The organism is Corticicoccus populi (assembly GCF_042686195.1).
Classification (GTDB): Bacteria; Bacillota; Bacilli; order Staphylococcales; family Salinicoccaceae; genus Corticicoccus; species Corticicoccus populi.
The window spans coordinates 114286-171956 of sequence record NZ_JBHUOQ010000001.1; the positions used below are offsets into that span (position 1 = coordinate 114286).

Here is a 57671-nt window from a genome sequence, read left to right on the forward strand (position 1 = left end):
GCGTCGGTGCGCTCGCAACACTGTTTGTATTCTGGAGAAAGCGTAAACCGCATATTCAGAAAATGGTTGAGACGGATGAAACGGATTACGATTTCTCATATAAAGAAATGTATTCTGAAATTATCCGCTATGGTATTCCGTTTATCATTGTCGGGGTAGCGATTCCGTTAACGATGTTTATCGACCAGCTGACACATAACAATGGTCTCGCGCTCGGCGGAATTCCGGAACAGTACCATGATACATGGTTCGGAATGCTGAATTTAACGACTCATAAACTGGTGATGATTCCAACATCACTTGCGGCGGCGTTTGCGATTTCGATTCTGCCGTTTATCACAAAGAATTTCCAGCAGCGTAATATGACAGGGGTGCACCACCAGATTAAAACAATGCTCCTGATGCTTTTATACTTTGCGGTACCTGCAGCACTCGGGATGATGGTGCTTTCTGCGCCGCTTTATTCTTCATTCTACAGCTATAATGAAATGGGAATTAAAATTTTAATGTTCTATGCGCCTGTCAGTATTGTGATTTCTTTATTCACAATGACATGTTCAATTGTGCAGGGAATAGACAGACAGAACATGACTTTATATGTAGTGATTATTATGCTTGCCATTAAAGCTGCTGTAAATATTCCATTGATTATGCAGTTCCAGACTGTTGGTGCAGTGATGGGAACATTTATCGCACTCGGAATCGGTGTTATCATTAATCTGTTTATCATCAGAAAATACGGAGAATTCAGAGTGAAATCACTCGCGAGACCTCTGGCACAGATTGTGTTCTACAGTATTATTATGGTGTTCGCAGTTGAACTTGTTTATCTGCTCTTGATGATGAATATGGATGTAACGACTAAATTGAACTCAGTGATTACACTGCTTGTGACGGTGCCGGTCGGTGCGCTGATATATGTGGTACTGTCGTTCAGAAGCGGGCTTGCTGATCAGATTTTAGGTGCACGTGCAGATAAAATCAGAAGAAAACTGAAGGTGCTGTAAATGCGTCTCGATAAATATTTATCAAACGCCGGTACCGGCAGCAGAAAAGAAGTCGGAGGGCTCATTAAAAAAGGACAGGTCACTGTAAACGGCAGTGTCGTTAAATCACCAAAGGTAAGCGTGACTTATCAGGATGACATCCTGATTGGCACAGAAAAGGTCAATCTTGAAGCGTTTATTTACATCATGCTTCATAAGCCGCAAGGTGTAATTTCATCTACAGAAGATGAGGCAGAGACAGTCATAGACATTATCGATCATGCCCAGGCAGGGGAGTTGTTTCCGGTGGGCAGGCTGGATAAAGACACGACGGGGCTGCTGCTGATTACGAATGACGGTAAACTTGCCCATAAACTGACGAGTCCTAAAAAACATCACGGTAAAACTTATGAGGTGATACTTCGTGATGCGGTATCAGAAGAGGATCTGGATGCACTGAGAGAAGGTATTCCGTTAAAGGACTTTTTCACGAAACCTGCAGAAGCAGAGAAAATAGATGAGCAGAAAGTCCATCTGACGATTACAGAAGGGAAATTTCATCAGGTGAAGCGGATGTTTCAGTATTTAGGGAATGAAGTGACCGGTTTAAAGCGGATTTCATTCGCATCACTGCCGCTTGATGAAAAGTTAAAACCGGGCGAATACCGTAGTTTATCATCAGAAGAGTTGGATATTTTAAGAAATTTAGTTTAATGTCTAATAGATACGGGTAACGGTTTACATCAAGCGAAAGCTAAGACAAAATATTAGAGGTGTATACAATGGGAAAACTATTTAACGGATTAGTAAAGATCGCAGCAGTCGTTGGTATTGCTGCAGCAGTAAAAAAACTGTCGGATAAGAAAAATCGTGACGCAGTGAAAGAAGAATATTATAAAGCAAAAGCGAACCCGAAAGCCTATGCGGAGAATTTACAAGGTAAAGTAACGGATAAGGCACAGGAGTATCAGGAGAAAGCAAAGTCTGAATATACAAAAGCAAAGGACGATCCTAAGGCATATGCCGGTAATGTGCAGTCTAAAGTCACTGAACAGGCAAAAGATGTACAGTCTAAAGTGACCGAGCAGGCGAAACATTATCAGGAAGTTGCCAAAGATGAGTTTGGCAAAGCAAAAGAAGATCCAAAGTCATATGCGAAAAACGTCCGTGATCAGGCGAAAGAAAAAACGGATGAAGTGGCAGAACTTGCCCAGAAAAATATAGATAAAATTAAAGAGGGCGTATCTAAAGACAAGCATACAGCTTCACCTGATTCAGAAAGCGCAGCTGAATCTGATGAAGAGAAGTTCCAGTCAGAGGGCAACGTCCATCCGGATGAAGTCGTGGAAGCTGAAATTGATAAGACAGAAGCCCAGGCGAAACAAAACAACATTCATGTTGTAAAGAAAGACGATAAAAAATAAGAATAAATGAGATGATTAAGAGGCTGGTTCGGGTCAAATCGAACTTCAGCCTCTTTTATTCTTGAATTTGTTTGAATAATTAATTAATATTGAAGGACAGAAGTTTACAAAGGGAGTGTTTCTTTGGATTATAAGGAAGCAGTAAATACATACAAAGAACAGTTAATAGAAGATTTGAACGGCCTGCTTTCTATTAACAGTGTGAAAGGGGAAAAGGAAAACGGTGCACCTGTCGGTGCCGGTCCGAAAGAGGCGCTTGACTATATGCTTAAGCTCGGCGAACGCGACAGCTTTGTGACGAAGTCTGTAGAAGGGCTCGCCGGACATATTGAGGCAGGCAGCGGTGAAACGATATTCGGTGTTTTGGGACATGTCGATGTTGTGCCGCCCGGTGACGGCTGGGACAGTGATCCGTTTACACCTGTCGTCCGTGACGGGGAAATTATCGCGAGAGGCGTCCAGGATGATAAAGGACCGACAATGGCAGCATATTATGCCATGAAAATTTTAAAAGAGCAGGAAGAGACATTCAAACTCCGTACAAGGCTGATTATCGGGACAGATGAAGAATCCGACTGGCAGTGTACAGATGCATATTTTAAACATGAAGCCATGCCTGATTTAGGATTTGCACCAGATGCTGATTTCCCGTTGATTTATGGAGAAAAAGGTATGACGACCTTTAATATTGCACAGAGACAGACCGTGCTTGATGAAGAAGAACCTAATATCGAGCTGAAAGTATTGATTTCCGGCGAGCGTTATAACATGGTTCCCGGAGAGGCAGTGGCGAAGCTTAGGATTATTCAGAATATGACCGAGGTCATTCAGTCATTTGAAGGGTTTTTAAGAGAAAAAGAAGTACAGGGCTCCTATGAAATCGATAATGGTTTTTTAAAGCTCGGAATTACAGGGAAAAGTGCACACGGTTCAAAGCCTGAGGACGGAATCAATGCAGGATTTGTTATTCTGCAGTTCTTGAATACACTGTCACTTGATAGAAACGCCACATCATTTGTGAAGTTCGCAGACACGTATATTATCAATAACTTTGACGGCACATCATTTGATATGGCCCATTTTGATGAAGAGATGGGGCATGTCAGTGTCAATACAGGGCTGATTAACTATACAGAAGTGGACGGCGGAACATTTGGTGTCAATCTGCGTTACCCGAAAGGACTTGATTTTGAAAAAGGACTTGAAGCGTTTGAAGAAAAAGCGAACCGTGACGGCTTTGTCATTGAAGATGTCCATCATGAAGCCCCGCACTATGTAAATAAAGACGAACCGCTCGTCAAGGTTCTTACAGACAGTTACAGAAATCATGTGGATGATGATACAGAACCCTTCACAATCGGCGGCGGCACTTACGCCAGAACAATGAAGAAGGGTGTCGCCTTCGGAGCAATGTTTAAAGACACACCGGATACAATGCATCAAAAGAATGAGCGCATGAAAATTGATGAGCTGCTGCTTGCGACTGAGATCTATTTAGAGGCATTACACAGAATATGTATAAAGGATGAGTTAAATGAAAATTAGTTATTATAATGGTGAATTTATTAATGATGATGATATGAAAGTCGAATACAAAGACCGTGCGGTTTATTTCGGTGACGGTGTATATGAAGTAATCAGAATATATGACGGTGAGTTCTTTACTTTTGATGAGCATGTGGACCGTCTGATAAACAGTGCGCGTGAAATTGATATTGATGACCTTGAGAGAGAGGATGTTGTGTCTGTACTACAGGGGATTAAAGAGAAAAATAATATCGAAAACGGTGCGTTGTACATACAGGTGACACGTGGAATTGCAGTCAGAAATCATAATTATCCGGCAGGTGTTGAACCGGTGATTATGGCATATATCAATGAAGCGGTCCGGCCGTTAACACAGCAGGAGGCAGGTGTTAATGTGGTCACATCTCTTGACTACAGATGGTTGAAATGTCATATTAAGTCCTTAAATCTTCTTGCGAATGTTCTTGAGAAAGAACGTGCCGTGAAAGCAGGTGCGAAAGAAACGATTTTACATCGTGAAGGAACTGTTACAGAGGGTTCTTCTACCAATGCATTTATTGTAAAAGATGATGTTTTAATTACGCATCCCGCAAATAACCTGATATTAAACGGCATTACAAGACAGGAAGTGCTTAAGCTTGCGAAAGCGGACAATGTTGAAGTGAAAGAGGAAGCATTTTCAGTGGATGACCTGTACGAAGCGGATGAAGCATTCTTTACCAGTACGACACAGGAAATCACTCCGATTGTTCAGGTCGACAATAAACTCGTTAAAGATGGTGAAGTCGGCACGCTGACAAAACGGCTTCAAAATTTATTCGACAGCCAGTTAAACAAATTAAATCCTGTTAAACAAAGTTAACGGGAAATTTTACGCTATTTATTTTTATCCTGCTGAAGCCTTATGTTATATGGACTAATCCGATATGACGAAGAGTTGGCAGATAATAAATGAATATTAGTTCTTGAAATCAGCCGCCAAACAATATATTATTTTAAGCACGTAACAAAAAGTGCGCTTATTCGTTTTTGAAACATTTAGGCGCTCTTTTTTCTTGAACGAATGAAAAGAGGTGTGGAATTTGGAGCATTTCTATCAGCTCGGCTGGACGTTAGACCCTATAGGTGGTGCATCTGGTGAAGCCTACAAAGCAGAACAGGATGGCAGAAAGCTGTTTCTGAAAAGGAACGCCAGCCCATTCCTTGCAGCCTTGTCAGCAGAAGGTATCGTACCGAAGCTTGTTTGGACAAAGAGGATCGAAACGGGCGAAGTCGTGACAGCGCAGCATTGGAAAAATGGCCGTGAGCTGACCCGTGAAGAGATGTGTTCAATGAGAGTTGCAGCATTAATGAGAAAGATTCATACATCAAAGCCTTTATTAACAATGTTAAAAAAGCTTGGTATGAGACCAATGCTGCCTGACTTATTGCTCAATAAAATACAATCATCATTATCTCCAAAAGTGAATGCGCACCATGCAGTCAGAGATGCTATACAGTATCTCGAGAATGAAGTGCCTGCAGTCAATGAGTCAAACTGTACAGTTTGTCACGGAGATGTGAATCATAATAACTGGCTGCTGTCTGATGCGGATGAGCTTTACCTGGTAGACTGGGAAGGCGCAATGATTGCAGACCCCGCCATAGATCTCGGGATGCTTCTCTACACCTATGTGAATCCAAAAAACTGGGTTCAGTGGCTGGAGGAGTATGATCAGCCGCTGACACATGATCTCAGAAAACGAATGAAGTGGTACACACTGGTTCAGGCAATTACGATGGTACAGTGGTATGAGGATCATAAACGTTTTAAGGATATGAATGATTGGATCATCTTTTTAAACAGGGTCTTAAAAAATGACCGTCTGATTTAAATATTTGAAATGAAGCGAGGAACATGACCCATGAGGATGCGTAACAAACCCTGGGCTTTAGATTATTTAAAAACACATTCGAACCTGGCGGATGTTGAAATGACATATGCCGGGAATGTATCTGACTTTTTTGAAGATAATCAGGATCTTCATATCGAAGTTGGAACAGGAATGGGTACATTTATTACAACATTAGCAAAGAATAATCCGGATATTAATTACCTGGGGATTGAACTGGATAAAAACATTTTAATTCGGGTGGTTGAAAAAATACTGGAGGAAGACTTGAAAAACGTCAAAGTGGCATTGTTGAATGCGGCAGACTTAAAAGAATACTTTAATTCTGATGAGGTGGACAGAGTATACCTGAATTTTTCTGATCCATGGCCGAAAAACCGCCACGAAAAAAGACGGTTAACCTATCGTTCATTTTTATCTTCGTATAAAGATATTTTGAAACAGGACGGGGAACTTCATTTCAAGACAGATAACCAGGGACTGTTTGAGTACAGTCTCGTCAGTATGAATAATTTTGGTATGCAGTTTAAAGAAGTGAATCTGAACCTGCACCTTAATGAACCGGATGATAATATCAGAACAGAATATGAGGCGAAATTTTCATCAAAAGGAAATTTAATCCGCCGGCTGAAAGCATCTTTTTAACTAAAGGTGCTTTTTTCTATGCGTTTCAAAAATTTACAATGGAGGGAATACATGAGAACCAATATAAAAGTATTGATTTTGGGAGGGGTTCTGATTTTATCTGTCTGCATCACATATATTGTGATCAGCATGCAGGGGGATAAGGACCGGATGGATTTTCCTTTTACTGCTGATAACGGCGTTTCTTCGACCTATCATGTGTTTGCATCACATGTTGACAGGAGCCGTGCGGTCGGTGTGCTGTTCTGGTTTCATGGTGATGGTGCATATGAATATTATCATCCCGATGATGAAGCGTATATCGGTGGAGAAGAAGGGATTCTCTCTGCAGCAGAGAAACACAATATGATACTTATCGTTCCAAAAACGCCGGATGATGTGAGTGAAACGTGGTGGGAGGACTGGGAAGTGAATCCTGAATATGCAGAATCGCTTTATAAGGAAATTCTGCATAAGTATCAAATCGATGATTCCAACGTCTGGCAGACTGGTTTCAGCGGAGGTGCACAGTTTACAAGCTATCATTTTATGCCGTGGGTTCTTGAAAATACAGATGTTACAGGAGGCGGCGCCATTATGTTCGGAGGCGGCGGACCGCCGGAAGAATATGAGGACCATGTGGACCAGCCGGACAAGATTGATGAATATGTGGTGCGCTGGGCAGCGGGTGAGGCGGATACTGCTGAAAATTCAGAAGAGAATTTTGATGGACGGAAAGAGGCTGAGGACGGTGAGAGATGGTACAGCAAACAAGGATTTGATACGGATATAGAACTTATCCCCGGCAGGTCTCATCTGTTGGATGGTCTTTACAGCTCTTATATTGACAGGATAATTTCAGAAGCGGGAAAGTAGGAGGTATAAGTTTGATGCAGGTTTATAACAGGTGGTGAATGGCGGCACTGTCAATAGAAAGTGTTTTGATTTTAATTATGTAAAACAACTGAAAGAATGATAAAATAATAATTATGAAAATACGAAAACGGGAGGAATTATGTGACACGTTTTAACTTTGATAAAGAGACGACAAGAGAAGGTACGTACAGCGTTCAGTATGAAGGAACACAAGGAATATTCGGCAAAGGCGGTCTTGAACCATTCTGGATTGCTGACATGGACATAGAAGCGCCCGATGCAATTATTGACAGTATAAAAAGAAGACTTGATAATAAAATTTTCGGATACACTGTTTGGAGTAACCCGGAATTTTTTGAACCGATAAAAGGCTGGTGGAAGAAACGTTTTAACATCACATTGGAAGATGCGGATATTAATTTTGCGCAGTCTGTACTGTACGCAGTCGGAGAAGCAGTCCGTCAAAATTCATCAGAAGGAGACGGCGTGATTTTAAATGCACCGACTTACAATGCGTTTATCAAAGTTTTTAAGGGCAATAACCGTAAAATGGAACCGAGCCCGCTGATTAGAAATGAAGAAGGATACTTTTTTGATTTTGAAGGTTTTGAAGCATTATGCAAAAAAGAAGAAAATAAAGTATTCGTCCATTGTAACCCGCATAATCCGACAGGAAGAGTTTGGACAAGAGAAGAGAATCAAAAAATTAAAGATATTTGTCTTGCAAACGATGTATTTATTGTCAGTGATGAGATTCATATGGACTTTGTCAGACCGAAAGAATCATTTTCTTCAATGGTTGAACTGATGGAGGATAAAGATCCGATGATTGTTGTGTCCGGACTTGGTAAAACGTTCAATATTGCGAGTCTGCCGAACTCTTATTTCATCACAAAAAATCAATCGGTCAAAAAGAAAATTAATTTCGCAGCCGATAATAAATATAATATCAATACAGCGAATTCATTAGTCCTTGCTGCAATTAATGCTGCCTATACGGAGTGTGAGGAATGGGTGGATGAGTTAAATGAATATGTTGATGGTAATTTAGCATATGTTGAAGAATATATTAATACGCATCTTTCGGATATGATGTCATTTAAAAAGCCGGATTCTACTTATCTTGCGTGGGTGAGTTTTGAGAAGAGCGGTTTTGATGAAAAAGAAGTGCATAAAGCGCTGGTGGATGTCGGCGGGATTGCTGTTTCCCCGGGGTACATTTACGATTTTGAGGAAAGTAATCATTTTCGTATGAATGTCGCTTCATCCAGAAAACGTATAGAAGACGGAATGAAGCGAATCCATAAGACTTTTGATCATTTAAAAGGGACTACTGATTAGTAATCTCCATGATTTCACCGGTGTAGGCATCTGCAGAAAATTGATATTTCGCAGTTTCACTGCCTTCACCAACGTGAACCACACCATTGATGACTTTTGATTTCATACCCAGCAGTTGACGTTCACCCGGCTGGTAGTCAAGTGAGACAAAAGAAATCTTATCAAACTGAAGGTGCAGGTTATCGATTATTTTTTGTGCATCTACTGTTCGGAACACTTTGAACCAAATGAGGAAAGGAATCAGTGCGAACAGAGAGATTACTAAGAAAATTTGACGCTTTGACATATATAAAACCTCCTCATGAACAGTTTACCATATCAAAAATTGTAATATGAATGAATAAGGGGATAAATTATGAAATTAACTGAAAAAACACTGGAAAGAATGAAGACTTTAACAGAATTGCACGGTGCACCGGGCTTTGAAGATCAGGTACGTGAATACATGAGAAAAGAGCTGACACCATTTGCAGATGAAATCATTCAGGACGGCCTCGGCGGTATTTTCGCAGTAAAGAAAAGTAAAAAGAAAAATGCACCTAAAGTGATGATTGCAGCACACATGGATGAAGTAGGGTTTATGGTCACTGATTTTACTGACAATGGCTTTATTCGGTTTACACCGCTTGGCGGATGGTCCAATGATGTGATACTCAGCCACAAATTTAAAGTCAGAACATCTGACAATAAAGAAATTACAGGTATTGTGGGGAGTGTGCCCGTTCATTTCAGGAAGAACGATAAAGGAAAAGGAACGGATATTAAAGATATGCTCCTTGATGTCGGTGCAGACAGCAGAGATGAACTCATGGAAATGGGAATACGCCCGGGCGATTCGATTGTGCCTCATGCAGAGTTTGAAGTGCTTGAAAACAGTAAAAAGCTGCTTTCCAAAGCATGGGACAACAGATACGGCTGTCTAATTGCCATCGAAACACTTGAAAACCTGAAAGATACAGAGCTTGATTGTGATTTATATGTCGGTGCGAACGTACAGGAAGAGGTCGGTCTCCGTGGTGCAAAGGCGAGTTCAAACCTGGTCAAACCGGATGTTGCTTTTGTAGTGGATTGTTCACCCGCGAATGATATGCTCGGCAAAAAGGATGATATCGGGAAGATAGGGGAAGGTACACTGCTTCGTCTTTTTGACAGAACAATGATACTGTCGAAACCGATGAGAGATTATTTTCTTGAGACGGCAGAAGAAAACGATGTTAAATACCAGTATTATCAGTCGCCGGGCGGCACTGATGCAGGGAGTATTCATGTGTCCAATGAAGGGGTAATCTGTGGTGTTGTTGGAATATGTTCGAGATATATTCATACGACACATTCAATCATAAATTATGAAGATTATCTTCATGCAGAAACACTTTTAACTGCTTTGGTTAAAGGCATTAATTCAGAAAAGGTGGATGAGCTGAGAGGCTGATGATATGAGAAACCTGTTGAGAAGATGGTTCATTGATGGTATGAGTTTTATGGCGCTCGGCTTATTTTCATCCTTAATTATCGGACTGATTATTGACACTATCGGGACATATGTACCATTTTTGTCGGGTCTTAAGGATATCGGTGCAATTGCAATGAGTTTGAGCGGTGCTGCGATTGGTGCTGCGATTGCTTACGGCCTTAAAGCACCGCCGCTTGTGATTTTTTCAATTGTTGTGGTTTCTTCAAGTGCATATGAATTCGGCGGTGTTGCAGGCAGTTATATCGCAAGCATTGTAGCGATTGAAATCAGCCGGTTGTATGCTTCAAAAACTAAGGTGGATATTATCGTAACACCTTTACTTACTATTATTATCGGCTATTTTATAGCGAGTCTTGTCGGACCGTGGATCGGCAGTTTTATGACTTCTATCGGCACATTTATCATTTATGCGACTGAGCAGAGACCTTTTGTCATGGGGATTCTGGTTGCTGTGGTCTTCGGGATCATTTTAACCGCACCATTATCAAGTGCCGCGCTCGCCTTAATGCTTGACTTGAGTGGTCTCGCAGCGGGGGCAGCCGTTATAGGCTGTTCATGCCATATGGTCGGATTTGCAGTTCAAGGTTACAGAGATAACGGTATATCCGGTGTGATATCATTAGGAATTGGAACTTCTATGCTCCAGGTGCCGAATATTTTATTAAATCCGTTTATTATCGTACCGCCTGTGATTGCGAGTGCGGTGATTGCGCCGGTAATGACTGTATTTTTTCCAATGGAAAATAATGCAGCCGGTGCAGGAATGGGGACGAGTGGTTTTGTCGGTCAAATCATGGCTGTTGAAACGATGGGTTTATCACTGCAGGTGGTAATGTTAGTATTAATGTTCCATATTATTTTACCTGCAGTAGTAACACTGTTATTCTATATAGTCTTGAGACGTGTCGGACTGATTAAAGACGGTGATCAGAAACTTCAGCTCGCTGACAGAAATAATTGACGGAGGTATTCAGATGAATGTTTTTAAATTGAGAAATTTAATACTTGAACAATTAAAAGAAAAGGTGGATTTCTCATATTCATTTGACAGAGAAAAAGAAATATTAAGAGTGGAAAGAAAAGATAACAAAAAAGGAATTGAGGTTTCACTCTCAAAAGCAGTGGATAAAGCTAAGGGCAGTGATCATTTTGTAGATGAAATTGTGTATTACCTTGCTGAATCCCTGGAAAGAATGGCTGAGGAATCACTCTCTCTTGATGAGAAGATGATTTATCCGGTCGTACGTTCAACAAGCTTTTCTGATAAAACGAAAAGCGGCGTACCATTTATTAAAGACATACACACAAATGAAACTGCGGTATATTATGCTGTAGATTTCAAAAACAGTTACCGGCTGATTGATGAAAATCTGGCAGAAACGTTCGGTATGACACATGAAGATATTAGAGTGATTGCTTATAATAATGTAAAAAACCTGCCGATAGAATATAAGAAGCAGACGGTACAGGGGAATGATTTTTATTTTGTTAATCATAATGACGGCTATGATGCGTCAAGATTATTAAATGAAAATTTTCTCAAAGAGATGTATGATAAGTGTGAAGGTGAAATGATGATTGGTCTTCCTCATCAGGATGTTCTGATTATTACTGATGTGAAAAATGAACTGGGCTATGATATCATGGCTCAAATGATGATGCAGTATTTTGCCGAGGGACTGACACCGATTACCTCGCTGTCATTTTCCTACAAAAATCAAAAACTGCAGCCGGTATTTATACTGGGAAAACAAAAGAATTCAAAAAGAGGGAAATAAATGAAGGTAACTTATAATAAAGACCACGTCGGGGATACCCTGTTTGTGACTTTTAAAAAAACTGAAACACCATCCTATGAATATTACAACGACCTGACTGTCATTAAAGACGGTGCTGAAATTATCGGTTTGAATATTTTCAAAGCGTCTGAACAGTTATCATTTAAAAATGAAATCAATATTGAACCGACAGAAAAATTAGTCAGTGACATTAATACAGTACTTTCTAAGAACGGTGTGGAAGAAGTCAGCCCGGATTTGTCTCCTAAATTCGTTGTCGGCTTTGTTAAAGAAAAAGAAGCACATCCGGATGCAGATAAATTGAATGTATGCCAGGTCGATACCGGCAGTGAGACACTGCAGATTGTCTGTGGTGCGCCGAATGTTGATGCAGGACAGAAAGTAGTCGTTGCAAAAGTGGGCGCTATTATGCCGGGCGGTCTATATATTAAGCCGGCAAAGCTCCGGGGTGTAGATTCAAATGGAATGATCTGCTCCAAAAAAGAGCTGAATTTAGAAGATGACGGCATAAAAGGTATCTATGTTTTAGACGATGGTTTCACAGTAGGACAAACATTCGAAGTCGGATAAAGGTGATCCATATGGATAAATCCAGAAGAAAGAAAAGACAATTTAATATTGAACAGGAATCAAAAGAAGAGAAAGAGCACTTCAAATTCCCTTTGGATATGGAAGATACTGCGGAAAAAAAACATGTCAGTGATGACACGCCTATGCAGTCTTCTTCAAGGCGGCCGCTTAAGGATTATAAAAAAGACAAGTACAGCTATACCATCCAGAAAGCAAGAGAAATTCCTTCTGCGATACACGGCATGAATAAAAAGACAAACCGTACAGAGATTAAGCGTGAGGATTATCCTGATGATTATGAGGAGCTGGATTCACTCGATAATATTTCTTCAGTGATTATTAGAGATATTGTTAAGGAACGTAACCGCAAAAAACAAAAAGCCAACGAGCGGGCAAGAAAAGAAGCGCTCAGGCTTGAACGTGAGAAAAAGCGTTATGATGATCCTTACAGTCTGAAGTCTTCCAGGCAGGTGCTGACGTCGAAGAGTAAACAGACTGAAGAAATGCCTGTGAAGGAACAGACAGAACAGCATGAAGAAAACAAGGCGGATGAAAAGAAGACAGCCGTGCATGAAACAGAACAGCCGGTTGTGAGACATGCTGAGAAGCGCCGCGGACCTTCATTTACTCTGCCGAGCCTGCATATGCTTGGACCCGGACAGAAGAAGGGCTATGATGTACTCGGCAAGGACACAGAAGCGGCTGTAGTGAAGGCTTTTGAAGCAATCGGTGTACCTGCAAGTGTTCATAAATATAAGTCGAATGGTATTATCGGGCGTTTTGAGATGAAATTAGACCGTAATTTCAGAATCAGTCACGTATCCAGATTAAAAGAGTATCTTCTTCCGCACCTTCCTTTTGATGATGTGAGGGTGGTGGCACCGATTATTGGAACAAGCAATATCGGACTTGAAGTCCCTGTACCGTCTCCTGAACCGATTCCGTTCAGCACACTGTTTGACAGAAGCAGTTTGAAATTGAGACGAAATGATTATAAGTATGTAATCGGCAAAACTGTAGATGATCAAATATTCAGTTATGAACTGTCAAAGAGCGGGCATATTCTGGTTTACGGAGGCAGTGATAAAGATGCACGGAATGTCATCGAACAGTTGATGGTATCAATGTTTATGAACCATACGCCGTATGAATTTAAAGTATTCTTTGCTTCAGATGATAAGGAAAAGTATCAGGAGTACCTTGATATGCCTTATTTATTTGGTGAGAGTAAAGAACTTTCTGATCCTGATGTCTTAAAAGTTGTCTATGATGAACTGATTGAACGTCAGAACCAGTTCAGGCGTGCACATGTCAGAAATATTAACAGCTTTAATCAGCGTGTCGGATATGACTCGAAAAAGTCTGTGATGACTGTTGTCATTGATGATTTTACATCTTTATATAACATGAATAATACTGAAGCGGCTAAGATGGTCGGACAGATACTTAAAAAAGGTAAGCCGCTGGGGATTCATCTCATTATCCGTCACGGTATTACCGACGAACGTATACGCTATGATCTCCTTCAGATGGTACAGACACGTATTTCATTTTTTGATGATAAAGAGAGTGTCATTGAGGGCAGTGCGGCAATCACTGAAGGAAATGATGTTTTAGTTCAGATTCCAACATCGAACAAACCGGTTCGTGTAAATGCAGGGACTCTGTCAAAAGAAGCAAAGGGCCGTATTTTTGGTCATATAACAGCACATAAGTTTTGAATGAGTAATAGAAAGTTTGGTGATTTTCGTGGAAAAGTATCATTTTATCGGTATTAAGGGCGCAGGCATGAGTGCACTGGCTCAAGTGCTGCATGACCTCGGCCATGAGGTGCAGGGCTCTGATATCGAATCAGAAGTATTTACTGAGCATCAGCTGCGGGATAAGGGAATAAAAATCCTGCCTTTTGATGCAGAAAATATTGTTGAAGGGTTCACATATATTGCAGGTAATGCATTTAAGGAAGATCATCCTGAAATTCAGGCTGCGATAGATAATGAATACGGCATTATCCGTTATCATACATTTTTAGCTGATTTTATGAGCGGTTATACCTCTATTGCTGTGACAGGCGCACATGGAAAAACATCAACGACTGGTCTACTTTCGCATGTAATGAACGGAGATGTAGATACGACCTTCCTTATTGGAGACGGAACAGGTTTCGGTATTGAGAACAGTGACTATTTTGCTTTTGAGTCATGTGAATATAAACGTCATTTCTTAAGTTATTATCCTGATTATGCGATTATAACCAATATTGATTTTGACCATCCTGATTATTTTAAGGATTTAGATGATGTTGTTGATGCATTTAATCAGATGGCCGCACAGGTTAAAAAAGGTGTCATTGCATACGGCGGTGATGACAATGTGAAAAAAATCAGCCTCGATATTCCATTGTGGACATACGGAATTGACGGTGAGTATGACATTAACGCTTCAAACATCAGAACATCAGAAAAAGGAACATCATTTGATGTATTCATTAAGGGTGAGTTTCTTTCGAATTATACGATTCCGCTTTTTGGAGATCATCATGTTTTAAATTCTCTGTCGGTAATTGCGGTATGTTACCTGGAAGATTTAGATATGGATAATATTAAAGAGGCATTCTTAACATTTATCGGCGTAAAACGCCGGTTCAGTGAATCATTTGTCGGTGATGTTGTTATTGTAGATGACTATGCACATCATCCGAGAGAAATAAAGGCAACGCTTGAGACAGCGAAGAAGAAATATCCAAACAAAAAAATTGTTTCTGTATTTCAACCGCATACTTTTTCACGTACTGAAAAATTTCTTCAGGAGTTTGCGGATGTGCTGTCACAATCCAATCAAACCTATGTTGTTGATATTTTCGGATCGGCAAGAGAACAGCAGGGTGAGCTTTCAAGTGCCGACCTGGTGAATTTAATTCCCGGCGCAGAAACACTGCATGAAAATGATTTAAACATTTTAAGCAGTCATCCCGGTGCGGTGATTATCTTTATGGGTGCAGGCGATATTCAAAAATATGAGAAGAGATTTACAGAATTAATATCATAGTGTAAAAATGTATGTTTATCCAACCTTATTTTTGGATACTTAAAGAAGTAAGTATTAAATTACAGTCATAAATGGAGGCGTTAATATGGAATGGCAAACAATTTTAGCCATAGCAGCAGGACTAGCAGCAGTCGCATTATTAGTAATTTGTGTGGCGGTTGCCTATGTACTGATTCCTGTTAAGAAAAATTTAGATCATGTTGCAAAAACATTAAATGGATTGGAAGGTCAGATTCAGGGGATTACCCGTGAATCAACAGACCTGCTTCACAAAGCAAATCGTTTAACTGAAGATTTACAGAGTAAGTCGGAAAAATTAAACTCTGTTGTTGATGCTGTTCAGGGAATTGGGAACTCAGTTCAAAATTTAAACAGCTCGGTAGACCGTGTTACAAACTCAATCACTCACAATATCTCACAGAATGAAGAACAGATTTCACAGGTGGTTCAGTGGTCAAATGTTGCGCTTGAAATTGCTGATAAATGGCAGAAGAGACAGCAGCGTCAAAATTCATTTGAAGCAAAATATGCTAAAGAGGCAGACTCCGGAAGATAGTTAATACGGAATGATAAACTGAATCAGATTTACGAATTAACTGGGAAGAGGGGACTGTAATGGAAACTTATAATAGCCGGCCGGTACATGGTGTTGAAGAATATCAGGAAGTGCCGGATAAAACGACAGGACGTGATTTTTCAATTGGTCTTGCTGTCGGTCTTATTGCAGGTACGATTGGCGGCCTGCTGATTGCTCCGAAATCCGGAGATGCACTGAGGGATGATATTCAGAATCAGGCGGATAAACTGACTAAAAAGAATCTTTCAGAAGAGGATTCTGAAATTAAGCAGTTGAAAAAGGAAGCTGATGCAGCAACGAATCAGCTTCGTGAAAAAATGAATGAAGATAAAAGTGTTAATAATATCAAGAAAAATGAATATAATAATACTGAAAGTATTAAGAGTGACGATGCAGAATCAGATGAAGATTTTGCAGCAGACGCTGCATCTGAAGACAGCAGAACGGTAGATATGAAAGAATATGTTCCTGCTTCAGATAACGGTAAAAGTAAATAAACTTTTATGATAACCACATGTGTCCATGTGGTTATATTTGTGAATTTAATGATAAACTATTATATTCGTGGTATTATTAGTAAAAAGCGTTTACAAGAATGACGGGGGTGCACAATGACTGTTACTATATATGATGTTGCACGCGAAGCGAAAGTTTCAATGGCAACAGTATCCAGAGTTTTAAATGGAAATCCAAATGTAAAACCTGAGACAAGAAAAAAAGTTAAGGAAGTCATTAAAAGATTAAATTATCGTCCAAATGCAGTTGCACGCGGACTGGCAAGTAAAAAAACGACAACTGTCGGGGTAATTATCCCTGATATTTCAAATATGTATTATTCTTCTCTTGCAAGAGGACTTGATGATATTGCAGAAATGTATAATTATCAAACGATTATTACAAATACAGATCATGATCCTGAAAAAGAACGTGATTCATTCCTGAATCTGGTCAGTAAACAGGTTGATGGTATTGTATTCCTCGGTGGTACATTGAACGAGGCTACAATAGAGGATATTAAGAATTCAAATGTTCCAGTTGTAATCTGTGGAACCAGTGAAAAAGATGCAGACCTGCCGTCTGTAAATATTGATTATTTTTCTGCTATCAAAGAAGTTACAGAAAGACTTCTTGAAAAGGGTTCTGAAAATGTTTATTTTGTTAAAGCAAATTATTCGAGACAACTTGAAGGTCGTATCGAGGATGGCTTAAAGGCAGCATACGATGAAGCTGGTAAATCATTTAAAGAAGAGTATATAGAATCAGTTGCTGAAGATTATCAGACCGGAAAAGAACTGTTTGAACAGTTGGTTGATCATGATGCAGATGTCATTATTACAATGAGTGACGAGGCTGCAGTGGGTGTACTTCACGGTGCCCTCGACAGAGGCATCAGCCTGCCGAACCGTCTCCAGCTTATCAGCTGCAGTAATACGAGACTGGTTCATATGATGAGACCACCGGTTACAAGCATTGCGATACCGCTTTATGATATCGGTGCTGTCGGTATGAGACTTCTCACAAAATATATGAATGATGAAACTGTGGATGAACCAAATGTAATTTTACCGTATCGAATTGAATACAGATTATCAACGAAATAGTAGAAGACGACAGCTGTGACTGTCGTCTTTTTTTGTTAGAACTATATATTATCCAGATACATCATTGCCCGGTCAAACATACTGCGATTTTTTTCAGTAATCTCCTCACGTCTTGGAATTTCCGTGAAATCTGATAAATCATCTTCCCAGTTTAAGGGGAATTCGGTTTTGCTTCTGGACTGATAAGTGTCTATAAAATGTTCAGGCAGTTTTCCTCTTGGAGCTTTAATATTATTCATGGAAAGCCATACCTGCGCCCACATCCTTGGAACAACTTGAAATATGTTATAACCGCCGCCGCCGACAGCGATCCATTTCCCATCGGTGTATAAATCGCTTAAACGGTTGACGATACGTGGGATTTCCTCAAATGATTTTGATGTCAGTGAAAGGTGTGTCATCGGGTCTCTGTAATGAGCGTCCACACCATTCTGACTGAGAATAACATCCGGCTTAAAATGCTTAACAGCTTTTGTCAGACTTTCTTCAAATATTTCTAAAAATGAGTCATCCTCAGTATAAGCGTCCACAGGAAGATTCACAGAAAAGCCGAATCCTTTATCATCGCCGCGCTCTGTCAGGCTGCCGGTCCCGGGAAAAAGATATCTTCCTGTTTCATGTACAGAATAGGTCATGACTTCGTTTGAATCATAAAATATCCACTGTACGCCGTCTCCATGATGAGCATCCGTATCTACATAGAGAACTTTCTGGTTGTAATGCTTCCTCATGTATTCAATGGCAACGGCAGAATCATTATAGACACAAAAGCCATTGGCACGTCCGCTGAAGCCGTGATGAAGACCGCCGGATAAGTTAAGTGCTTTTTTTGTTTTCCCCGACATCACCATGTCAACAGCAGTTAGAGTTGCACCAACAATATATTTACTTTTTTCATGCATATCATTAAATGCAGGGGTGTCATCAGTGTTCAATCCGTAACTTTCAAGTTTACTGTCGGAAAGGCCGACAGTGCCGGCGTCTTTCACCGCCTGGACGTAATCTTCCTTATGTACAAGAAGAATTTCTTCATCCGACGCAGTACGCGGCCGGATAATATCACCGGCAGATAAGTATCCTCCATCAAGAAGAAGGTCGGTTGTCATCTTAACGCGCATTTGATTAAAAGGGTGCGAATCATTGAACCGATAGTTCAGAAGTTCATCACTGTAGATATACGCGGGCTTCATAATCGGCCCATTTCTTCTGGAGACAGAACATTGAAACCTTCGTCTCTTAGCTTTTGAATCGCAATCCCCGGATTCATTACACGCACACGAACGACTATAATTTTATGCCCCTTTAATGCTTTATTCGGATAAACAGAAACACTGATAATTTGAATATTTAACTCTTTAAACACTTTGGTAATCTCAAACATGATTCCCGTCTTGTCCTCAATATCAATCTCAATAATTGAACCGGGCTCTTTAATGCCTGTTAATTCGAGAAATGTATTTAACATATCTCTCTGAGAGACAATGCCGACAATTTTCCGATCCTTCACAACAGGAATGGCTCCGATGGCATACGTATAAAAATCAAGCGCAATTTCTTCTACAAAATCCATAGGGTGACAATATGTGACGTTTCTTCTCATAATTCTGCTGAGCGGCTGTTTGAGGCTGTTTTCGGGATCATCATTCGACAGTACGGAAGGGAGTGTTAATTTAATGTCTCTGTCGGAAACAATACCAACCAGTTTTTCTTCGGAATCCACCAGTGGAATATGCCGGAATGAAAAACGGCTCATCATTTCGAGTGCATCTTCTATTGTATCTCCGGGAGTCAGAGTTTTTACCGGTGATGTCATAATTCTTTCAACTAACATGCAGATCCTCCTAGAAAAAGAATCGGTTTTTAAACCGTATTTTATCAAATTCAATCATTTGTTCATCGGTGATATTTCTGCCTTTTCTGGCCATCAGCGTATTTGCAGGGTGGGCGGTCAGCTCGGGATCGTTTGTCTGATAGACTTCAAATCCGGCGCTCTTCATGAGACGAATCATTAAATCTTTATATTCATACACATCAAGGCCGCTGTTTTTAAGGTCCCAGTGCCAGTAATACTCAGTCGTAATGACAATATAATTTTCCATATAGGCGTCCTGCATGGTCAACTGAATCATTTTTTTTGCGAGACCGTATTTCCGGTAATCAAGGCTCACTTCAACAGCGCCAAGCTCCAATATATAGGGAAGATTTCCATCGGACCAGCGTTCCATGGGGTCGGCATGGTGATATGTGACATAACCGATAATATGACTGCCGTCTCTTGCGATAATAATACGTCCTTCTTCAAGCGCTGATATTTCGAGCAGTGCATCGAACTGATCTTTTGGAGGTCTAAAAGCAGAGAGACCTCCATCAAAAGTATATTGACGCAATGAATCGTATGGCACGGGTCCTTCAATCATAATATTCTTCCGGTCACCGGGGACAGACTGCTGGTGAAATGTCTTTTTGTGAAGCACTTAATACACCGCCTTTTACTAATGAGTTTTAAAATTTTGAAAAGTGCGTTATCTTTATTATATAATAACCATTAGAAAAGAGAAAACACAAAGGGGGATTTAGGATGAAGGTAGAAGTATACAAATCAACTGATCAAAATCCTAATTTAACGAATTATGAAGAAACAAGGGATAATTTTGACTGGCAGGAAGTTGAAAAGCATTTTTCATGGCATGAAACCGGAAAATTTAATATGGCTTATGAATGTATTGATAAACATGTGGATGACGGATACGGGGATAAGACAGCGCTGCATTATAAAAATGGTGACAGCAGATCATCCTATACATTTAAAGATCTAAAAACAGCATCAAATAAGGCAGCTAATGTGCTGAAAGATGCCGGAGTTGAAAAGGGAGACAGGGTCTTTATTTTTATGGCAAGAAGTCCTGAACTGTATACATCACTTCTTGGTGCACTTAAAATCGGTGCGATTGTCGGACCGTTATTTGAAGCTTTTATGGAAAAGGCTGTGAAGGATCGTCTTCAGAACAGTGAAGCTAAAGTGATTATTACATCACCTGAACTTGTCGGAAGAATTCCTGTAGATGATCTTCCAGACCTCGAAAAAGTAATTCTTGTCGGTGAAAATGTAAGCGCTGACTATGTTGATTTTAAAACAGAATATGAAAAAGCATCTGACGAATTTGATATTGAATGGCTGGATAAAGAAGACGGGTTGATTCTTCATTATACCAGCGGTTCAACCGGGCAGCCGAAAGGCGTCCTGCATGTTCAATATGCAATGGTACAGCATTATATTTCCGGAAAATATGTACTTGATTTAAAAGAAGATGATGTATACTGGTGTACTGCCGATCCCGGCTGGGTGACGGGGACATCATACGGTATATTTGCACCCTGGCTGAACCGGGCGACTAATGTTGTGGTCGGTGGCCGTTTCTCACCTGAAGCATGGTACGGTGCAATAGAAGATTTGAATGTGACGGTATGGTACAGCGCGCCGACTGCTTTTAGAATGTTGATGGGGGCAGGGGATGAAATTGTTAAAAAATATGATTTAAGTTCCCTGCGTCATGTATTATCCGTAGGAGAGCCGCTCAATCCGGAAGTGGTGAAGTGGGGAATGGATGTCTATCATCTCCGTATCCACGATACATGGTGGATGACGGAAACTGGTGCTCATATGATTGTAAACTTCCCGTCGATGGATATTAAGGGCGGCTCCATGGGTAAACCGATTCCGGGTGTAGAGGCTGCAATTATAGATGATTCAGGGAATGAACTCCCTGTAAACCGCATGGGTAACCTGGCGTTAAAAGCGAACTGGCCGTCAATGATGCGTGAAATCTGGAAAAATAAACCGAAATTCGATTCCTATTTTATAGGTGAGTGGTATGTGTCGGGGGATTCCGCATATCAGGATGAAGACGGATATTTTTGGTTCCAGGGCCGGGTGGATGATGTGATTATGACTGCAGGTGAACGTGTCGGACCGTTTGAGATTGAATCCAAACTCGTTGAACATGAAGCAGTACAGGAAGCGGGTGTCATCGGGAAGCCGGATCCAGTCCGGGGTGAAATTGTTAAAGCATTTATCTCTCTCCGGGAAGGCTACTCACCATCTGATGAACTTAAAGAAGATATTAGAGTATATGTAAAAGAAGGGCTCGCGGCACACGCAGCGCCTAGAGAGATTGAATTTAAAGATAAACTGCCTAAGACACGAAGCGGTAAAATTATGAGACGTGTTTTAAAAGCCTGGGAATTAAATATTGATGCCGGTGATTTATCCAGTATGGATGATGATTAATAAGTATCAGGAAGACAGGAATCCACTTTAACGGGTTCCTGTTTTTTAATTGAAATTCGTTTTTTGAGTGACTTTAAGGGAATAAATATATCTCTAAACTTCATATAAAACCTGATTGACTGTGGCATATATTTCAAAGAGGATTAGAATAGTTTATTCTGAAAGAGTATGCCATAATAATTAATGAAAGCGCTTTTTATATATGATATCAATTCAACTATTGGGAGATGAAAGAATGGTACAGCTTACAGATCAGGAAATTGCATCAAAGGCGGATATTCAGCCGATTGAAAACATCGCAGTAAAAGCCGGCATTCCAAAAGAGGCATTGGAATTATACGGAAAGTACAAAGCAAAAATTGATATTAACCAAATATCCGGCAATGAAAAAGATGCTAAAGTAGTACTTGTTTCAGCAATGAATCCGACCCCTGCAGGTGAAGGGAAATCAACATGTACTGTCGGACTGTCAGATGCATTTAATCAATTGGGAAAGAATGTGATGGTCGCCCTCCGGGAACCGTCTCTCGGGCCGGTGATGGGAATTAAAGGCGGTGCCACAGGCGGCGGTCTGGCACAGGTTTTGCCTATGGAAGAAATCAACCTTCATTTTAACGGGGACCTGCATGCAATCACAACGGCGAATAATGCGCTATCTGCATTTATTGATAATCATATACATCAGGGTAATGAGTTGAACATTGATCCGAGACGTGTGACATGGAAGCGGGTTTTGGACATGAACGACCGTGCTCTGCGCCAGATTGTTGTCGGTCTCGGCGGTCCTGCAAGAGGTGTGCCCCGTGAAGACGGCTTTGACATTACAGTGGCCAGTGAAATTATGGCGGTGCTCTGTTTAGCGGATGATATTATTGATTTAAAGAACAAAATCGGAGAAATTGTATTTGGATATACGTATGATAAAACACCTGTAACCGTTAAAGAACTCAAGGTTGAAGGGGCTGTTGCGCTGCTGTTAAAAGAAGCAGTTAAGCCGAATCTCGTACAGACGATGGAAGGGACGCCCGCATTGATTCACGGTGGTCCGTTTGCTAATATCGCCCACGGATGCAACTCATTAATTGCGACAAATACTGCGAGGAAACTCGCTGATATTGTAGTGACAGAGTGTGGTTTCGGATCAGACCTCGGCGGGGAAAAATTTATGAATATTAAGGCTAGAAAAGGCGGATTCCAGCCGGATGCCATCGTGTTAGTGGCAACTGTCCGCGCATTAAAAATGAACGGCGGCGTAAAAAAAGAGAATCTGTCAGAAGAGAATACAGAAGCAGTGATATCCGGGATTGTGAATTTGGAAAAACATATTGAAAATGCCCGTAAGTTCGGTGTTGAACCGGTGGTTGCTTTGAATGATTTCGTGACAGACAGTGATAATGAAAGAGAAGCAGTTCTCTCATGGTGCAGAGAGAAGGGCGTCCGTGCAGCGCTGACCAAAGTCTGGGCTGACGGCGGCCGCGGCGGTATTGATCTTGCTGAAGCGGTACTTGAAGTACTTGAGTCTGAACAGAATTTTAAGCATCTGTATGAGGATACATTGCCGGTTAAGGAAAAAATCGAGCGTATTGTGACAGAAGTTTACGGCGGAGAAGGTGTGAATTTCAGTGACCAGGCAAAAAGACAAATCAAAGAAATTGAGAAAAACGGATGGGGTGATTATCCGGTATGTATGGCAAAGTCACAGTATTCACTGAGTGATAATCCTTCAAAACTCGGCAGACCGGAAGGATTTACTGTTACTGTAAGGGAAGTAATTCCTAAAACCGGCGCGGGTTTTGTTGTTGCATTAACGGGAGACATTATGACAATGCCGGGACTGCCGAAGGTTCCGTCAGCTGTTCATATGGATATAGATGCGGATGGGAATTCAAAAGGTCTTTTCTAGTTTAATTTCTTTTATACGTATTCATGTATAAATATCTATATGTTATAATATTGATTATCAATTGTTGCGGGGGCGTTAATATGACAAAAGAACAGGCATTGGTTAAACTGTATGAACTGATTGATTTTTACTATGAGAACAGAGATTTACCGGTATCGCCGGAATTTAATTTCTTCGAGCAGATTGAAGAAAGCTGCAGGGTTTTAGATGTGGATTATGAGACCGTGTTAAAAGAATTTAATTTAAAATCATTATAAGTGATAAGAATAATTATTCATATTGACTGCGTCAGCATAGATTATTTCCTTTCCGGAATTAAATTTATGCTGATTTTTATGTAATAGAACATCGCCAAACCGGTGGAAATAATGTATTATTTTTTATGAATCATTTTAAATATGAAGGGATTTTTGTTAGTGAAAACAATACACAAATGGGTTTTAAGTGTCGCCGGCCTTTGCTTATTTGCATCTGGTTGTGACAGTGGTGAACTATACGGTGATGAGTCGGATGCAGCAGAAATGACAATTGTCTTCAGTCATAACCAGCCTGTGAACAGTCCTGAACACGCTGGTGCGATGAAATTTGAAGAGGTAGTGGAAGCAGAATCTGACGGGGAGATTGCCGTTGAACTGTATCCTGCAGGACAGCTTGGCAGTTTAAGAGAGCAGGTCGAAACGACTCAAATGGGTGAGATTAATATCACACTCCAGCCGTCCGCAGTTGTTATGCCGTTCGCAAGTGAAGTGGAAGTATTGGATCTCCCTTATTTATGGCCGACAGATGAGGAGAAGATGTATGAAATGCTTGACGGAGATATCGGTCAGGACATTTTGGACACACTCGATTCATCTATGTTTAAAGGACTCGGATACTGGCCGGGCGGATATAAATTGATTACAACGAAAGACCAGGCAGTCGACAGTCCGGAAGATCTTGAAGGACTCACGATGCGTGTGATGGAATCTCCGCCATTAATCAAGCAGTACACACACTGGGGCGGAAATGCTGTACCAATTACATATGCAGAAGTATACAATGCACTGCAGCAGGGAATTGTTGACGGTCAGGAAAATCCGCTGCAGACAATATATTTAAATAATTATCATGAAATTCAAAATTATGCAGTGGAAAGTAAGCACGGAGCAATGACTTACTTGATTCTTGCGAATCTGGAATGGTTCAATTCTCTTGATGAAGGGACACAGGATTTAATTGTGAGAGCGGAAGAAGAAGGACGTACAGCTTCCCGTGAAATGCTTAAGAATACGGAATCTGAGTATAAAGACAATATCATAGCTTCAGACATCAACTATTATGAACTAACAGACGAAGAAATTGAGTATTTCAGAGCACAGTCGGTGGATTTATGGTACGAAATTTACGGTACTGATGAACGTCTTCCGTTACTTGAGAGAATTATTGATGCCAATGATGAAATTAATGATGATTTAAGGAGGGACGGCGAATGAAAATACTTGCAAGAGTTGAAAATACCTTTATTACAGTCGCTATCATCGCTTCTACCTCTGTTCTGTTTATCAATATTATTTTAAGATACTTTTTTGATGCCAATACTACATGGGCGGATGAATTTGTCCGGTATAGTATGATATGGATTGCGTTTATCGGTATGGCAGTATGTTTTAGACATGATATTCACTTTGGAGTCGATTTATTTATTGACAGTGTCTCAAAACAAATGAAGAAATATACGAAATTGTATATTAATCTTGCCTGTATATTATTTACCGGCCTCCTGGTATATTTCGGTTTTAAGCTGGTCATATTCAGTTATCAGACAGGGCAGATTACACCTTCATTACAGATTAAAACTTTTTGGGTTTACCTGGCGATACCAATCGGAGCACTGCTGTCCATTATTCATCTCGTGGTAAATACTAAGAAATTATTTAATGATAAAAATATTGAGCCTGAAGTGGAGGAGATGAAATAATGATTGCAGTGTTGATTATTTTACTGCTGTTATTTTTAATGACGAGTGTTCCGATATTTGTTTCTTTAGGGCTCTCTGCATTTTTAGCAGTACTTCTTTTAAGCGGTACTGAGCCGATGGTAATTGTTCAGCGTTTGTTCGGCGGTTTGGATCAGTTTTCACTCATGGCACTGCCGTTTTTCATACTGGCAGCCAATATTATGGATGCCGGTGGATTATCCAAAAGAATACTTAAATTTTCAAGAGATTTAGTCGGGCATTTGTCCGGCGGTATTGCACTGACTACTCAAGTATCCAGTATGTTTTTCGGAGCATTGTCAGGTTCAAGTCCTGCCACTGTCATTGCAATTGGTAAAATTATGTACCCGGAAATGAACCGGGGCGGCTATGATAAAAGTTTTTCAAGCGGTCTTCTCGCTTCAGCAGGTGCGGTATCCCTTGTCATTCCACCGAGTATTACGTTAATCATTTTCGGTGCAGTCACAGGCGTATCGGTCGGAAGTTTGTTTATTGCGGGTATCGGTGCAGGAATTATTTTAGGACTGACTTCAATTGTATATATTTATATATATGCCAAAGTCAAAAATCTTCCGAGAGATAAAAAAGCCACATTCAATGAATTAACGAAGAGTTTCTTTAAAGCCTGGTGGTCGCTTCTGGTCCCTGTGATTATTCTCGGCGGTATTTACTCAGGAATTTTCAGTCCGACTGAAGCAGCAGGTGTGACAGTGGTCTATGCACTGATTGTCGGTCTGTTTATATATAAGGAAATCAGCCTGAAAGATTTATATCAAGTGTGTATGAGCTCAGCAGTCACCTCAGCCCAGGTGCTCGTGCTTGTCGCATCAGCGCAGGTGCTCGGCTGGGTTCTTACACGTCAGCAGGTCCCTCAGCAGGTCGCAGGATTTATTGTTGATAATGTTTCATCGGTTATCTTATTCCTGCTGCTTTTAAATCTTGTACTGCTGGTGATGGGGATGTTTATGGAAGGTGTCGCAGCAATTATTGTTACAGCACCTCTCATTTTCCCTGCTGCTGTCGAACTTGGTGTTGACCCGGTTCACCTAGGTATTATTATGATTGTGAATCTTGCGATTGGAATGTACACACCGCCTTTTGGTATGAACATTTATGTTGCCCAGTCAATTACACGGCTGAGTATGAAAGAAATGATGCCGGGAATCGGACGGTTCCTCATTGTAAATATTATTGGTTTATTCATAATCACTTATATTCCTGATATTTCATTATTTCTGTTAAAAATTGTAGAATAATGAAACTGACAGGCAGATGCCCGGAAAGGGGATCTGCTTTTCTTTTATTTTTGCATAAAAACACAAGACTTTTAATTAATATTCATATATGATATATAGATAGGATAAAGATAATAAGCTCTAGAGGTGCATCGTATGAACATGGGAAGATTTCAAAGAAGTTTAAATAAATTAAATGAGTATACTGTTGAAGGGAAAGAAGTCACGAGACTGGCCTATTCCAGAGAAGAAAAAAGAGCCAAAGAATACATCATCAAGCAGTTCGAACATGAAGGACTGACTGTTAAAGTGGATGCAGTAGGTAATATAACTGCAAGACGGGAAGGCACAGATGCATCACTTAAACCTGTCGCTTTCGGCTCTCATATTGACTCTGTATATGAAGCAGGTCAGTATGACGGTGCAATGGGTGTGATTGCTTCACTTGAAATCATCAGGTTTCTTAATGAAGAAAATATTACAACAGAACGACCGCTTGAAGTGATTGTATTCACCGGTGAAGAGTCTTCGAGATTTGGTATCGCAACCATTGGCAGCAGGATAATGACAGGGCGTTTAAACCTTGTTGAATCCGGTCATCTTGAAGATAAAAAAGGCATTACATTAAAAAAAGCACTTGAAGACAATCACTTTAACATAGAAAATTATCACCAGGCAGTCAGAACTTCCGCTGATCAGCATGCGTTTATTGAGATGCATATTGAACAGGGACCGGTGCTTGAAATTGAAAATAAAGATATCGGTATTGTTCATGCAATCGCAGCACCGTTAAGATTATCACTTGAGATTAAGGGTGAAGCGGGTCACTCTGGAACGACACCATTTAAGTATCGTAAAGATGCCCTCGCTGCAGCAGCTGAAATTGCGCTGGAGGTGGAAAGTGCAGCAAGAGAGGAAGAGAAGAACGGTACGCTCGCAACAGTGGGAGTTCTGGATATAAATCCCGGAGCGATGAATATCGTACCGGGTTCTGCAGGAATGCAGATTGATATCAGAAGTGTTTCTGTTGAGTCCAGAGAAAAAGTGTATCAGAAAATTACAGATAAAATTGAGTCGGTCAGTAAGGCAAGAGAAATTGAAATTAACACATCGCTGCTGACGAAGGAAGAACCTGTGGATTTATCGGATACACTGGTTGAAGCAGTAGAGGAGATATCAGTAAATAACGGTTATACTTTTAAACATATGAACAGCGGTGCAGGACATGATGCGATGAACATGGCACATATATGTCCGACAGCTTTAATTTTCGTGCCGTCTGTCAAGGGAATCAGTCACAATCCGAAGGAATTTACACATCTGAATGATATAGAAAAAGGGATTATTGTTATGAAGGATTTAATTTTAAAAACAGCGTGTAATGAAGCAGGAAATCTTAAATAATCGCAGAAAAAATCCGGTATCCATAATTTGGATACCGGATTTTTTTAATCATCGTCATCATCAGAGCTTGAAGATGAGCTTGATGAGCTGTTTGAGCTTGAGCTGGACGATGAACTGCTTGAGTTCGATGACGAACGTGATGTTGAACGTGCACCCACTCTGTAGCGGTCATCGTAGGAATTGGTTACAGTCCCTCTTAAGTCAGAGTTGGATACAGTGCCTGCAAAGGCTGAACCCATACGCTGCTGGATAGAACTATCACTCAGGTTACTCTTGTTGGAGAATTGTGTATCCTCAGCAACAAGACCTTCTAAAGAACGGTCCATGCTGCTGGAACAGTCACTGTCAAGTTCCATTGTGAGTGCACAGAATTCTCTTTCCGTCACTGTTGAAGGACGGCTGAATGATTCATTATATCCCATTTCCTCTGGAGCAACATCCTGAAGTGCCTGAGCCAGGTTTCTCCAGTTATAAACGTGAAGATATTCTTCATAGTCCTGGTTCGCAACCTGTGGAATATTTTCATCATAACCCATCCAGAGTCCAAGAGTTACTTCCGGGTTATACGCCATAAACCATGAGTCAATGAATGCATTTGAAGTACCGGTTTTTGCAGCCCAGTCATATGTGCCGTTCAGTCCTTCATAAAAATCACTGATATGGTGTGCAGATCCATCTGTAAATGACTGTCTTAACATATCAGTCATGAGATATGCTGTTGAATCCTTAAATACCTGATGTGTTTCACTTTCATGTTCATAAATCACTTCACCGTCAGGATTAGTGATGGATTCAATCATATATCCCTCAGTCATTTGACCATTATTTGAGAATGAAGAAAATGCATCTACATTCTGCTGAACCGTCAAGTTATTCACCCCTAGAGGTAGTGAAGGTACTCCGACACCGTCAGCATCAAACAATGAATCAGCAATCGGAAGGTTCATACGTTCAAAATACTCTTGAGGATTTTGTGTTCTGACTTGTCCCCAAAGTCTTAAAGTACTTAAGTTATATGAATTTGATAATGCATGTTTTGCAGAAACAAGACCAAATTCTTCATCATAGTCGTAGTTACGCGGTTCCCAAGGTTCGCCGCCGCCCGGAGTGTAATATGAGAAACGTTCATCGAGTAATACAGTATCCGGAACAATCAGCCCTTTATCAATCGCAGGACCGTATGTGATTAACGGCTTCATAGTGGAACCGACACTTCTGGATGATTGTGTAGAATGGTTCAGTGATGAAACATCATAGTCGCGGCCGCCGATGAATCCAAGAATTTTTCCTGTATCATTCTGTTTTAATACAGCACCGACTTCATGCTGGAGCATTTCATCTTCATCTGCTTCTGTGTCCTCATCAATTGATTCAGATGCTGCTCTGTCACCGTAGAAGTAAAAATTATTGTCTTTTACATTCTGCATAGTGTCATAAATATCTTTATCAATCGTTGTGGTAATATGATAACCTTCATATCTTAATGCCTCATTGGCATTTTCAGTGTACTCCTGATCGATTAATGGTGTTGAATCCACCTGTTCACGTGTTAAACCATCCTCTTCTGCGAGAACATATTTAAGAAGCTGTACGGAACGGCGTTCCACTTCATCTGTCAGGTAAGGATAGCTTTGGTTTGGAAGGACGACACTGTCAGTTAAATTTGCATAAATATCATAATCAACAGCCTCATTATATTCTTCCTCTGTGATTCTGCCCTCAAGCAGCATACGGTCTAGAACGAAAATTTGTCTGTTCTTGCCCGGCTGCAGATAATCCTCGGATTTTACATCTCCACCTTGTGCAAACGGCGTATATGCATATGGATTCTGCGGCATACCTGCAAGGAATGCACTTTCAGCAAGATTCAGTTCACTTGCATCTTTACCGAAGACACCTTCTGCTGCTGCCTGTATACCGGCAATGTTCTGTCCATTGGCGTTTCTTCCGAATGATACAGCATTTAAGTATGCTTCCAGAATTTCATCCTTATTTAAAATTTTCTCGACTCTGAAAGAAAGCAGAATTTCAGTTGCTTTTCTGTCGAACGTGGTGTCATCAGTCAAGAGCTGATTTTTAACGAGCTGCTGAGTGAGCGTACTGCCGCCTGTACCGCCGTCACCACCGGCAAATACCTGCAGAAATGCCCTCGTAAATGCTTTAGGGACCATTCCGTTGTGCTCATAAAAATTCTCATCCTCAGTCGCAACAATCGCATCAACAACGTACGGGCTGATTTCATCATAATTAATCCGCTCCCGGATTAAATCCGCCCGTAAAGTACCGAGTGACTGGCCGGAGCCGAATTCAACCGTGGTACTTTCCGTCATTTCTGTTAAAGAAGTCCTGACTTCGTCGGCAGGACGCACAGGTTCATCTTTAACAAGTGCTGCGAAATAACCGAGACCGATACTAAAGAGAAGCAGTCCGAGTAATGAGAAGGTTATAGTTAGAAATAAAACAATATTCCAAACAGTATCATACAAAGTAAAAAAACCGACTCTTACAGGAGATCCTGCTTTTTTAAAGCGTTTGACCGAGTTATTGTATTTCTCTTTAAATCCTTCTCCTTGAACACGGTCTTTAGAACGGGTTTCGTTATCCCTGTTAAACATTTTTTTTATATTATCAAAAAAAGAATTGTTCTTCTTCATGTGTACCTCCTATCAAAGGAATTATATCACATATAAACGGCTTGGGTTAAGTGATATAGCCCTTGAAGTCCCCGATTAAATATGTGAAATATTGTGATAAAACAAACAGCGGAATTCTATAACGGAAAAAATCGCCTGATACAGTAAAACCACTGTCTGTAAATAGACAGTGGTTTAGAAACTAATGGTCACTATGTTCTCCGTCGTGATGCGTTTCTTCATGGTCTCCGCTGTGGTCATGTGTGAATCCGAATGACATGGTCAGAAGGGAGCCGGAAATAATAATTGCGGCAACAACAAATGCATGAAACATCATATTCCAAGGTGCGTGTGTCGCACCGCGTTCAGTAATATGCATGAACATAAACAATTGAATAAAGGCCTGTATTACAGCGAGTGACATTATGGCAATGATAATCCACATAACCGGCAGATCAGATAAAATCGCGCACCATGCTGCTACAAGCGTCATCACAATTGAGAGTATGAAGCCGATGATATGATTCACGGGATATTTATTTTTTCGACTACTCATTTAAATCACCATCCCGATTAAATAGACACCTGTAAATATGAAAATCCATATGACATCAAGAAAATGCCAGTACAGGCCGACTACAAATACTTTTCTGTTTGTGACGGATGTCAGACCGCGCTGTTTCAGCTGAATCAGTATCAGTACAATCCATCCAAGCCCGAGTGCTACGTGAACACCGTGGGTCCCGGTCAAAAGGAAGAATGCAGACCAGTACGCGCTCGACTGGAGACTGACACCTTCGTGGATGTAATGAATGAACTCATAAATCTCAAAGCCGAGAAAAGACAGGCCGAGAAGTGCTGTGATAATGAGCCAGATCATCAGGCGTGTCTTCATTCCCTCACGCATGAAATGAATAGCGAGTCCACATGTGAAACTGCTCGTGAGAAGTATGAATGTCATCATTAATACAATTCCCGGTTCAAACAGTTCAGCAGGCTCAAGTGCATCACCGGTCCTGCCGAACAGAACAGCATAAGTGGCAAACAAAGTTGAAAACAGTGCGATTTCAGCTGCGAGAAAAATCCAGAAGCCGACGATGGTATTTTGATCTGACTCTGTGCTGTATTCTAAAGGGAGATTATCCTGAGTGTTCTCTCTCATTTATTTCATCCCCCTTAAATCATTTTCTATTTCTTTAATTTCCTCAACTTCAAAATGGTACCCTTTATCGTAGTCAAATGAACGTACAATCATCAATGCGATGACGGCGAGAAGACCGATGACAGTCAGCGTAATCCATTCAAATACAAGGAAGAAGCAGGTGAAGAACAGTACCGTCATCATAATAAACGGCAGTCCGGTACTTGACGGCATATGAATGCGTTCAAGTTTACTTTTATCAAATGTTGAATCACCGTCTTTTTTCATATCAATCAGCGTATCGTGACTTTTGACATCAGGCAGTGTAGCAAAATTATATTTTGGTACAGGTGTAGGTGCAGCCCATTCAAGAGTTCTGCCGACACCCCAGACATCGCCGGGGAGATTTCTCGGACTTTTAAGGAAACTGTAGATAATACCGAAAACGAACACGATAAAACCTGCACCCATGGTAAATGCACCAGCTGTAGATATAAAGTTCAACGTGAACCATTCAGGACCTATTGTAAACAATCGTCTTGCCATACCGTCAAGCCCGAGGAAATACTGCGGGAAGAAGGTTACATGAAAACCGATTAAGAACAGCCAGAACGCCCATGTATTAATCTTTTCATTTAACTGATGGCCGAACATCTTAGGATACCAGAATATTAAGCCGGCAAAGCAGGCAAATACGGTTCCGGGTATCAGCACATAATGGAAATGTGATACTAGAAAATATGAATTATGGAACTGATAATCCGCAGCGGCCATTCCGAGCATTACACCTGTTACACCGCCGAGCGTAAAGCTTGGAATAAAGGCCAGTGACCAGAGCATCGGTGTTTCAAATGTGATTTTTGATTTATATAATGTTGCAAGCCAGTTGAATATTTTAACACCTGTCGGAATCGCAATCGCCATTGTCGTAATAGAGAATATCGAATTAACGAATGCACCGGCACCCATTGTAAAGAAATGGTGAACCCATACAATAAAACTGAGACCGGCTATAATGACAATGGCTCCGACCATTGCTTTATAGCCGAACAGCTGCTTACGGGCAAATGAAGCAATAATTTCAGAGAATATCCCGAAGGCAGGCAGAATGACGATATAAACTTCAGGATGCCCCCACATCCAGAACAGGTTTGCCCACATCATCGGAAGACCTTCACCGGTCAAAGTGAAGAAGTGGGAGCCGAATATTCTGTCGACCGTCATCAAAGCAAGTGCCACAGTTAAAATAGGGAAGGCAAATACAATAATGAAAGATGTGATGAAAGTGGACCATGTGAAAATCGGCATCTTCATAAGTGTCATGCCTGGTGCTCTCATGCGAAGAATAGTCACCATTAAATTGATTCCTGTAGCAAGTGTCCCGATCCCCGACAGTTGAAGCCCCAGTAAGTAATAGTTGATTCCGGGTCCGGGACTTAGTTCAGCACTCGCAAGCGGTGCGTAATTGGTCCAGCCGGCATCAGGTGAGCCGCCGATGACAAAAGAAATGTTAAACAGAAACGCCCCGAAAAAAAGAGACCAGAAACTGAGTGCATTCAAAAAGGGGAATGCAAAATCTCTTGCACCGATTTGAAGCGGAACAATAATATTCATTAAGCCGATTAAAAACGGCATAGCCATGAAAATAATCATAATAGTGCCGTGAGTTGTAAATACTTCATTATAATGCTGTGCGTTTAAGAAATTGATGTCCGGAAATGCGAGTTGTATCCGCATCATCATCGCATCAACACCTGCTCTGAACAGCATCAGAAGTGCTACTAAAATATACATAATACCAATTTTTTTATGATCGACAGTAGTCAGCCATTCCTGCCACAGCCATTTCCATTTCTTGAAATAGGTAAGCACAAATATAACTGCCGCCGATGTAAGGACAATCATAACCATCGCAATATATACGAGCGGCTGCCCTGTAACGATAAATTCATCCCATTGCATACTTTAACATCCTTTCATCATTCCCGAATTTCATTCGGGTTCCAACCGGGCACATTTTTGAGCTCCAGTTCTTCGCCGTATTTTTCTTCATGCTGCTCAACAGAATAGTCTCTGAACTCATTTTTACCATGATCAACCCAGTCTAGATGAGTTGAAGAGAAGGTCATCTCTTCAGAAAGTCCGGGTTCGAGTATTTTGTCATACTTTTCTTTAGTCAGTTCAGGGGATGCGTCTGCGTCTTCAACCCAGCCGTCAAACTCAGTATCCGTAACCACTTTGACCTGGAAAGTCTGGGCGGTAAAACCTTCGCCCGTAAAGTTGGCATTCCGGCCTAAGTAGGTTCCGGTTTCATCAGCCTGAAGATATTGTGTATTCTGCATACCGGCCATGCTGTATTTCTGGCCGCCAATCTGCGGAATCCACATCGAAGCCATTGAGTCTGCAGAAGAAAGTCTGAATTCAACCGGCCGTTCTGCCGGCAGGTACAGGTGGTTGACTGTCTCGATATTTTCCTCCGGATAGCTGAATATCCACTTCCAGTCAGCGCTCGTCGCATAAATAACAAGCGGTTCTTCATCGTTTGAGGATTCCGGAGGCTCCTCCAGCTGATAAAGTGTCTGAACAGTCGGGATGGAGAGTGCAGTCACAATAATCACGGGCAGAATGAACCAGGTGACCTCGACCCAAGTCTTCCCGTGCATATCAGGAGCGTAGTCATTATCGGTTCTGTTTTTTCTGTTCGCCCGGTATTTAATCACAACATAAGTAAACACCGAAAAGACGACTATAATGATTCCTGCCATAAAATAAAGAGAGTAGTAGATTAAGTCACGCTGACTCTCTCCGACAGGTCCTATTGGATTAAGAACGTCCATTTTTTCGCAGCCGGAAAGAAGTGTAATTATTAAAGCTGTGAAAATAATTCGAAACTTGTTATTCTTATAGAAATATTTTTTCATTTTTGACACTCCGTAAATCTGGTCAAAAGAACCACTCCTCGAAAATTTTGTTATAAATTGTATGTTTACAGTTGAATCAAGTGGCAGGAAAATCCTATCATGGAAATATTATTTCATGAATAATGATGAACTGAATGTTCTACATTATAGTCCTGTGGCATGAAGTCTTCAAATATTTATGTGCTGCTGATATTAAAAGACTGCTGAAAAGTATCAATCAGCACAGAAGGTGTAATGGTATCCACTGCGGTGCCGCCTGACACAAGGTAGTCTGCTGTATGTCCGTGCAGAAATACAGCAGATGCAGTGCCTGCAAAAATATCATCATATCTGCCGAGAAATGCTGCAATGATGCCGGTCAGTACATCTCCGCTTCCGCCTTTTGCGAGTCCCTGGTTTCCACTCGTATTTACTGCAGTTCTACCGTCAGGGGAAGCTGTCACTGTCTCCGGTCCTTTCAAAACAACATAAGTATTCAATTCTGCAGCAGTATTTTCCGCCGTTTGAATTCGGTTTTGATTGATTTCATCAATGGTCTGATTTGTAATACGTGCCATTTCGCCTGCATGCGGCGTAATCACAACCGGATATTCCCGCTTTTTTAAGTCGTCTTTAAATTCATTCAGAAAATATAAACCATCCGCATCAATAATCAGGGTTTCGGAATCATGGCGGATAAAAGTGCGGATCATTTCACGTACAGAATCACTTCTGCCGAGCCCGGGGCCTGCTGCAATCACATTTTTTCCGTCAATAAATGAATCAAGGCATCTGTCCCGAAGGTGGTAAGTCACTTCCGGAACAGACACTGCAGCGATTGGAATGACACTTTTAACGGTGCTTAGTGTTGTGAGGCCTGCACCGGCATAAACTGCCGCTTTCGAAGCAAGGACAGCTGCACCCGGCATCAATTCACTTCCTGCAGCAATCCCGATTTTCCCGTTAGACCCTTTATGAACATTTTTATCACGGTTAACCCAGTTCTGTTTCACATCATGTATCGTCCATTTCTTCACAATGATTTTCACCTCACAAATATATATACGGACACTTACCCGTTTTTTATGAAGTCTAATTCATTAAGAAAGAGTGATTAATAAAAAATCACACCTGAAGTTCTTGACTGTCAGATGTGATTTAAGAATTATATATTCTGTTTAATAAGCGGTGTATGGTTTATTCGAAAATGTAGTGTTTTTTCTCTGAGATGACATTTGTTATTTTTTCTTCAAGATTCGTTTTTAAATTTTGATAATCTTCATCTGCACGTGCGGCAGCATTTAAGAATTCAGTTTCGTTGATTTCAATCTCGCTGCCTGTTTCAAGTGCACCCTGATATTGAAAGCTTAAATGATACAGGCGGGGGAGGTGTGTACGTACATGAGTGATGTAATCCACTGCACCTACATATTCGAGGGCGTCGGTGAGTTCCCTGATGAATGGATCAAATCCTTCATTCTGGACAGTTTCGAGTGTGTTTTCGATAAATCCTTCATGGAGTCCGCGCTCCATTTCATTATGATAATTGAGCGCAGTAAATAAACGTCTTAGAACTTCATTGTCGTAATTGTCAGTTCCGTATAAAGCATCTACAACAGAGTTCCACATATCTTCCGGCGTTGCTGAAGTTTTTAAAACGATTTTATCCATACTCTCATCTCCCTGTGTGTAATATATTCATTATCCAATATAAAGCGTTGAAAAACTACACAAAACTATATTTTTTCTTGTTTTGTGTAATATTCTCGTATTGCGGGGAGGTGTTTTATTACCGGTCTCAGAAAATCATGTGATTCATTATTTCGACACTGAATTGAAATTTGCTGTTGACTCTTTAGGAAGACATGATATTATAAAAATAATCTAATATATTCTGAAGTCAGTGAGACAAGTAATAAATCTGCGTGATACAGAAAGCCGGCGGGTGCTGAGAGCCGGTGACCGTGTATTTATGAATACACTCACATTAATTGATTTCAGACATCCGGAATATGTCAATTCCAGGTTTTGAGTGAAACTGTTTGGTGGTACCGTGCTTTGCACCCATACTTTTTGAGTATGGGTGTTTTTATATTTAATTAATGTGGAGGAATTATTATGAGTCAATTATTAGATGATTTACGGTTTAGAGGGATTATTTATCAGATGACTGATGAAGAAAGAATCAGCGAGCTGCTTGAAAAGGAGCAGGTTTCAATATACTGCGGTGCAGACCCGACAGCGGACAGTCTGCATATCGGACATTTAGTACCGTTCCTGACATTAAGACGTTTTCAGGAATTTGGCCACCGGCCGGTGATTCTGCTCGGCGGCGGGACAGGAATGATTGGTGACCCGTCATTTAAAGCAGAAGAACGTAAACTTTTAACAGAGGAACAGATTGATGATAATGTTAAAGGTATTCAAAAACAAATGGAACGTATTTTTGATTTTTCTGATGAGAACGGAGCTGTGCTGGTTAATAATAAGGACTGGCTGAAAGAAATCAGTCTGATCAGTTTCTTAAGAGACTACGGGAAACATGTACCTTTAAACTACATGCTGTCGAAAGATGCGATTCAAACCCGACTTGAAACAGGTATTTCATACACTGAATTTACCTACACCATTCTTCAGGCAATTGACTTTGGTCATTTGAATAAAGAATACAACGTTAAAATGCAGATCGGCGGTTCCGATCAGTGGGGGAACATTACAAGCGGACTTGAATTGATGAGAAGAATGTACGGTGAGACAGATACTGAAGGCTTAACGATTCCTTTGATTACCAAAGCAGACGGTAAAAAATTCGGTAAAACAGAGTCGGGAAATATCTGGCTCGATCCGGAGCGTACGTCACCTTATGAGTTTTATCAGTTCTGGTTAAATCAAAGTGACGATGATGTGGTGAAATTCCTGAAATTATTTACGTTCCTTGGGAAAGATGAAATTGAAGCACTTGAGCAGTCAGTTAAGGACGAACCGCATTTAAGAAAAGCACAAAAACGTCTGGCGGAGGAAATCACAACATTCCTTCACGGCAGTGACGCTCTGGGAGAAGCGGAACGTATTTCTGAAGCATTATTCAGAGGCAATATTAAAGAATTAACAACAGACCAGGTGAAAGATGCATTTAAGGATGTACCGACTGCTGTGTTTGAAGGTGAAGAGAAAAATTTAGTGAATGTTCTTGTGGATACTAAAATTTCACCGTCAAGACGTCAGGCAAGAGAGGACATTTCAAACGGTGCGATTTATATTAACGGGGAAAGACAGCAGGATGTAAACCATGTTATTGGCGAAGCGGATATATTAGATGATGAGTTCACTGTAGTCAGACGCGGTAAGAAAAAATACCATATCGTAAGATATAAATAACAAAAAGCCGGGCGAAAGCCCGGCTTTTACTGATTAAAAAATAATATGTGCTGCAATAACGATGATCGGCAGACTGATGATTGTTCTGATTAAGAAGATGACAAAAAGTTTTCCTAAGCCGACAGGTATTTTTGAGCCTAGGATTACACCACCGACCTCAGATAAGTAAATCAGCTGTGATATACTCAGTGCTGCAATAACGAAACGTGTCATTTCACTGGATACATCACTAATTAGAATGGATGGTAAAAACATATCCGTAAAACCGATAAATAATGTTTCCGATGCACGTACAGCATCTTCAATGCCCATCAATTCCAGAACAGGTACGAACGGTGCACCGATCCATGTGAAAAGCGGAGTATACTCTGCAACAATTGTCCCGAGAGTACCAATCGCCATAACAATTGGAAGTACCGCAAACCACATGTCAAAAACAGTTTTGACACCATCTTTTAGAAAACCGCCAACATTTTCAGCTTTCTCTGCTCTTTCAAGCGCTTTTTTATATCCCCAGGAAAACATATTGTATCCCTCAGGAATGCTTTCATCTGTCTCATGATTCTCCACATAATAAGAATCTTCAACTCTGGATAGAGGCGGTATTCTCGGCATAATGAGAGCCGCAACGATACCGGCAATCACAATAGTTAAGTAAAATGCAGGGAAGTGCTGCATTAAATCCACATAATCAATAATAACGACAGTAAATGTAATTGATACTACCGAGAATGTTGTTGCACTGACGACAGCTTCACGCTTAGAGTAAAAGCCCTGCTCATACTGCTTACTGCTTAAAAGTACACCGACAGTTCCATCTCCGACCCACGATGCAATATTATCTACTGCAGAGCGCCCCGGCAGTCTGAATAACGGGCGCATCACTTTAACAAATAATGAACCGACGAATTCCAGTAATCCGTAGTTTAACAGTAATGGAAGCAGAAGACCTGCTAGCAGAAAGACTGCAAATAATGTTGGAAGTAAGTCATATAAAATCATTGCCCCCGTGCTTTCAGAACGAATCATTTCAGGTCCGACATTTAAATATGCCAGAACAACAAATACTGCACCAAGCAGTCTGAAAATGACCCAGATGGGTGTTACGCTGAATAAATTCGAAATAAAATCAGATTTAGGTTTAACAATCCAGCTGAATATCACTGTGAGCACAGCTGAAATAATAATCAGAGTGAGCACAACGAGAATCGGCGGGCTGGCACCCATCGTCTCTATAATCCAATTGGCAACGAAAGCGATTGGGATTGTGATATTCCCCTCTTCATCCCTCACCGGGCATAAAAACATAAATATTCCAATGAGTGAAGGGATAATGAATTTCAATAAAGTTGCAGTATTACGCATAATGAATCCCCCTTTGTAAATAATTATACATCGTCACAGCTTTTTGTAAATGAAACTCATTATGGAAAGCGTTTCCAGTGTATAAAATCCATTTTATACTTTTAGGTATAAAAATGCAATAACGAAAGATAAAATGTATAAATATTTAATTTTTAGTATTTAGTGAATATTGCTATAATAGTATAGGTACAATTCAATATATCTGATGATTCTATAATATAAGGAGTTTTGTAAATGAAAGTCATTGACACACATTGCGACGCATTGTTAAAACTACAGACGGAATATCGAAAGAATATGCGTTTCGGCGGCGGAATTTCAGGGCTGAATTATTTAAACGACCCGGAACTTGATACGAATCTTGAGAATTTAAAAAAAGGGCAGGTTCACACACAGTTTTTTGCAGTGTTTATCCCGCCGCAGCTTCCTGATAATGAAAAATGGCAGCATGCACTCGAGCAGATTGATTTATTCTATACGGAAGTGCTGGCGCAGGAAAATGTTGTTCATATTAAACACTTAAATGAAATTAAAGAATTAAAAAATGATGAGATTGGTGCGGTACTGACACTGGAAGGATCAGATGCTTTCGGTAATGATCTTGTTAAGCTTCGGACGTTGTTCCGCCTCGGCGTTTTGTCACTCGGGCTTGTATGGAACAACGGAAATCTTGTGGCGGACGGTGTTGGTGAGAGCCGGGATGCGGGATTAACGGAATTCGGTTATAAAGTGATTGAGGAATGTAACAAACATGATGTTCTGATTGATGTGAGTCACTTAAATGTAGCCGGTTTTTATGACATTATTGATAAAGCGGACAGAGTATTTGCAAGTCACTCAAATGCACGGGCACTTCACGATCATCCAAGAAATTTATACGATGATCAGATTAAGGCGCTATTTGAAAAAGGCGGTATGGTCAATGTTGTATTTATGCCGGGCTTTATCGGTGAAGATAATATTAGGATTGATGATCTGCTCGGTCATATTGAGCACATGCTTGACCTTGGCGGCGAAAACCATATCGGCATTGGTTCCGACTTTGACGGTATTAATACATTTGTAGAAAACCTGGAAGATGCGTCTAAACATCAGAATCTTATAGATGCAGTCGGGGAGAAGTTCGGCAGCGGGACAGCAGAGAAAATTTCTCATCAGAACTTTATTAATAATTTCTGCCGCTGATATGATAAAGGATTAAAGACGATGCACATGCATCGTCTTTTTTTGTCCGGAAATAATCAATCATAAGCATGATTTTAATTTTTCCTACTATTAAAAAAACTTTAGCTGTGGCATAATTAAGGACAATACTTCGGTAATCGAAATAAAGCAGGGGGCTGTTCGTAAGTGCTGAAAATTTATCGTTACGCTTGGAAATTTAAGTGGCTGATTGTCGTCGCAGTCATATTTATGCTGGTTGAACTTGCTGTAGAGTTACTGCAGCCGTTTTTCATTTCAAAAGTCATCGACGACGGGATAGTGGCTGAACAGCTGGATGTGGTGTGGATTTACTTACTCATCATGTTTGGTTTAAGTGTCATCTCATTTGTATCCGGTATTATTAATTCCTATTTCGCAAGTGCTGCAGCCAACGGCTTCAGCTACAATTTGAGGATGGCTTTATTTAAAAGAATACAGGGATTTACACTAAAAACACTGTCAAAATTTCCAACTTCAAGTCTTATAACACGGCTGACTCAGGATGTGCTGCAGACAGAAATGCTTTTGTATATGTCACTCCGTATTGTTCTAAGGGCACCGCTTCTTGTCATCGGATCCCTGGTTATGTCTTTTGTTGTCAATCCGACACTCGGTATGTATCTGGCGATGCTGACACCACTTTTGTTAATTTACTTATATATCGCAGCAAAAAAAGGAGCTTCCATTTTCCTCGGTGTTCAAAAACGGCTCGACAAACTGAACCGCTTCATCCAGCAGAACTTAGAAGCCGTCCGTTTGATTAAAGCCAATGACCGTGGCGGTTTTGAGAACAGTAAATTCAATAAAGTCGCAGGGAGACTCCGGGATGATACAGTATATGGACTGAGACTGATGGAATCCATTCTGCCTGTACTGCTTTTGATTATGAACGGCAGTCTGCTGCTTGTCATCTGGGCGTCTTCGGATTTACTGACATCAAATAATGTCCAGATTGGTGAAGTGGTGGCCATCATCAACTACGGTCTTCGTATGCAGGGCGGTTTTTCAATGTTTGCATTCATCATCATCGCATTCAGCCGTTCAAAAGCAAGTGCCGAGCGTATGAATGAAGTGCTTGAGGCACCGGTGGCAGAGAACAACAACAATTCAATTGAAAAACAGGATGCAGCCGGGACTGTCCGTTTTGAAAATGTGTCCTTCAGATATCCGGGATCGACACGTATGGTGCTGAAAGATATTTCATTTGAAGTGAAAGAAAATGAAAAGCTTGTCATCATGGGTGGAACAGGGTCCGGTAAAAGTACATTAATCAGCATGATTCCAAGAATGTATGATGCAACGAAAGGGAACGTTTATGTTAATGATATTAACGTGAAAGACTGGAATGAAGAAGATCTGCGAGAGACCATCGGTTATGTGCCACAGTCTGCGATTCTTTTTTCCGGAAGTATATATGAGAATCTGCAGTGGGGGGATGATGAAGCGGGGCAGGAACAGATATTTACATCCACGAAAAAAGCGCAGATTCATGACTCGATTAAAGATTTCGATCATGAATATAAAACGCTCGTCGGCCAGCGCGGAGTCACACTTTCAGGCGGTCAGAAGCAGCGTCTGTCGATTGCCCGTGCACTTGTGAGACGGCCGTCGGTGTTAATTCTCGATGACAGTACTTCAGCACTCGATATTAAAACTGAATCTGCATTATGGGATGCATTAAAGGATGAGAATGCCACACGGATTGTCATCACACAGAAGATGGTGACAGCAGAGTCAGCAGACCGGGTACTGCTGCTTGAAGACGGTGAAATCAGTGCTGTCGGTACGCACAGTGAACTGTTAAATTCATCTGGTTTATATCAGAAAATTTATGCGTCACAGACAGAAGGGGGTCATATAGATGAATGAAAAAATACGCAGGCCTTTCGGCTACGAACCTCTTCTGGACAAAGAATCACTCGGGCGGAAAAAACGCAGGGAAGATGAGAAGGTCAATGATATCTGGGGCACTCTGAAACGTTTATGGATATTTATGAGAGGAGAGAGAAAGCTTCTTTATTTCATAATATTCTTGGTCATTATTACCAGTATCCTCAGTATTACGGGGCCGTTTCTTGTCGGTTACGTAGTGGATAATTATTTAATTGCCGGGGAGTTCAATGGCCTTTTCAGGATACTGATGATTCTGTTATTCACTTATGTGTTTTTATCAGCGACACAATTTGCCGCAGCATACTTAATGGTCGGTCTCGCACAAAGAACAGTATTTAACTTAAGAGCACGTCTATTCTCCCACATGCAGACACTGCCTGTAACATTCTTTGACAAGCTGCAGCATGGTGAATTGATGAGCCGAATGACCAATGATATTGAAACCATTTCACAGACAATGAACTCATCATTCATACAGTTTACAACGAGTGTTGTGACTCTAATCGGTACGGTCAGTGTCATGATTTATTTGAGCCCGTTGTTGACTTTAATGACACTGACAATCATTCCGATTCTGATTTTCGGTGTCACTTATGTGACGAGAAGAACCGGACCGCTTTATAAAATGCGTCAGAAACGAACCGGCGAACTGAACGGATATATTGAAGAGATTGTCTCCGGCCAGGAAATTGTGAAAGTGTTCTCGCAGGAACAGCGTGCGGTCGATAATTTTGAAGAACGTGCCAAAAACCTGCAGCATGTGACGTTCTGGGCGTTTTTATATTCAGGGTTTATCCCTAAAATTATGAACATGCTGAACAACATCAGTTTCACAATTGTCGCGGGTGCCGGCGGGTTATTGGCCATTTATTCCGATGGTGTGATTACGATTGGAACGATTGTGATCTTCGCAGAATTTGCGAGACAGTTCACCCGGCCGCTTGCTGACCTTTCCAACCAGTTTAACCAGGTGCTGTCGGCACTTGCCGGTGCGGAACGGGTATTCGGCATTATCGATACCGAGGCGGAAGATGATTCCGGATCAGCGGCGGATAAAGTCATTGATGGGAAGATTGACTTTAAGAATGTGTCATTTTCATATGAGAAGGACCAGATGAAGCCGACAATTAAAGATTTGTCATTTTCGATTGCGCCGGGAGAATCAGTGGCACTGATTGGTGCAACAGGTGCCGGAAAAACTACGATTATGCAGCTTTTGTCACGCTTTTATGAAGTGGACAGGGGCGAAGTGATGGTGGATGGTGTGAACATTAAAGACTATGTGAGAAGTAATATTCGTTCACAGACAGCATTTGTGCTGCAGGATCCGTATTTGTTTGAGGCATCGATTAAAGAAAACATTCGTTACGGAAAGCTCGATGCGACAGATGAAGAAGTCAGAGCGGCGGCAGAGGCTGCGAATGCGCATGACTTTATTATGCAACTTGAATCAGGCTATGATACGGTACTTGAACTGGATGAAGGGTTCATTTCCCAGGGGCAGAAGCAGCTGATTTCCATTGCCCGCGCGTTGATTACAGATCCCGCCATACTGCTTTTGGATGAAGCGACATCGAGTATTGATACAGTGACGGAACTGAAAATTCAGGAAGCACTTGAACGTCTGATGAAAGACAGAACCAGTATTATTATTGCGCACAGGCTGAATACGATTAAAGCCGTGGACAGAATATTTGTGCTTGAGCACGGCGAAATGCTTGAAAGCGGCACTGAGCGGGAACTGATTGAAAAACAGGGCCGTTATTACGATATGATTAACGGGAATTAACTTCACAAATCCCTTCTGATGTATTATGCTGTATATAACTGAATAATTAACACAACCACTGGGGGTGTCCGAAAGGACTGAGAGTTACCCTTATTACCTGATCTAGATGATACTAGCGTAGGGAAGTGGCATATTAATTGTAGATGATAATATGCACACCGCCCGCGGTGTGTTTTTTATTTGGGAAAATATAGTTAAGGAGTGTTTATATTGACTCAAAGAAGAGGATTAACATTAACTGATGTGTTAATCACAGTTGTAATCGGTTTGGTTTTCGCAGTGATTTATTCGGTGTGGGGTGCGGTGTATACCGCCCTTCAGCCGCTCGGTCTACATTTAAATGAACTGGTTTACGGCATGTGGTTTATCGCAGCGGTCGTTGCATATTTAATTATCAGAAAGCCGGGTGTTGCGCTTCTCGCGGAATTTGCAGCAGGTGCAGGAGAGACGATTGTACTTCTGCAGTTTGATACTGTACTGATTGTTTATGCGCTCTTACAGGGACTTGCATGTGAAGTGATCTTCCTCCTTGTCAAGTATCAGTCTGCATCTATGCTGACAGCAGTGACAGCAGGTGTTGCAGCAGGTCTCATTACAATACCGATTGACTGGTATTACGGTTACCTCGGTCACTTGGAAACATGGAATGTGGTGCTGTTATTTTCACTGAGACTTTTAAGTGCAGCACTGATTGCGGGGGTACTCGCACATTTAATTTATCAGGCGCTCAGTAAAACCGGCGTAATTAAACTCGTCGGCAGACGGAGTGACAAGGATTATGAAGGGTTGTAGACCGTGACTGTTGAAGTTAGAAATTTACGTTTGAAATTCCCTGAAGCAGACTCACGGCAGTTTACGGATTTAAGTATTTCAATTGAAGACGGAGAGAAAGTACTGCTCCTCGGCCCCTCGGGGTCCGGGAAAAGCACGCTTTTGAATGTGCTCGGCGGAATTATTCCGCGCACTGTAGATATACCACTTAAAGCGGATGTGTTGAATGCAGCAGAAGCGGCATATGTTTTTCAGGACCCGGATTCACAGTTTACGATGCCGTCGGTGGCGGAGGAGCTTGCATTTGTGCTTGAGAACAGGCAGGTCAAAAAAGAAGATATGCTCCCGCTGATGACAGAGGCACTCAAGAAGGTCGGCCTCGGAATGATTTTAGACCGTACAGTCAACAGCCTGTCAGGCGGCCAGAAACAAAAACTTGCGATCGCATCCTGCCTCCTGCAGGACAGCAGTACACTGATGCTGGATGAACCGACCAGTATGCTCGATGAATCATCGGTGAAATCATTGTGGGAAACGGTGCAGAATGTCTGGGAAGAGAAGACAGTAGTGATTGTTGAACACCGGGTGGATCATATATGGGATAAAGTCGACCGTGTCATATTAATGAACGGACAGGGTGAACTGATTGTGGACAGCACCCCGAAGGATGTATTTGAAAACCATTTGGAATTACTGTTTGAGTATGGTGTATGGCATCCGGCCTCATGGCGTCATGCACCGGAATTCCCGCTCTTTGAACGCAGTGGAGACGTACTTTTAAACGTACGAGATATGACTGTATCCCGTACTGGAAACACACTTTTGCACATTGACAATTTAAATATCTATAAAGGTGAATGGCTCACTTTAGAAGGCGAGAACGGGACAGGGAAAACCAGTCTCCTTCTTGCCCTTATGAAATTAATCAAGTCCCGGGGTGAAGTTACAGCAGGCGGTAAACGGATTAAAAAGACAAAAGACATTTCCGGCTTCATGTATCCTGTGTTTCAAAACCCCGAGCTTCAGTTTATTACGAATAAAGTGTTCGATGAGATTTTTATCAACCTTGAGATGCATGATGACAGGGATGTCGCCCGTCAAAAGACGACTGAACTTTTAAAGGATATGCATCTGGATCATGTCAGTCACCTGCATCCGCTTGAAATTTCAACAGGCCAGAAAAGGCGTCTGTCTGTGGCAACTGCTGCAGGCGGTGTACCTGAGATAATTATTTTGGATGAACCGACTTTCGGTCTGGATCAGAAACTCACCTTCCGTTTCATAGAAATGTTTCACCGTCTGGTACAAAATGGAACGACGATTATTATGATTACGCATGATGAAGAAATTAAAAAGAGATATCCGATGCGGCGTCTTTTAATCTCAGACGGCAGACTTTATGAACATGAAGGAGGCGGTACAGATGCTTGATGTGATTAAAGGGAGAATGACGTTTATTGACAGAGTCAATCCCATCACAAAAATAACAGCCTCTGTGATGCTGTTTATCCTTGTTGTCTTTACCCACAATCCAAATACACTCTTCTATCTGACTCTTTTCGTTCTGCTGACACTGATTGGACTGTCGGGTGTGAAATACCGGTATTTAGCCGGTTTTGTGATTGTTGTGCTGATTTTCGGCTTCTTTTCGAGCATGTATATGATTTTGTATGGTGAGGGGACAACGACACTCTTCAGATTCGGTTTAATTCATGTGACAGAAGAAAGTGTCACGCGCGGACTTCACGTTATGATGCGCGGGCTGGCACTGTCGTTTTTCGGTGCACTCATCATTTTCACGACGAAAATTACAGATATTTTCTACAGTTTAATGATCCAGCTGAAATTAAAGCCGAAGTTTGCCTATTCGTTTATGGCGGCCGTCCGTATGGTGCCGATTATTGCGGGTGAGTACATGATGTTAAGACGGGTCAGAAAGGTCAGAAAACCGCTCATTCACAGGCGGCATATTTCAGGCTTCAAGGGCTTTATTACCACTGTGATTACACTTTTGTCGCAAAGTATCAGGCGTGCCTACAGACTTGGTATCGCGATGGAATCGAAGCAGTTTAATGACGGTCCGAGAACGTATTATCATAGAACGTTCTTTTCAAGGTTTGACAGTTTCTTCATTGTATATATGTGTGCTGTGATTGTCTTTGCGTACTTATCAGGGGATATATTACAATTATTTGACACTATTGATGCACGCTAGAAGACAATAAGCGATAAGCCTTTTATTTTCAATTGAAAACCGATATAATTGGTAAAGATATTTCAAGTAGATAAATGGGGTTTTTACATGAATGAAGAGCAGAGACGTGACGCGTCTAAAGTCTCACAAAAGAAGGAAGAGAAAGATTACAGTCAGTATTTCCAGCATGTTTATCAGCCGCCGAATTTGAGAGATGCGCGTAAACGCGGGAAAACTGAAGTGGATTATATCTCTGATTTTAAAATAGAAGAACGTTTTAGAAATCTCGGAAAAGAACGGAAGTTCTATATCCGTACGTACGGCTGCCAGATGAATATGCATGATACTGAAGTTATGGCTGGGATTTTCACAGCGCTCGGTTATGAGGCGACTGATAACACTGAAGATGCGGATGTGATTTTATTGAACACATGCGCAATCCGTGAAAACGCTGAAAATAAAGTGTTTGGTGAAATTGGTAATTTAAAGCACGTAAAGCAGAACAACCCTGAAGTGCTTATCGGTGTCTGCGGGTGTATGGCTCAGGAAGAAGCGGTTGTGAATAAAATATTGAAGTCCTACCAGAATGTAGACATTATTTTTGGTACACACAATATTCACAGACTCCCGAATATCCTGGATGAAGCTTACATGTCCAAAGAGAAAGTGATTGAAGTGTGGTCCAAAGAGGGCGATGTCATTGAGAATCTGCCGAAAGTCCGTGAAGGCGGTACGAAAGCATGGGTCAACATTATGTACGGTTGTGATAAATTCTGTACATACTGTATCGTTCCGTTTACGCGTGGTAAGGAGAGAAGCCGTCTGCCGGAAGATATTCTGGAAGAAGTGCGTGACCTTGCGGCTAGAGGATACCAGGAAGTGACACTGCTCGGACAGAATGTCAATTCCTATGGTAAGGATCTTGACCTCGATTATGATCTCGGTGATTTAATGCGTGCTGTTTCAGAGACCGATATGCCGCGTGTCCGTTTTACAACGAGCCACCCGTGGGATTTCACTGATAACCTGATTGAAGTACTCGCAACAGGCGGTAACTTAATGCCGCATATTCATCTTCCGGTACAGTCCGGAAACAATGCAGTGCTTAAGATTATGGGACGTAAATATACAAGAGAAGAATATCTTGAACTCGTTCATAAAATCAGAACAGCAATGCCGGATGTCGCATTGACGACAGATATTATCGTCGGTTATCCGAATGAGACAGAAGAACAGTTTCAGGATACGATGTCTTTATACCAGGAAGTCGGTTTTGAACATGCGTATACGTATATTTACTCGCCGAGAGAAGGTACACCTGCTGCACGCATGGAAGACAATGTCAGTGATCAGGACAAAAAAGACCGTCTGCACCGCTTAAACCGTATGGTGACACACTATACGAGAGATACCCTTCAAAAATTTGAAGGTGAAGTGGTGGAAGTGCTTTGTGAAGGACCGAGTAAAAAACGTGATGATATATATGCAGGCTATACAGATAAAATGAAACTCGTCAATTTCACATCACCTGGCGATGAAGTGATTGGAAAAATCGTTAAAGTTAAAGTGACCGAAGCGATGAATTATTCATTAATGGGTGAATTTGTTGAAGTGATTGAACATGAAAAGGTGGAAGCATAATGTACAGTAAAAAAGATATTGTTGCTGAGGCGAAGAATCTGGGTAAAATGATGGCAGCAACTGAACAGGTTGAGTTCTTCAAGAAAGCAGAAGCAAAGATTCATGAGAATCAAGATGTCAGAGAAAAAATGGCAAGCTTGAAAAGTCTTCAGAAACAGGCAGTGAACTTCCAAAGCTACGGCAAGGAACGCGCCTACCAGATGACTGAAGAGAAAATCAAGAAAGTTGAAGCTGAACTTGATGGCATGCCGATTGTCGACCAGTTTAAAGATGCACAGGGACAGGTGAATGAACTGCTTCAAATGGTGTCACATGCCATCAGTAAAACAGTTACTGACGAAATCATCACTTCAACAGGCGGAAATTTACTGGTCGGTGAGACAGGTGCCGCGATGAGAAATATGCCGAACCAGGATAAAGAAGAAAACGAATAATTATATACCGGAGCCGTACACTATTTGATGTGTGCGGTTTTTTTAATAGACAGAGAGATTTTTTAATTTATACAAGGAGGACATCAAAATGGAAGATAATAATAAAAGAATGACCCGGAATATATCATTAACAGGAGTAATGGTAGCTGTGAATGTCGTACTTGGAACATTGATTACGATACCGCTTGGGCCGATAAGAGCAGCGCCGGTCCAGCATTTAATTAATGTTATCGGTGCAGTGTTGACCGGACCATGGGTAATAGTTCAGGCATTTATTTCTTCGACAATCAGGATTATGATGGGGACAGGCACACCGTTTGCTTATCCCGGAAGTATGGTCGGTGCACTTATTGCATGGCTGATGTACCGGAAGTTTAAGAAATTAAATTTCGCAGCAGCAGGGGAAGTCATTGGAACCGGTATTTTCGGATCTCTTGCCACTTATCCGCTGATTATGGTGCTCGGACTTGATACTGGATTCTTCTGGGTACTGGCACCCGCATTTATAGTAAGCAGTTTAATCGGTGCGGCAGTATCATGGCTGATGTTGTCCCAGCTTGAAAAAAGAAATCTGTTTGAGGCTTTTAGGAATAATTAATTTAGTTTAATGATTTCTTGTTTGAGGTAAATGAATTATATGCTTATATAATCTAAAAATGGTGAATTATTCAAAAGCACATTCCTTTTCAGGAGGTGGTTTCCATTAGTATAAAGAAAAATCAATATGAAAATGAAAGAGATAGATTAGTAGATGAGGAGCGTAAGGGTAATCCAACAGGCAATGCAGGAGATGCATTTAATAAAGAAAAGCAAGGTATTATTTTTGAATTGTCGAGCCATTTAGGTTGGAAAGGTTTCTTAATATTGATAGTGATTCTTATCCTTATTGGGATATCGGTAAGAATATTTTTAATTTGAAAAATTAGGGGATAGGATAAAGTTCACCCTCTAAGTAGTATCTCCCGCAGGTAGACGGTACCTGTGGGAGATTTTTTTTATGGATTCAGTGTTTAAGATCAGAAAAATAGAAGTGTTACTGACAGACAGTGTCCAAACGATGCGACCGTCAGGTGCCGTTCTATCGGATTATGATATTGCCCGCCCGCATCTTAACGTGTTATTTATCACGAATTAATCCATCATCTACAGTCTCCGGCCGGCAGAAATATACCGAAACATGATATAATTAATGTGATAAAAACTACTGTTTGGAAGTGTTATTATGGCGAGTACTGCCACACCGATGATGAAACAATATTTAAGTATAAAAGACCAGCATCCGGATGCGCTTTTATTTTTCAGGCTGGGCGATTTTTATGAATTATTTTTTGAAGATGCAGTGACGGCGAGTAAGACGCTTGAAATTACGCTGACGTCACGTGATAAGAAGAAGGATCCGATTCCGATGTGCGGTGTACCGTATCATTCGGCAAAAGGTTATATAGAAAAGTTAATTAATGAAGGTTTTAAAGTAGCCATATGTGAGCAGATGGAAAATCCGCGTGAAGTGAAGGGTATGGTAAAGCGTGAAGTGGTCAGAATCATCACGCCGGGGACACTGATTGATGATTTCGGTATGGACGACGGGCAAAGTAACTATTTGTTATCTCTCGTAAAAGAAAACGGCATGTATACAGTCAGTTACTCAGATATCTCAACCGGGGATATCTTTGCATTTTCCACCGAAAATATGACGGACTTAACGAGTGAAGTGTCCCGGATCAAGCCGAGTGAAATGGTGGTGGATGAAGCTTCTGAATCAGTGATTAAAGAAATGTATCAGGATCCGCCGCTTTATACAATCTATGAAAAAAAAGAACATTATGATTTAGAGCGCGAGGACGACGTTACAGAAGCTTCGGCAATTGATCTTTTAATGAACTACATCTACAGCCACAACATGAAAGACCTCAGTCATTTCCGCATTGTTAAAAAACATAAACTAAATGAATCGATGCAGCTGAATTATGCAGCGCTGTCGAATCTTGAACTGTTGACCAACCTGCAGACAAAAAAAGAAAAAGGCTCGTTGTTCTGGTATTTAAATAAAACAGAAACACCGATGGGTAAACGGAAGCTGAGACGCTGGATTGAGCGTCCGCTGATGCGTGTTACTGACATTAAAATGCGTCACAGTGTGGTTAATATTCTGCTTGATCACTTTATTGAACGTGAAGATTTAAAATCACTTTTAAATCAGGTATACGATATTGAACGTCTTGTCGGACGTCTCAGTTTCGGCAATATTGATGCGAAGGATTTGATTCAGCTGAGGGATTCTCTTTATAATCTGCCGGCCGTTGACCGTTTGTTAACGGAGCTGCAGCTGAATGAAGTGCCGCTTTTTACAGGTTTTGATACACTGGCTGACATTCACCGGCTGCTTGATGACAGCCTCCTTGATCCGCCGCCGAAACATATCAGGGAAGGAAATATCTTTAAATCAGATTACGACGAAAAACTTCAGGAATTAAGATATATACAGGAGAATGCACGGCAGTTTTTGAATGACTATATTGAAGGCGAGAGAGAAAAAACCGGTATTAAGAGTTTGAAAATTGGTTTTAACAAAGTGTTCGGCTATTATATTGAAATCTCAAAAGTCAATGCGATGAACTTTGATACTGAAACCCATCAGTATGAGAGAAAGCAGACACTGACCAATGCAGAACGTTTCATCACTCCGGAATTAAAAGAAATGGAGACGAAAATTCTGAGTGCAGAGGACGAAAGTATTATTCTCGAATACCGCCTGTTCAATGAACTAAAGGCAAAAATGACACAACATATCGACCGGCTGCAGAAAACAGCGGAACAGATTTCAACGCTCGATTGCCTGATATCATTTGCGGCAGTGGCGAATGAATATCATTTGACAGAACCTGTATTTAATCAGGAAATGCTTAATATCACAGACGGCCGTCATCCGGTAGTGGAGAAAGTCATTGGCGAGAATACTTATGTGCCGAATGATCTTCAAATGGATGATGAGAACTTTATTTATCTGATTACCGGACCGAATATGTCCGGTAAAAGTACGTATATGAGACAGGTTGCGATTATCAGTATTATGGCACAGATCGGCATGTATGTTCCGGCGCAGTCTGCATCACTGCCGGTATTTGATGCGATATTTACGCGCATCGGTGCGAGTGATGACTTATCAAGCGGTAAGTCAACCTTCATGATTGAAATGATGGAGGCAAATGATGCACTGAAGCGCGCAACAAAGGACAGCCTGTTAATATTTGACGAAATTGGACGCGGAACATCCACCTATGACGGAATGGCACTCGCTGAAGCAATGCTTGAATACATCCATAATCATATCGGTGCGAAAACTTTATTCTCAACTCATTACCATGAGATCACAAAGCTCGACAGCGTCCTTTCAGGTCTATCCAACTATCACGTAAAGGCAACGGAGTATGACGGCAGACTGGTATTTCTTCATAAAGTGAAGCCCGGTGCGGTGGAAAAAAGTTACGGCATTCATGTCGCACGGCTTGCTGAACTGCCGGAAGAAGTGACGAAACGTGCAGAGAATATACTGGCAGAACTTGAGGCAGGATCGTACACTCAGGACCACAGCAGGGAAAGAGAAGCTGCACAGCTTGAGTTCCCGCTTCCGGACACTGAAGGAAAACGTGATGATGTCAGCGAGGCACTCAGACAGATGGACTTAAATCAAATGACACCGATGGATGCGATGATAAAACTGAATGAACTAAAATCTTTAATTAAGGATGACTGATGATGAACAGGATTAAAATTCTTGATCCACATATTCAAAATAAAATTGCGGCAGGCGAGGTGGTTGAACGCCCGAGTTCTGTCGTAAAGGAGCTTGTTGAGAATTCAATCGATGCGGATGCGACGGAGATTGAGGTCTTTATAGTTGAATCAGGAATGAAGGAAATTCGTATTGTTGATAACGGGGACGGTATTCAGCGTGAGGATGTGCCGCTTGTTTTTGAACGGCATGCGACAAGTAAGATTGCTGTCGACTATGACTTGTTTGAACTCCGCTCTCTCGGTTTCAGAGGAGAGGCACTGGCGAGTATCGGTGCTGTGGCAAAGGTGACTCTGGAAACGATGAATATGGAATCGAGCCCTGTCAGAATGCAGTTTGAGGGCGGTAAAACAGTATCCAATACTCCCGGTAAAGAACGAAAAGGGACAGATATCAAAATCAGCGACCTCTTTTACAACACACCCGCAAGATATAAATATGTCCGGTCGCTGAGAACAGAAGCAGGGAAAATCATTGATATCATTCAAAGGATGGCACTGAATTATCCGGATATCAGATTCCGTCTCACGATTGACCATAAAGAGAGGCTCCGTACGAAAGGAAACGGCAGGCTGAAAGAAGTAATCAGTGATATTTACGGTCTTCATATCGCAAGAAAAGCTGTGGCTGTCCATGCAGAGACACCGGACTTTAAGATAGACGGATACATCGTCCGGCCGGAAGAGACAAGAAGCAACAGGAACTACATCAATCTCGCTGTCAACAGACGGCATATTAAAAATTTTAAATTGTCACAAAGTATTATTAACGGCTATCATACGCTGCAGCCGAAAGATAAATATCCGATTGTCGTGATGAACATTACGATGGATCCGAAACTGGTTGATGTCAATGTCCACCCGTCTAAAATTGAAGTCCGTTTTTCAAAGGAACAGGATTTAAATCGTCTCGTGGAAGACACTGTCAGAACATATTTACGGGAAGAAATGTTGATTCCGGATGTAGAACAGAAGCCGTCCAAAAAAGAGAAATTTGAAAATGAAGTGATTGATTTCAATAATCTGGAGAAGTCACCATTTGATGAGGCATTAAACGATCTCGACCGTATTTTTGAAAGAAAAGAGGATACGCGGGACAAAGGCTGTGAACGGGTACAGTCTGAAGAGCGTGCGAAATATCAGTCCGATGAATTGAAGATGCCTGAGAAGGGTAAAGAAGAGTACAACAGAGGTAATTCACAGAAAGAGGACAGTCAATCCGGAAATATCTTTGATAAAAAAAGAACAGAAGAGATTGTGAAGTACCCGAAAGGGACGAAGCGGCAGATGACTGCACAGAGAGAGTCGGGTACAGTATCTGTGCCGCCGGAACCTGTAAAAAAAGAAAAGCTGCCGTACCTGGAAATTATCGGACAGCTTCACGGTACGTATATCATTATGCAGAACGATACCGGGATGTATTTGATGGACCAGCATGCAGCTCAGGAACGGATAAAATATGAATATTATTATAGTCATATTGATACGGACGGGGAAGGTGTACCACTGTTAATCCCGTATACGTTCGAGTTCCCTCTGGATGACGTCATAGTGATTGATGAAAAATTGACGGATTTAAGAGCACTTGGTTTTGAAATCGAGAAATCCGGCATGAAGCAGTACGTGATTTCAAGGTACCCGGATTGGATTAAAGCGCGTGATCCGGAACAGGATATCGAGGATTTGATTGACTTTATTACAAATAAAAATCATTTCTCAGTGAATGACTACCGGGAAGAACTGTCCATCATGATGAGCTGTAAGCAGTCTATTAAAGCGAATCATTATTTAAACCGTGAACAGATGGAAGCATTACTAAAAGAACTGAATGAATGTGACAGTCCATATACATGCCCGCACGGCAGACCGGTGATTATTCACCTCACCACTTATGAAATTGAGCGGATGTTCAACAGAATTATGAAATAAAAAGGAGGCTGACCATGAAAATTACGCTTAAGAAGGCTGAGCGTGGACCTCATACAATTGATATTAAAATATTTGAACCAAAATCTCCGGTCATGGCAGTTCAGGTCATGCACGGTATGGCAGAACATATGGAGCGCTATGATGAGTTTAATACGTGGCTTGCCCTGAATGATATATATGTCATCACTCATAATCACCGCGGTCATGGTGAAAACGCGCAGACTCTGGGCCATTTTGAAGATTTCAATGATCTGATTGATGATGCGCTTGTGGTAAAGTCATATATCCCGGAAGGTATGAAGACGTTTATACTCGGTCACTCGATGGGATCGATTGTTGCCCGCCGTCTGCTTGAACGAAATGTATATGACGGCGGAATTATTATCGGTACGGGTAATAAAGACAGTGTGGCAGATTTCTTTTCATCTGCATTCCTTCATATGATGGCTAAAATTGCACCGTCAAGACGATCGCCGTTCATTCAAGGAATGGCGTTTGATCCTTATGATAAGAAGTTCAAAGGGGACCATAAAAACCGATGGCTGTCGCAGGATGAGGAAAATGTAATCCGTTATAATGAAGACCCGTATGCCGGTCATTTAATGAGCATTAAAGCATTCAGTGAAACAATGAAACATGTCAGTGAATCGATGCGTCATGAAAATTTAAAGCATTACAACAGCTCTGTACCGATTCTTTTAATCGGGGGGAAGCGGGACCCGTTTTCGAATATGGGCAGAGATATCCGGCACTTATCAAAAGTGTTAATCCGTTACACTGACTCTGTGACGGTACAGCTGTATGACGATTCCAGGCATGAAGTTTTAAATGAGAAAAACAGAGTGCAGGTCTACAACAAACTTCTGGAATGGGTGATGGATCATGTCTAAAGATAAAGTGATTGTACTTATCGGTCCGACAGCAGTAGGGAAAACCAAACTGTCCATCGACATCGCATCACATTTCGGCTTTGAGGTAATCAGCGGAGATTCTATGCAGATTTATCAAGGGATGGACATTTTGTCCGGGAAAATCACTGAAGAAGAAGCGTCCGGGATTAAGCATCATATGATTGATATTAAACGGCCGGATGAAAATTTCTCTGTATCTGATTTTAAAAATCAGGTGGAATCAGTGATGGAAACCATGTACCAAAAGGGCAGTGTGCCGTTTATTGTCGGCGGCACAGGCCATTACATTAAAGCGTTAATCCATGATTACCAGTTTAATGATGAAAATAATGAAGAGAAACAGCGTCTGACCGAATCATTTGAAAATGAAAATACTGAAGTCCTCTATGACAAACTGAAAGCACTGTCTCCGGCGGATGCAGAAAATGTGCATATCAACAACCGCCAGCGGATAATTAGAATGCTTGTGAAACATCATCTTACAGACGGTACAAGAGAGGATACAAACTACACACCGGACACAAAATATGATACATTGATAATAGGATTAACAACTGAACGTGAACGGCTGTACAACCGTATTAATGAAAGAGTGGCGGCGATGTTTGAGGCCGGTCTTGAAAATGAGGTGTCTGCACTGAAGGATCAGTTTGATATGTCAGTGACAGCATCGGGAGCCATCGGTTATAAGGAGTTTCTGCCTTATGTTGAAGGTGAGGCATCTTTGGAAGATGTGAAGGAAAAAATCCAGCAGCATTCACGGCAGTATGCGAAGCGTCAGCTGACATTTTTCAGAAACCAGCTCGATGTACAGTGGTTTGATGCAGATGAAAGTGACAGTGAAGAAGTGTTTAAAGCGATTGAGGCATTTATATCTTAAAAATACAGATAGGGGAGTTTATTATGCCGAACACTAACTTACAGGACAAATTTTTAAGTGATTTCAGAGATGAAGGATGTCAGGTGACTGTATTCTTATTGAATGGTTTTCAGATGAAGGGAACAATTGTAGACTTTGATAAATATGTCGTACAGGTCCATGTGAACGATAAAGACCATTTAATATATAAACATGCGATCAGCACGTTTGTAAAACAGTAAAAAGAGCGCCGGCGGGCGCTCTTTTTCAGGTATAACGTAATGTTTTTTTGAC

The 57671-nt window shown here is 41.2% G+C and carries 55 protein-coding genes and 1 riboswitch (2 of these 56 only partly in view); of the genes, 42 read left to right on the plus strand and 13 right to left on the minus strand.

Translation table 11 applies throughout. The features are described from left to right. From ACFSX4_RS00715 to ACFSX4_RS00755, 9 genes are all read left to right on the plus strand, one after another. On the plus strand, positions 1–1007 hold the 3' portion of the coding sequence (locus ACFSX4_RS00715) for a putative polysaccharide biosynthesis protein (protein ID WP_377770543.1). Its footprint begins 628 nt before the window's first position; the window shows 1007 of its 1635 coding nt (coding positions 629–1635); its start codon lies off the left edge, out of view; the stop codon is at positions 1005–1007. Further along, a complete protein-coding gene (locus ACFSX4_RS00720; protein ID WP_377770545.1) occupies positions 1008–1700 on the plus strand; it encodes a pseudouridine synthase in 693 nt (230 codons plus the stop codon). 68 nt (positions 1701–1768) lie between these two features. Continuing rightward, positions 1769–2410, plus strand: a complete 642-nt coding sequence (locus tag ACFSX4_RS00725; RefSeq protein WP_377770547.1) for a hypothetical protein — start codon at positions 1769–1771, stop codon at positions 2408–2410. A gap of 123 nt (positions 2411–2533) precedes the next feature. Further along, on the plus strand, positions 2534–3955 hold the full coding sequence (pepV, locus tag ACFSX4_RS00730) for a dipeptidase PepV (protein WP_377770549.1): 1422 nt from the start codon (positions 2534–2536) through the stop codon (positions 3953–3955). Next, the gene (dat, locus tag ACFSX4_RS00735; RefSeq protein ID WP_377770551.1) at positions 3945–4799 is read left to right on the plus strand and encodes a D-amino-acid transaminase; all 855 of its coding nucleotides are present in this window, start codon (positions 3945–3947) and stop codon (positions 4797–4799) included. The genes pepV and dat overlap by 11 nt, the downstream gene beginning before the upstream one ends. A gap of 220 nt (positions 4800–5019) precedes the next feature. Further along, complete coding sequence (locus ACFSX4_RS00740) at positions 5020–5811, plus strand: phosphotransferase (RefSeq protein ID WP_377770553.1); 792 nt, start codon at positions 5020–5022, stop codon at positions 5809–5811. Positions 5812–5841: 30 nt separating this feature from the next. After that, complete coding sequence (gene trmB / locus ACFSX4_RS00745; RefSeq protein WP_377770555.1) at positions 5842–6474, plus strand: tRNA (guanosine(46)-N7)-methyltransferase TrmB; 633 nt, start codon at positions 5842–5844, stop codon at positions 6472–6474. 51 nt (positions 6475–6525) lie between these two features. Next, positions 6526–7329 carry a hypothetical protein gene (locus ACFSX4_RS00750; protein ID WP_377770557.1) on the plus strand — a complete coding sequence of 268 codons (804 nt, stop codon included), beginning with the start codon at positions 6526–6528 and terminating at the stop codon, positions 7327–7329. 141 nt (positions 7330–7470) lie between these two features. Further along, the gene (locus ACFSX4_RS00755) at positions 7471–8670 is read left to right on the plus strand and encodes a MalY/PatB family protein (protein WP_377770559.1); all 1200 of its coding nucleotides are present in this window, start codon (positions 7471–7473) and stop codon (positions 8668–8670) included. On the opposite strand, the gene ACFSX4_RS00760 is transcribed toward ACFSX4_RS00755, so the two are convergent. Beyond that, entirely contained in the window at positions 8660–8956 is a 297-nt protein-coding gene (locus ACFSX4_RS00760; RefSeq protein ID WP_377770561.1) for a hypothetical protein, read from the minus strand. The genes ACFSX4_RS00755 and ACFSX4_RS00760 overlap by 11 nt on opposite strands. A gap of 69 nt (positions 8957–9025) precedes the next feature. On the opposite strand from ACFSX4_RS00760, the gene ACFSX4_RS00765 reads away from it, so the two are divergent. The 9 genes from ACFSX4_RS00765 to ccpA all read left to right on the plus strand — a co-directional run bounded on the left by ACFSX4_RS00765 (position 9026) and on the right by ccpA (position 17739). After that, positions 9026–10102 carry a M42 family metallopeptidase gene (locus tag ACFSX4_RS00765; protein ID WP_377770563.1) on the plus strand — a complete coding sequence of 359 codons (1077 nt, stop codon included), beginning with the start codon at positions 9026–9028 and terminating at the stop codon, positions 10100–10102. A gap of 4 nt (positions 10103–10106) precedes the next feature. Further along, the gene (locus ACFSX4_RS00770; protein ID WP_377770565.1) at positions 10107–11105 is read left to right on the plus strand and encodes a PTS transporter subunit IIC; all 999 of its coding nucleotides are present in this window, start codon (positions 10107–10109) and stop codon (positions 11103–11105) included. 13 nt (positions 11106–11118) lie between these two features. Beyond that, positions 11119–11922 carry a DUF1444 family protein gene (locus tag ACFSX4_RS00775; RefSeq protein WP_377770567.1) on the plus strand — a complete coding sequence of 268 codons (804 nt, stop codon included), beginning with the start codon at positions 11119–11121 and terminating at the stop codon, positions 11920–11922. Further along, the gene (gene ytpR, locus ACFSX4_RS00780; RefSeq protein WP_377770569.1) at positions 11923–12513 is read left to right on the plus strand and encodes a YtpR family tRNA-binding protein; all 591 of its coding nucleotides are present in this window, start codon (positions 11923–11925) and stop codon (positions 12511–12513) included. It begins immediately after the preceding gene. 11 nt (positions 12514–12524) lie between these two features. Then, positions 12525–14234, plus strand: a complete 1710-nt coding sequence (locus ACFSX4_RS00785; protein WP_377770571.1) for a DNA translocase FtsK — start codon at positions 12525–12527, stop codon at positions 14232–14234. A 28-nt stretch (positions 14235–14262) separates the two neighbouring features. Then, positions 14263–15561, plus strand: coding sequence for a UDP-N-acetylmuramate--L-alanine ligase (gene murC / locus ACFSX4_RS00790; RefSeq protein WP_377770573.1), 1299 nt, complete (start codon positions 14263–14265; stop codon positions 15559–15561). An 85-nt stretch (positions 15562–15646) separates the two neighbouring features. After that, positions 15647–16117, plus strand: coding sequence for a DUF948 domain-containing protein (locus ACFSX4_RS00795; protein WP_377770575.1), 471 nt, complete (start codon positions 15647–15649; stop codon positions 16115–16117). Between the two features lie 59 nt (positions 16118–16176). Then, positions 16177–16635 (plus strand): YtxH domain-containing protein, encoded by a 459-nt coding sequence (locus ACFSX4_RS00800; RefSeq protein ID WP_377770577.1) that lies wholly within the window; start codon positions 16177–16179, stop codon positions 16633–16635. A gap of 114 nt (positions 16636–16749) precedes the next feature. Next, the gene (gene ccpA, locus ACFSX4_RS00805) at positions 16750–17739 is read left to right on the plus strand and encodes a catabolite control protein A (RefSeq protein ID WP_377770579.1); all 990 of its coding nucleotides are present in this window, start codon (positions 16750–16752) and stop codon (positions 17737–17739) included. A gap of 41 nt (positions 17740–17780) precedes the next feature. Here the strand turns inward: ccpA and ACFSX4_RS00810 are convergent, their stop codons facing one another. Genes ACFSX4_RS00810 through ACFSX4_RS00820 form a run of 3 tightly spaced genes read right to left on the minus strand, consistent with a single transcriptional unit; the run spans position 17781 to position 20213 of the window. Beyond that, a complete protein-coding gene (locus ACFSX4_RS00810) occupies positions 17781–18929 on the minus strand; it encodes an acetoin utilization protein AcuC (protein ID WP_377770581.1) in 1149 nt (382 codons plus the stop codon). Continuing rightward, positions 18926–19570 carry a CBS and ACT domain-containing protein gene (locus ACFSX4_RS00815; RefSeq protein ID WP_377770583.1) on the minus strand — a complete coding sequence of 215 codons (645 nt, stop codon included), beginning with the start codon at positions 19568–19570 and terminating at the stop codon, positions 18926–18928. Before ACFSX4_RS00815 ends, ACFSX4_RS00810 begins: the two co-directional genes overlap by 4 nt. 10 nt (positions 19571–19580) lie before the next feature. After that, the gene (locus ACFSX4_RS00820) at positions 19581–20213 is read right to left on the minus strand and encodes a GNAT family N-acetyltransferase (protein WP_377770585.1); all 633 of its coding nucleotides are present in this window, start codon (positions 20211–20213) and stop codon (positions 19581–19583) included. Positions 20214–20317: 104 nt separating this feature from the next. Between ACFSX4_RS00820 and acsA the strand changes: the two genes are divergently transcribed. The 7 genes from acsA (at position 20318) to ACFSX4_RS00855 (ending at position 28544) form a co-directional block, all read left to right on the plus strand. Then, positions 20318–22027, plus strand: a complete 1710-nt coding sequence (gene acsA, locus ACFSX4_RS00825; protein WP_377770587.1) for an acetate--CoA ligase — start codon at positions 20318–20320, stop codon at positions 22025–22027. Positions 22028–22262: 235 nt separating this feature from the next. Next, on the plus strand, positions 22263–23930 hold the full coding sequence (locus ACFSX4_RS00830) for a formate--tetrahydrofolate ligase (RefSeq protein WP_377770589.1): 1668 nt from the start codon (positions 22263–22265) through the stop codon (positions 23928–23930). A gap of 80 nt (positions 23931–24010) precedes the next feature. Beyond that, positions 24011–24187 carry a hypothetical protein gene (locus ACFSX4_RS00835; RefSeq protein ID WP_377770591.1) on the plus strand — a complete coding sequence of 59 codons (177 nt, stop codon included), beginning with the start codon at positions 24011–24013 and terminating at the stop codon, positions 24185–24187. Between the two features lie 159 nt (positions 24188–24346). After that, positions 24347–25402, plus strand: a complete 1056-nt coding sequence (locus ACFSX4_RS00840; protein WP_377770593.1) for a TRAP transporter substrate-binding protein — start codon at positions 24347–24349, stop codon at positions 25400–25402. Further along, positions 25399–25887 (plus strand): TRAP transporter small permease, encoded by a 489-nt coding sequence (locus tag ACFSX4_RS00845; protein WP_377770595.1) that lies wholly within the window; start codon positions 25399–25401, stop codon positions 25885–25887. The genes ACFSX4_RS00840 and ACFSX4_RS00845 overlap by 4 nt, the downstream gene beginning before the upstream one ends. Beyond that, positions 25887–27161 carry a TRAP transporter large permease gene (locus ACFSX4_RS00850; protein WP_377770597.1) on the plus strand — a complete coding sequence of 425 codons (1275 nt, stop codon included), beginning with the start codon at positions 25887–25889 and terminating at the stop codon, positions 27159–27161. Before ACFSX4_RS00845 ends, ACFSX4_RS00850 begins: the two co-directional genes overlap by 1 nt. Positions 27162–27296: 135 nt before the next feature. Continuing rightward, the gene (locus tag ACFSX4_RS00855) at positions 27297–28544 is read left to right on the plus strand and encodes a Zn-dependent hydrolase (protein ID WP_377770599.1); all 1248 of its coding nucleotides are present in this window, start codon (positions 27297–27299) and stop codon (positions 28542–28544) included. Positions 28545–28588: 44 nt separating this feature from the next. Here ACFSX4_RS00855 and ACFSX4_RS00860 read toward each other — a convergent pair whose 3' ends face one another. From ACFSX4_RS00860 to ACFSX4_RS00890, 7 genes are all read right to left on the minus strand, one after another. Continuing rightward, positions 28589–31198 carry a transglycosylase domain-containing protein gene (locus ACFSX4_RS00860; protein ID WP_377770601.1) on the minus strand — a complete coding sequence of 870 codons (2610 nt, stop codon included), beginning with the start codon at positions 31196–31198 and terminating at the stop codon, positions 28589–28591. 181 nt (positions 31199–31379) lie between these two features. Further along, positions 31380–31733, minus strand: coding sequence for a cytochrome C oxidase subunit IV family protein (locus ACFSX4_RS00865; protein ID WP_377770603.1), 354 nt, complete (start codon positions 31731–31733; stop codon positions 31380–31382). After that, on the minus strand, positions 31734–32339 hold the full coding sequence (gene qoxC / locus ACFSX4_RS00870; RefSeq protein ID WP_377770605.1) for a cytochrome aa3 quinol oxidase subunit III: 606 nt from the start codon (positions 32337–32339) through the stop codon (positions 31734–31736). Then, positions 32340–34280 (minus strand): cytochrome aa3 quinol oxidase subunit I, encoded by a 1941-nt coding sequence (gene qoxB, locus ACFSX4_RS00875; protein WP_377770607.1) that lies wholly within the window; start codon positions 34278–34280, stop codon positions 32340–32342. 17 nt (positions 34281–34297) lie between these two features. After that, positions 34298–35239 carry a cytochrome aa3 quinol oxidase subunit II gene (gene qoxA / locus ACFSX4_RS00880; protein ID WP_377770609.1) on the minus strand — a complete coding sequence of 314 codons (942 nt, stop codon included), beginning with the start codon at positions 35237–35239 and terminating at the stop codon, positions 34298–34300. A gap of 176 nt (positions 35240–35415) precedes the next feature. After that, positions 35416–36255, minus strand: a complete 840-nt coding sequence (locus ACFSX4_RS00885; protein ID WP_377770611.1) for an NAD(P)H-hydrate dehydratase — start codon at positions 36253–36255, stop codon at positions 35416–35418. Between the two features lie 160 nt (positions 36256–36415). After that, entirely contained in the window at positions 36416–36889 is a 474-nt protein-coding gene (locus ACFSX4_RS00890; RefSeq protein WP_377770613.1) for a hypothetical protein, read from the minus strand. 447 nt (positions 36890–37336) lie between these two features. Here ACFSX4_RS00890 and tyrS point away from each other — a divergent pair, with 447 nt between their 5' ends. Beyond that, the gene (gene tyrS / locus ACFSX4_RS00895; protein ID WP_377770615.1) at positions 37337–38596 is read left to right on the plus strand and encodes a tyrosine--tRNA ligase; all 1260 of its coding nucleotides are present in this window, start codon (positions 37337–37339) and stop codon (positions 38594–38596) included. A gap of 33 nt (positions 38597–38629) precedes the next feature. On the opposite strand, the gene ACFSX4_RS00900 is transcribed toward tyrS, so the two are convergent. Beyond that, entirely contained in the window at positions 38630–39961 is a 1332-nt protein-coding gene (locus tag ACFSX4_RS00900) for a YjiH family protein (RefSeq protein WP_377770617.1), read from the minus strand. A 234-nt stretch (positions 39962–40195) separates the two neighbouring features. On the opposite strand from ACFSX4_RS00900, the gene ACFSX4_RS00905 reads away from it, so the two are divergent. The 16 genes from ACFSX4_RS00905 to hfq all read left to right on the plus strand — a co-directional run bounded on the left by ACFSX4_RS00905 (position 40196) and on the right by hfq (position 57619). Next, complete coding sequence (locus tag ACFSX4_RS00905; protein ID WP_377770619.1) at positions 40196–41146, plus strand: dipeptidase; 951 nt, start codon at positions 40196–40198, stop codon at positions 41144–41146. 165 nt (positions 41147–41311) lie between these two features. Then, the gene (locus ACFSX4_RS00910; protein WP_377770621.1) at positions 41312–43033 is read left to right on the plus strand and encodes an ABC transporter ATP-binding protein; all 1722 of its coding nucleotides are present in this window, start codon (positions 41312–41314) and stop codon (positions 43031–43033) included. Beyond that, entirely contained in the window at positions 43026–44846 is a 1821-nt protein-coding gene (locus ACFSX4_RS00915; RefSeq protein WP_377770623.1) for an ABC transporter ATP-binding protein, read from the plus strand. The genes ACFSX4_RS00910 and ACFSX4_RS00915 overlap by 8 nt, the downstream gene beginning before the upstream one ends. A gap of 50 nt (positions 44847–44896) precedes the next feature. Beyond that, a riboswitch (TPP riboswitch) is annotated at positions 44897–44987 on the plus strand. A gap of 69 nt (positions 44988–45056) precedes the next feature. Beyond that, positions 45057–45638: an ECF transporter S component gene (locus ACFSX4_RS00920; protein WP_377770625.1), complete on the plus strand. Its 582-nt coding sequence runs from the start codon at positions 45057–45059 to the stop codon at positions 45636–45638. Between the two features lie 3 nt (positions 45639–45641). Then, on the plus strand, positions 45642–47048 hold the full coding sequence (locus ACFSX4_RS00925) for an ABC transporter ATP-binding protein (RefSeq protein ID WP_377770627.1): 1407 nt from the start codon (positions 45642–45644) through the stop codon (positions 47046–47048). Continuing rightward, positions 47041–47832, plus strand: coding sequence for an energy-coupling factor transporter transmembrane component T family protein (locus ACFSX4_RS00930; protein WP_377770629.1), 792 nt, complete (start codon positions 47041–47043; stop codon positions 47830–47832). The genes ACFSX4_RS00925 and ACFSX4_RS00930 overlap by 8 nt, the downstream gene beginning before the upstream one ends. 87 nt (positions 47833–47919) lie before the next feature. After that, positions 47920–49452 carry a tRNA (N6-isopentenyl adenosine(37)-C2)-methylthiotransferase MiaB gene (gene miaB, locus ACFSX4_RS00935; RefSeq protein ID WP_377770631.1) on the plus strand — a complete coding sequence of 511 codons (1533 nt, stop codon included), beginning with the start codon at positions 47920–47922 and terminating at the stop codon, positions 49450–49452. Next, entirely contained in the window at positions 49452–49886 is a 435-nt protein-coding gene (locus ACFSX4_RS00940; protein WP_377770633.1) for a RicAFT regulatory complex protein RicA family protein, read from the plus strand. Before miaB ends, ACFSX4_RS00940 begins: the two co-directional genes overlap by 1 nt. 88 nt (positions 49887–49974) lie before the next feature. Then, complete coding sequence (gene thiW / locus ACFSX4_RS00945; protein WP_377770635.1) at positions 49975–50484, plus strand: energy coupling factor transporter S component ThiW; 510 nt, start codon at positions 49975–49977, stop codon at positions 50482–50484. Between the two features lie 95 nt (positions 50485–50579). Beyond that, positions 50580–50804 (plus strand): DUF6366 family protein, encoded by a 225-nt coding sequence (locus ACFSX4_RS00950; RefSeq protein ID WP_377770637.1) that lies wholly within the window; start codon positions 50580–50582, stop codon positions 50802–50804. 79 nt (positions 50805–50883) lie between these two features. After that, positions 50884–51021, plus strand: coding sequence for a hypothetical protein (locus ACFSX4_RS00955; protein WP_377770639.1), 138 nt, complete (start codon positions 50884–50886; stop codon positions 51019–51021). 87 nt (positions 51022–51108) lie between these two features. Further along, positions 51109–53640 (plus strand): DNA mismatch repair protein MutS, encoded by a 2532-nt coding sequence (mutS, locus tag ACFSX4_RS00960; protein WP_377770641.1) that lies wholly within the window; start codon positions 51109–51111, stop codon positions 53638–53640. A 2-nt stretch (positions 53641–53642) separates the two neighbouring features. Next, positions 53643–55607, plus strand: coding sequence for a DNA mismatch repair endonuclease MutL (gene mutL, locus ACFSX4_RS00965; RefSeq protein WP_377770643.1), 1965 nt, complete (start codon positions 53643–53645; stop codon positions 55605–55607). 14 nt (positions 55608–55621) lie between these two features. Next, positions 55622–56497 (plus strand): alpha/beta fold hydrolase, encoded by an 876-nt coding sequence (locus ACFSX4_RS00970; RefSeq protein WP_377770645.1) that lies wholly within the window; start codon positions 55622–55624, stop codon positions 56495–56497. After that, the gene (gene miaA / locus ACFSX4_RS00975) at positions 56490–57398 is read left to right on the plus strand and encodes a tRNA (adenosine(37)-N6)-dimethylallyltransferase MiaA (RefSeq protein WP_377770647.1); all 909 of its coding nucleotides are present in this window, start codon (positions 56490–56492) and stop codon (positions 57396–57398) included. The genes ACFSX4_RS00970 and miaA overlap by 8 nt, the downstream gene beginning before the upstream one ends. Positions 57399–57418: 20 nt before the next feature. Continuing rightward, a complete protein-coding gene (hfq, locus tag ACFSX4_RS00980; RefSeq protein WP_377773399.1) occupies positions 57419–57619 on the plus strand; it encodes an RNA chaperone Hfq in 201 nt (66 codons plus the stop codon). A 25-nt stretch (positions 57620–57644) separates the two neighbouring features. On the opposite strand, the gene ACFSX4_RS00985 is transcribed toward hfq, so the two are convergent. Further along, a protein-coding gene (locus ACFSX4_RS00985) for a glutathione peroxidase (RefSeq protein WP_377770649.1) crosses the window boundary here: on the minus strand, positions 57645–57671 show its 3' portion. Its footprint extends 462 nt past the window's final position; the window shows 27 of its 489 coding nt (coding positions 463–489); its start codon lies beyond the right edge, outside the window — the gene reads right to left on this strand; its stop codon occupies positions 57645–57647.

Coding starts and splice junctions, on each gene's coding strand:
- ACFSX4_RS00720 (WP_377770545.1), top strand. CDS start 1,008: ATGCGTCTCGATAAATATTTATCAAACGCCGGTACCGGCAGCAGAAAA.
- ACFSX4_RS00725 (WP_377770547.1), top strand. CDS start 1,769: ATGGGAAAACTATTTAACGGATTAGTAAAGATCGCAGCAGTCGTTGGT.
- dat (WP_377770551.1), top strand. CDS start 3,945: ATGAAAATTAGTTATTATAATGGTGAATTTATTAATGATGATGATATG.
- trmB (WP_377770555.1), top strand. CDS start 5,842: ATGAGGATGCGTAACAAACCCTGGGCTTTAGATTATTTAAAAACACAT.
- ACFSX4_RS00750 (WP_377770557.1), top strand. CDS start 6,526: ATGAGAACCAATATAAAAGTATTGATTTTGGGAGGGGTTCTGATTTTA.
- ACFSX4_RS00760 (WP_377770561.1), bottom strand. CDS start 8,956: ATGTCAAAGCGTCAAATTTTCTTAGTAATCTCTCTGTTCGCACTGATT.
- ACFSX4_RS00765 (WP_377770563.1), top strand. CDS start 9,026: ATGAAATTAACTGAAAAAACACTGGAAAGAATGAAGACTTTAACAGAA.
- ACFSX4_RS00770 (WP_377770565.1), top strand. CDS start 10,107: ATGAGAAACCTGTTGAGAAGATGGTTCATTGATGGTATGAGTTTTATG.
- ACFSX4_RS00775 (WP_377770567.1), top strand. CDS start 11,119: ATGAATGTTTTTAAATTGAGAAATTTAATACTTGAACAATTAAAAGAA.
- ytpR (WP_377770569.1), top strand. CDS start 11,923: ATGAAGGTAACTTATAATAAAGACCACGTCGGGGATACCCTGTTTGTG.
- ACFSX4_RS00785 (WP_377770571.1), top strand. CDS start 12,525: ATGGATAAATCCAGAAGAAAGAAAAGACAATTTAATATTGAACAGGAA.
- ACFSX4_RS00795 (WP_377770575.1), top strand. CDS start 15,647: ATGGAATGGCAAACAATTTTAGCCATAGCAGCAGGACTAGCAGCAGTC.
- ACFSX4_RS00800 (WP_377770577.1), top strand. CDS start 16,177: ATGGAAACTTATAATAGCCGGCCGGTACATGGTGTTGAAGAATATCAG.
- ccpA (WP_377770579.1), top strand. CDS start 16,750: ATGACTGTTACTATATATGATGTTGCACGCGAAGCGAAAGTTTCAATG.
- ACFSX4_RS00810 (WP_377770581.1), bottom strand. CDS start 18,929: ATGAAGCCCGCGTATATCTACAGTGATGAACTTCTGAACTATCGGTTC.
- ACFSX4_RS00815 (WP_377770583.1), bottom strand. CDS start 19,570: ATGTTAGTTGAAAGAATTATGACATCACCGGTAAAAACTCTGACTCCC.
- acsA (WP_377770587.1), top strand. CDS start 20,318: ATGAAGGTAGAAGTATACAAATCAACTGATCAAAATCCTAATTTAACG.
- ACFSX4_RS00830 (WP_377770589.1), top strand. CDS start 22,263: ATGGTACAGCTTACAGATCAGGAAATTGCATCAAAGGCGGATATTCAG.
- ACFSX4_RS00835 (WP_377770591.1), top strand. CDS start 24,011: ATGACAAAAGAACAGGCATTGGTTAAACTGTATGAACTGATTGATTTT.
- ACFSX4_RS00845 (WP_377770595.1), top strand. CDS start 25,399: ATGAAAATACTTGCAAGAGTTGAAAATACCTTTATTACAGTCGCTATC.
- ACFSX4_RS00850 (WP_377770597.1), top strand. CDS start 25,887: ATGATTGCAGTGTTGATTATTTTACTGCTGTTATTTTTAATGACGAGT.
- ACFSX4_RS00855 (WP_377770599.1), top strand. CDS start 27,297: ATGAACATGGGAAGATTTCAAAGAAGTTTAAATAAATTAAATGAGTAT.
- ACFSX4_RS00860 (WP_377770601.1), bottom strand. CDS start 31,198: ATGAAGAAGAACAATTCTTTTTTTGATAATATAAAAAAAATGTTTAAC.
- ACFSX4_RS00865 (WP_377770603.1), bottom strand. CDS start 31,733: ATGAGTAGTCGAAAAAATAAATATCCCGTGAATCATATCATCGGCTTC.
- qoxC (WP_377770605.1), bottom strand. CDS start 32,339: ATGAGAGAGAACACTCAGGATAATCTCCCTTTAGAATACAGCACAGAG.
- qoxB (WP_377770607.1), bottom strand. CDS start 34,280: ATGCAATGGGATGAATTTATCGTTACAGGGCAGCCGCTCGTATATATT.
- qoxA (WP_377770609.1), bottom strand. CDS start 35,239: ATGAAAAAATATTTCTATAAGAATAACAAGTTTCGAATTATTTTCACA.
- ACFSX4_RS00890 (WP_377770613.1), bottom strand. CDS start 36,889: ATGGATAAAATCGTTTTAAAAACTTCAGCAACGCCGGAAGATATGTGG.
- tyrS (WP_377770615.1), top strand. CDS start 37,337: ATGAGTCAATTATTAGATGATTTACGGTTTAGAGGGATTATTTATCAG.
- ACFSX4_RS00900 (WP_377770617.1), bottom strand. CDS start 39,961: ATGCGTAATACTGCAACTTTATTGAAATTCATTATCCCTTCACTCATT.
- ACFSX4_RS00905 (WP_377770619.1), top strand. CDS start 40,196: ATGAAAGTCATTGACACACATTGCGACGCATTGTTAAAACTACAGACG.
- ACFSX4_RS00915 (WP_377770623.1), top strand. CDS start 43,026: ATGAATGAAAAAATACGCAGGCCTTTCGGCTACGAACCTCTTCTGGAC.
- ACFSX4_RS00930 (WP_377770629.1), top strand. CDS start 47,041: ATGCTTGATGTGATTAAAGGGAGAATGACGTTTATTGACAGAGTCAAT.
- miaB (WP_377770631.1), top strand. CDS start 47,920: ATGAATGAAGAGCAGAGACGTGACGCGTCTAAAGTCTCACAAAAGAAG.
- ACFSX4_RS00940 (WP_377770633.1), top strand. CDS start 49,452: ATGTACAGTAAAAAAGATATTGTTGCTGAGGCGAAGAATCTGGGTAAA.
- thiW (WP_377770635.1), top strand. CDS start 49,975: ATGGAAGATAATAATAAAAGAATGACCCGGAATATATCATTAACAGGA.
- ACFSX4_RS00955 (WP_377770639.1), top strand. CDS start 50,884: ATGGATTCAGTGTTTAAGATCAGAAAAATAGAAGTGTTACTGACAGAC.
- mutS (WP_377770641.1), top strand. CDS start 51,109: ATGGCGAGTACTGCCACACCGATGATGAAACAATATTTAAGTATAAAA.
- mutL (WP_377770643.1), top strand. CDS start 53,643: ATGAACAGGATTAAAATTCTTGATCCACATATTCAAAATAAAATTGCG.
- ACFSX4_RS00970 (WP_377770645.1), top strand. CDS start 55,622: ATGAAAATTACGCTTAAGAAGGCTGAGCGTGGACCTCATACAATTGAT.
- miaA (WP_377770647.1), top strand. CDS start 56,490: ATGTCTAAAGATAAAGTGATTGTACTTATCGGTCCGACAGCAGTAGGG.